Genomic DNA, 55,568 nt, shown 5'->3' on the forward strand with positions numbered 1-55,568 from the left:
GCCGACGCGGACGCCACCTCCGAAGCGGTGACCAAGGGTGGCGGCACGCTGTTGATGCCCGTCATGGACGTGATGACGCTCGGCCGGATGAGCATCGCGGCCGACCCCACCGGAGCGGTGTTCGGTATCTGGCAGGCCATCGACTTCCCCGGAGCCGGCACCGTCAACGAGTCCGGCGCCCTCGTCTGGAACGAGCTCAACACCACTGACCCGTCCGCCGCCGCCACGTTCTACAAGGCGGCCTTCGGCATCGAGAGCGCCCCCATGGAAGGCGCCGAGAACTACTACGCCCTCACGGTGAACGACCGGCCGGTGGGCGGCATGCAGCCGATGTCCGAACAGATGCCGACCGACACTCCCTCGCACTGGCTGGTGTACGTCGCCGTGGCGGACACCGATGCCACCGTCGCCAAGGTGACCGCGGCCGGCGGCGCGGCGCTCCAGCAGCCCTTCGACATGGTCGCCGGACGGATGGCCGTGGTGACCGACCCGCAGGGCGCGACCTTCGCCGTGATCAACCCGAAGCCGATGGATCAGGGCTGATCCGGGGAGCCAGGGCCTGATGTGACGTCATGGGCGGCGCCGCGGCCCGCCGCCCGGCGTCCTGCCCGGCCGGTGACCGCCGGGCCGTGGGCTACTGGGCGCGGGCCGTGTGCACGGTCTGCGCGGACAGCACGAAGGTGTCGGGGCGGCGGGTGATACCGGCGGCGTCATCGGGGTCGGTGAGGCGGGCCAGGGTGGTGAAGTCGTCCTCGTCGAGGCGGTCGCCGTACAGGTCGAGACCGCGGGTCAGGGTTTCCTGGACGTAGGCCCGCGCCTCGGCGGACAGCGGGGCCGGCAGGTCCAGCAGGAAGCTGCGGGAGCACGGGGTGCACAGGCCCGCGTCGGCGAGCAGGGCGGGCCAGTCCTCGATCTCGTCGGCCGCGTCGGGCAGCGCCGTACGCATCTCGGTGAACCACTCCTCGCCGGCCGCGTCGAGCCGGGCCTGGAGCCCCGGGCGGCCGATGCCGATGTCGCGCGGCAGGTAGCGGGCGGAAAGGCCGCCCTCGGCGACGGCGAGCAGCCCGCCGGGCCGCAGATGACCGGCGAGGGCGGCGACCGCGGCACGCTGGTCCCCGACATGGTGCAGGGCCTTGCTCGACCAGATGAGGTCGGCGCCGCCCAGGGCGTCGAGCCCGTCAGGGAGTTCGGCGAGGTGGGTGTGGACCCGGTCCCCGAGCCCGAGGCGGCCGGCCCGGCCCCGCGCCCGCTCCAGGAGCGCCTCGTTCGCATCCACCGCGACCACTTCGGCGGCCGGGAAGGCACGGGCCAGCAGACAGCTGACGACGCCCGGCCCGCTGCCGATGTCGAGCACCCGGCGCACCCCGTCGGAGCCGGCGCCGCCTTGTGCCATGAGCAGTTCACCCAGCCAGACCGCGGCCTGCTCGTGGACCGGCGTGTGCAGCTCGGCGCCCTGTTCGAGAACCGGGCCGAACACCTCCCAGTCGATGTGCGCACTGTCATGGGGGCCGTGGCCGTACCCGGGTGCGGGCCGTTCGTCGTTGCTCATGACACCGAGCCTGGGTGACGGGTCGCGCCGGTGCAATCCTCCTTGCCGTTGCGGTAACCCCAGGTTCCGGCGGAACAGGGCGTGACCGTAGGGTCTGGCTGTGGCTACTCCGGGATGGATGCCGCCGACGGACACCGAGCGGCGGCTGTACGAAGCGACGGCGCGTGGTGACTGGGACGGTCAGATCGCGGCGATCGCCGGTGAAGATCTGTATTTGGCGGCACCGCAACCGGGGCAGGACCCGCTGCCCGTCTACGACGACCCGACGGCGGGCGGCAAGTGCATCCCCGTCCTGACCCGCGGCATGCTGCCGCCCTGGCAGCCCCAGCAGTTCTTCGACCGGGTGTCGCTGGAGGAGCTGGCGCAGGACTGGCCGAACGACAAATGGCGTCTCGCGGTCAACCCCGGGACGCCGTGCGCCGCGTATCTGGCCGCGTCCCCCGCACACCGCGCCGCCTGGATGCAGCGGCGTGCCCAGGTCGGAGTGCGGCCCGGCGGACTGCTCGTCACCCACTTCGGCGGCCCGCTGCACGGACCCGTCGCCCAGGGGCTGGCATGCGGTGCGCCGATCGCGGTGCACCACAGCGTGCCGTGGAACGAACTCGGTACGGCCTTCCTCGACCACGCCGCGGACGCGCAGACGCTGCGCGAACAGTGGTCGGTGACCGACCCCGCCGGCTGGCAGCAGCGTCTGGACCAGCTGCTCGGCGGGCAGTTCGTACCGGCGGAGACGGAGAAGGCGCTGCGTGCGCGGGCCCGCGGCCGGAAGGCCGACGCCCCTGAGGACACAGAGGACGCGACGGGCACAACGGGCACGACGGGCCACGAGGAAACCGAGAAAGCGGCGGGCTCTGCCGACGCCGCGGACGCACCCGCCGTCCCCGAGCTCGTGACCAGGTACGAGGAGCGGTTCCGCACGGACGGGCTGCTGCCGGCGGACGGCCAGGTCGTGTCCCTCGCCGCACTGGACCACGCCCATGCCGTCAACCTCGTCCGCTGGGGCCTGGGCGCCCGGCTGTGCGCGCCGCAGCAGGCCGAACAGGCCGTGGCGCGGGCCGGTGCACAGGCCAGGGAGGTGTACGGCTCGTGGGAGGAGTTCGCCGCGGGCTATGCGCTGGGCCGGATGCTGGCGTTCGACAACGGCTGGTTCGGCCCGCAGTACGCGGAGGCCGCACATATCCACCGTGTCCTCACCCAGGACCCCTCCTCGCCGTGGCGCGGTCTGCCCTTCGCCTGAGGGTGCGCGCCCCGCGCGGGCGGCTCGCGAGGCGCGGGTTCGGTGTAGACGTAGGGCATGGACGTAGCGATCTGCCTGTTCAGCTCCGACCTCCGGCTGCACGATCAGCCGGTGCTGCACGCCGCGCTGCGCTCCGCGACGCAGGTGGTACCGCTGTTCGTCGTCGACACGGGGGTCGCCGACGCCGGGTTCATGGTGCCCAACCGGGCCGCGTTCCTGGCCGATGCGCTGGCCGATCTCGATGCGGGGCTGCGCGTTCGCGGCGGTCGGCTGGTCATCCGTACGGGGGACGTGGTCACCGAGACCTGCCGGGTGGTGGCGGAGACCGGAGCCGGCGAAGTGCATCTCGCGGCGGGGGTGAGCGGCTATGCACTGCGCAGGGAGCGGAGGCTGGGTGCGGAGCTGACGGCGGCGGGGCGTGCGCTGGTGGTGCATGACGCGGTGATCACGGCGGTGCCGCCCGGCGCGGTGCTGCCCTCCGGGCCGGGCAAGGACCACTTCGCGGTCTTCACCCCGTACTTCCGGCGCTGGCAGGCCGAGGGGCTGCGGTCGGTGCTGCCCGCGCCGCGGTCCGTACGGGTCCCGGCCGGGGTGCGGTCCGAGGACGTGCCGTCGGCACAGGTCCTGTGTCCGGACGGGAACCCCTCGCCCGCACTGCCGGCGGGCGGCGAACAGGCGGGCCGCCGCCGGTTCACGGCCTGGCAGCGCTCGGGCATGGCCGACTACCAGGACCGGCAGGACGATCTGCCGGGCGACGCCACCTCACGGCTGTCGCCCTTTCTGCACTTCGGCTGCCTCTCGCCGGTGGAGCTGGTGCAGAAGGCGTCGGCCCGCCCGGACCCCGGCGCCGAGGCGTTCGTACGGCAGCTGGCCTGGCGGGACTTCCATCATCAGGTGCTGGCGGCCCGGCCGGACGCGGCGAGCGCCGACTACCGCACCAAGGGCGACCGCTGGCGGTACGACGAGGCCGAGGTGACGGCATGGAAGGAAGGCCGCACCGGCTATCCGGTGGTCGACGCCGGGATGCGGCAGCTGCTGCACGAGGGGTGGCTGCACAACCGGGCCCGGATGCTGGTGGCGAGCTTTCTGACCAAGACGCTGTATGTGGACTGGCGGGCGGGGGCGCGGCACTTCCTGGATCTGCTGGTGGACGGCGATATGGCGAACAACCAGCTCAACTGGCAGTGGGTGGCCGGGACCGGCACCGACACCCGGCCCAACCGGGTGCTCAATCCGCTCGTCCAGGCCAAACGGTTCGACCCGCAGGGCGAGTACGTCCGGCGCTGGGTACCGGAGCTGGCCGCTCTCGCCGGCGGCGCGGTCCACCAGCCGTGGAAGCTGTCCGGGCCGGAGCGCGCGGCGTACGACTATCCGGATCCCGTGGTGAACCTGGCGGACGGGCTGCTGCGCTTCAAGCGGGCGCGCGGGCTGGAGTAGGCAGGGTCTCCGGACGGTCGCCGTGTCGTGGGCGGTCCCCGTGCCGGGAGATGATGCAGGACGGATCGATACGGAGAGGACGGATACGACATGGGCGGGAGCGGTATGCGCCGCGGACTGGACCGGACGCAGCTGGACCGCGCACTGGGGGCGGTGGGGCCGAGGAAGCAGGCCGCGCTGCCGACGTGGGCCCAGTGCCGCACCGCACTGCGTCATACACCGCTGTCGGTGTGGCACGACGATGTGACGGACTGGGCCGCGAGCCTGACGTACTACTCGGTGCTGGCGCTGCTGCCGTCGCTGATCGTCACGGTGTCGCTGATCGGTCTCGCCGATCCGGCGGCCACCGAGCAGCTCATCAACCAGATCAGTTCGATCGCCCCGGCCCAGTCGGGCCCGACCGTCCACCGGGCGCTGGTCGGCATGGCGCATCAGCGCACCGCGGCATGGGTGGTGCTGGGCGGCGCCCTGGTCAGTGCGCTGTGGTCGTCGTGCAGCTATCTGGCCGTGTTCCGCCGCGCCCTGCACGCCATGAACCGCACCAAGGACGACCGGCCGCCGTGGCGCAAGGCACCGCGCATTCTCATGACGGCCCTCCTGCTGATGGCGCTGCTGATCAGCAGTGCGGTGGCGCTGCTGGTGAGCGGGCCGATCGCCACCGCGCTGGGCCGCGCCATCGGGCTCGGCGAGGCGGGCGAGGCGACCTGGAACCTGCTGAAGTGGCCCCTGCTGCTCCTCCTGGCCACGGTTTTGGCGATGGTCCTGTTCCGCTCCGGACCGCCCAGTTCCCGCGGTGTGCGCAGAGCGGCTCCCGGCGGGGTGGTCGCCGTCCTCCTCTGGCTGGTCTCCTCCGCCGCCTTCGCGCTCTACACCTCGTACGTCGGCACCTTCAACCGGCTCTACGGGTCGCTCGCGGGGCCGGTGGTGTTCCTGATCTGGCTGTGGTTCTCCCATCTGTCGCTGCTGTCCGGCGCCCAGTTCAACGTGGAGCTGGCACGCGCCGGGCGGGTGGTGGTGCGACCACGCACGGGGAGCTGAGGCCGCCGCCGGGCGTACGCATTCCACAACCCGCTGCGTTCCACTGACTGCGGCCACAGCCCCCAGGTCCTCAAGTCCCTCAGGTCCTCAGCCCCCCAGGTCCTCACAGGATCAACGCGCGCCGTGCACCGGTGCGATCGCCTCGATCCGATGGGCGAGCCCGAAGTCGAGATGGGTGATCCGGCCACCGATGCTGTGGGTGTTCACCGAGACGGCGAGCCGGTTGTACCCCAGCGTCAGATCGGCGTGATGGCCCAACTCCTCCTGGATCTGCGCAATATGGATGACCATGACGGCGGCCGGGAAATGCCCGTGGAAGGCGTAGCCGCGGCACAGCATCCCGCCCTCGACGGACCAGCCGGGCAGCTCCGCGAGCCGGTCCTCGATCTCCTTGAAGCTGAGCGGTTCCAGCTGAGCATTCATGGCGCTCGCCTCTCCCCGTACCCCGGCTGCCGACGAGCCGGTTCCCGTACACACGGACATGCAGGGACATCCCCATCCACATCCATATCCGTGACCACCGCCCACTGCCGCGACGGTTACACCCCTCCCAGCGTGGCACGCCGACGACACTTTCGCGCCCGCACGGCACGGCCCCTCCCGTACGCCCCACCGGCACCGGCCCTCGGCTACCGTCCCTCCCATGACAACTGCTGCGGCTTCCTCGCCGGAGACGGCCACGGGCGTGGGCGTGGGCGCGCTGTTGCGCGAATGGCGCGACCGGCGCCGGATCAGCCAGCTGGAACTGGCACTGCGCGCCGACTCCTCCGCCCGCCACATCAGCTTCATCGAGACCGGCCGCTCCCGCCCCAGCCAGGAGATGGTGCTCCGCCTCGCCGAACACCTCGACGTCCCCGTACGGGAGCGCAACGCCCTGCTGATCGCGGCGGGCTACGCCCCGACCTTCCCGGAGACCCCGCTCGACGACCCGTCGATGGCCGCCCTGCGCTCCGGCATGGAACGCCTCCTGACCGGCTACGAACCCTTCCCCGCCCTGGTGGTCGACGGGACCTACCACGTACTGGCCGCGAACCGCGGCATCACCATGCTGCTGGAGGGCGTCGCCCCCGCCCTCCTCCAGCCCCCGCTTAACGCCATGCGCCTCACCATGCACCCGGGCGGACTGGCCCCCCGCATCCGCAACTACATCGAATGGCGCGGCCACCTCCTCGCCCAGATGGAACGCCAGTTGGCCCTGATGCGCTCCTCCCCCCTGCGCGCGCTCTACGACGAGGTGAGCGCCTACCCCCTGCCCCCGAACGGCCACGAGAAGGCCGCCTTCGGCGAACACGCCCCCTTCGCCCTGCCCATGATGCTCGAACACGACGACACCGTGCTGTCCTTCATCTCGACCATCGCCACGTTCAACACCCCGATGGATGTGACCGTCTCCGAACTGGCCGTGGAGACCTTGCTGCCGGCCGATCCGGAGACGGTGGCGTATCTGCGGGGAGTGAGCCTTTAGCGGGCGGCCACTCCCGGTGGTACAGCGCGGCTCTGGCGCCGTGGGCGCGGTTGACGGGCCGCGGGCTCAGACCGCGGGCACCCGGTCCAGAAATCCGGAGACGGACCGGATCCGCCCATCCGCCCCCAGCCGCACCACATCGAACCCGGCCACCGGCGCCGACCCATCCGCCACACTGACCAGCTCCCACCCGAACCGCGCCATGTCGTGGTGCCCGTCCACGCCCCCCAACGGCCGGAACACAAACCCGGGGAACTGCGCCTGCGCCCCCGCGATGGCGGCCACCAGCCCCTCATGCCCCGCGACATCGGCCAACGGATCGGTATACGTGACGTCCTCACCGAAGGCCGCCGCAACGGCCTTGGCCCGCGCCCCCTCCTCCGTCGCATTCCACGCCGCGAAGTACCGCGCAACGGCCCCCGCGTACCGCTCCCCCGCCTCCACGGACTGCCGCGCAACCTGCTGCTCGTACTGCTCCTGCTGCTCCTGCTGTGTCATGACGTACTCCTGCACCTCGTGAATCCCGAACGGCTCCTGACCGGCACATACGGCTCCTGGCCGGCACATCCCGAACGGCGCTGTGGCGGAACCGGCCCACGGGCCGGAGTGCGCCGGCCCGTGAACCGATGGCCTCACCTTGCCGGGAGGTGGGGTGGGGGTCGATTACGCGGGAGGTAATGGAAGCGCGCCGCGCGCATCGAGGTGGCCGCAGAGCCCGGCCCGACACCGGTGTTGACTCCGGGGCAGCGCTTCTTTCGCAGAATTAGACAGAGCAACCCAAGCGGCGTATCAAGGAGAGAGAAGGTGTAATTTGCGGGCTGCAATCCTCCTCGCGAGTCGAAGCCCCCATCGGAGACGACGACGCCCTTGAGTCTCGTCGTTCCAGTGACCACTTGCACGACGCATGGAACTCCTGTGAGCGACCTCAAGCGCCCCTCACTTCGGCGTCGCGACGTTCAATTGCAGCCTGTTCCAGCTGACCGAAGGAAACAGTCATGTCCGTCAAGAGGATTCTCACAGCCATCACGATTCCGGCCGTGGCCGCGACAGCGCTTTTGTTCTCGGCTTCGGCCGCACCCGCTGCGACTGACACCGTGACGGCTGCACAGACCTCAACACAGACAACGATCCCGAGTCGCCCTCAGCCAAGAACCAGTTACGCCGAGGGGTACCGCGATGGGTTCAGGACAGGATTTTCCGATGGCCGCTCCAACTGCCACTACAGGAGCGAAAATTACGGCTCGTCACGCGGCTTCGCTGCATACAATCGGGGCTTTGTGGACGGCTACGAGTCCGGGTTCAAGGCCGGCCTCAGGAGCTGCTGAGACCTTGGCGGAGTCGGAGATCGAGACTCCCCGCCGGTAGTGCGCAACGAGGGGCTGCCGTGCCCGACTGCGTGCCCGAAGGACCGGTAAGCAACGGGGAATTCGGGTACGCAACGGGATAGCGACACAAAGCACTGTGCCGCAAAGATGGCCTGGTCATCCCGCACCGCCACGAACCCGGCCGGACTGAACGGGAGTTAAGATGATTCTGGTCACCGTCTCCGGATAGGACTTGAACGTGTCCTTGTCGGAAAGTGCTTCGTCCGGGTCCGGCGGAATCGGCGGGCCGGTGAGGTAGCTCGCCAACACCGGTCGGTCCTCCGGTTTGCGGCCACCGTCAAGCCGCTTTTCGTAATCCGCCTGGTAGGCGGCCGCGTCGATCGGCTGCCTGTTCAACACCTGGAAGTTGACGAGGTGGACATGCATCGGGTGGGCGTCGTGGTGGGGATTGACGTACTCCCAGATCTCGGTCGAGCCCGCCTTGGTGAAGTCCTGGGACGGCTCCATGAGGGCACCGCGTTGAACGTCATGGTGCCGAAGAGCTTGTGCTGGTACGTGACCCATTCCCGCCGACGGGTGTGTGGTTTGGGCACGAGGGGTGCGGCCGTGGGCAGCTGGAGTTTCTTGGGCGGCGGCGCCCTGTCCGCGCCTCCGGACAAGGGTTTGGTGACCCGGAACTGCATGATTTCCGAGATTCCCGGCCCCATGCCGGGCATACCCGGGTAGTGGACCGGCGCGTGGTAGTTCGTCAACGTGATGTTCGTACCCATGGGCATCTGACTGAAGTCCACGATCAGGTCGTACCGCTCGGCCGGCGAGATCAGGAAGTTCAGCATCTGCAACGGAGCACGGAAGCCGCCGTCGGTGCCGATCAGCCAGAACGGCAGTGTGGGCTGCGGCAGTACATCCCGGGGAACATCGAACCTCAGCCGCCAGAAACGCTCGTTCGTGCAGCATGCCGGTCCGCTCCGGTAAAGCCACTCATTGAGCCGATTTCCGCAGAAATTCGGCAGGCATCGGAATTCGCTCACGCGGAAGGAATTGACGGAGTGGCCCCGGCAAACGATCTCGCGTATCGAGAACGGGAACGTCCCCGCCCCCGACCACCGACTGCTCATCTCCCGCGCTCGGCTTCCCCCTGCCGACGTTGCTGCGGAACGCGGCACGCTCAGCAAGGCCAGGAGTCGGCAGGGTCATCCAGCCACGCCCGCTCACCGGTGACGGTGACCGTCAGCCCGAACCGGGTGTGGTCCGGCGTGCCCTGGTGGAACCACCAGTGGAAAGCGTTCTCCACGCTGTCCCAGAGACGCCGGGGACCGGATTGCCAGACCCGTGCCGTGTCTCCGTCGCGGAACTGCACACACGCCCAGGACAGGTCGCTCAAGCTGTAGAACCAGACGGCGCGTGCGCCGTCGCGCTTCTCCGCTACGACGTGCCGGCACTGCGGTACACGGAGCCCGATGGCGAACCGTTCGGGTCTGAACTGGTCCCCGACAAACACCGCTTCGGGGAGCGTCGTGGATGACTCGTCGCCCTCCGCCACGCTCCCCGTGACGTACTCGGAGTGCGCCAGGGGGACGAGTCGCTGCGCCCGAAGTTTCATGAACTCCACAGGGCCGGTGAACGTGCCGGACGCGCTCTTGCCGTCGGGCGCAACCACCAAGCGGGCGACGGCGTCGCCATGGGAGTAGTGCGTCCCCCACGGGGCCACGATGATCCCCCCTGGCCGGCACTGCTCCACCCACGCGAACGGGATGGACCGTAGGCCGCACGTAGCCATGATCCGGTCGTACGGCGCCCCCTCCGGGTAACCCTGGAAGCCGTCGCCGTGCACCACCCGCACGGAGTTGCCGAACCGCCCGGCCGTCGCACGGGCCGCTTCGGCCAGGTCCTTGTCCACCTCCATCGTGGTGACGTGCCCCGGCCCGGCACGGTGAGCCATGAGCAGGGAATTCCAGAGCGTGGCGGTGCCGATCTCCAACGCCGTATGCCCTCGATGGAGGTTCAGGTCCTGGAGCATCCGGAACACCACGGAGGGCATGGACGCGGAGCTGGTCGGGACCTCACCCGGTTCGCGGCCGGTGTGTGTGCCGTCGTCCCACTGCGTGACGATCGGAACGTCAGCGTCCGCGAACTCCTGCCACCTGTCCGGGTCCTCCGCCCTGGACACCAACACGCTTCGACCGGTCTCCATATCGAACGGCCAGATCACATCCGGCAGAACGACACTCCGGGGCACGGCGGCGTACGCAGGGGCCCAGTCGGAAGAGAGCGCACCCACAGACATGAGGGCACGCCCCAGCCCGTCAGGGCCGGGACGCCCCTTACCCGGCTCGCTGATCACTGTCCGGCAGCCTTGGGCGGGTTGGGGACGCCAGGTCCACCATCGGGCGTCGGCGCCGGGTGCGGTCCGGGGTACGGCTCGCCGGGCAGCTTGTCACCGCCGTCGTTCCGGGCAGTCACGTGCATGGTTCCTCCTGGTGCTTTGTTGATGAGTGTTGCCCCGGTTGGCCCGCCTTTACGGCCGGTCCGTCCGGGGTGGTGAGGCGGCCGGCGCCGGTGCCGGCGTCCCTCAACTCTCTCCCCCTCATGTGTGGTTCGTACGTCGGACCGCCACCCGTCAGAGCTCCCCCGCCGCAGCCCGCTCGGCACGCGTCCGCGTCACCGTCAACTCGTCAGGGTCCCGCACCGGCCATTCCCGGCTTCCGAACGACCGGAGGTAGTAGTCACCTCTGCGGATGTCTGTCACCACGGCTCGGCGTCCGGGGACGTACTCGACTTCATCGCCGACCTCCGGCCGACGGGCGCTCACCACGTAGCCCGTGGGGCCGTAGCCGTCCGGCGGAGGGAGCACCGTTCCATGGTCATCGCCAGCTCTCCCGGTAACCGTCCAGAAGCCATTGGCAATCGCGGGCCATCAGCTGCACCTCGATCAGGGCACCGAACGGCAACGGGCTCCGTTCCTGCGCCGCCTGCCGTTCGATGTTGTCCAGCCGCGTGATGAGCCGATGCCACTTGACGCCGCCGTGCCACATCTGGTCGGCCGCCTTCCGGGCAGGCTCCTGGAGTAACGCAATGTGGCCGCGCAGCTGTGCTTCAAGGTCGACGAGCGTGCTCACTTGCAGTTGTCTCCGGCTCGCGCCCAACGCCATTTTGATGGTCTCTTCGATGGTGAGCACGTCGATCGCTTCCGGCTCACCTGCCGCAGCTGCAACTCCGCTGGCCTGCATCTTTGTGCGCTCGGTTCTCACAACCGCGCCCCCATCCCATCCGTCTCGTCTTTGAGCAGGTACGGGACCAGCGTGAAGCACAGAATCGCTCACAATGCTCACAGATGTGTGAGTGCCGCCAGGTAGGGACGGGAGTCGCCTATAGGCCGATCCAGGCCGCCATGTGCCCAAGGGTCTCCGGGGTGCTGCGTGCCATGTGCACGAGCCCACTGATGGTTTCGCGGGCGCCGGGGTGGTACCTCGTCTGCTCGGGCGCGGCGCGCCGTGCGTCCACGAGGGTGGCCAGTGCAGCGGCCGTACGCCCCGTTTCCATCTCTGAGCGCGCACGGTCGATGAGGAAGTGTGCGCGGCGCGACGTGGCGAGGCCGGCCGGCAAGCGGATGGCACGAGCCTGACCGATCGCGTCGTCGTATTCGCGCATTTCTACGGCCGCAGACATGCGGTGCAGCTTCACATTCGTGGGCCCGAAGCTCATCCAGTGCACATCGGAAGCATCACCGACACGGGCAGCGCAGTCACGGGCCTGCTCAACGTGCGTGTCAACGGCGTGCTGATCCCGGGCGCGTGCCGCAATAACCGTGGCACCAAGGTGCAGTTGACCAGTAACGGCGATGGTTTCGCGCGTTGGGTCCTCACCCTGAAGGAGCCCGTGGCCGGCCCGGATGAGACGCTGCCCGATCGTGTACTCGCCCTCACGGAAGTACACCAGCGCGCGCATGTATTGGCGGACGGCCGCCAGGGAAGCATCGGAGGCACGGTCAGCCGCCCAAGCCATGCGGTCCAAGGCAACTGAGCTGAGGTCGAAGTATCCGAGCTTGACGGCGATGTCATGCGCGGTGCGGTAGGTAGAGGCGAGGGCCTGCCACAGTTCAGTCGTCGGCGTCCTCCAGGCAGCGGAGGTGATTTCAGCAATGAGCCCCGGAAGCTTCACGGCGGCTTTGCGCAAATGGGTGGCACGCACGGCTTGGCACAGGCCTTCGGCGTCGCGAACGAGTTGTGCACCAGGCCTGGTCTCCAGTCCGGGGTCGGCACCGAGATCGTACAGATCAAGAGACTCGCGGATGGGGCGGACAAGTGCCGACAGGCGGTCCTGCTGGAGTTCAGTCACGTAGGGCTGTCCTGTCAGGGCGGTGACATCGATCCTCAAGGCCGCAGCCACGGCGGCGACGAAATCGGGGGTAGCTGCCCGTGCGCCGCATTCGACTTGGTTGAGGAGGCTGTACGAGTACGGGAGAATCCCGGCCAATTCCCGTTGAGTGAAGCGCGCGATTCTGCGCTGTTCCTTGATACGTGCGCCGGTGTGGTTTTCGTCCAGTGAAGGCATGCTCGTCTCCGGTTCCTTGCAGCCACTTGGGACGGTACCTGCGTGATGCGCCCCGGGTGCCACTCCTCGCGGATGCCACCCGGTCAGGGGCGGTCGCGGTCCTGTGGTGGGATGGCGCCATGAGTCGCCCCGTTCTCTACCTGTTCGGTTCCGCTGCCCCGCCCGTTCAGCAGTTTCCCGACGTGGTACGCCGCGCCCAGGCTGCGGGGTTCGATGTGTGCGTCGGGTTGACCCCGACAGCCGCACGGTGGCTCGAGAGCGAAGTGCCGTTGCTGGAGGAGCTGACAGGTCACCCCGTGCGCTCCGAGTACAAGCAGCCGACCGAGGTGGACGTCTGGCCGAAGGCAGACGTCATCATGTTCGCCCCGGTCACCTTCAACTCAATGAATCACTGGGCGCTCGGGCTGACGAACCACTTCGTCATCGGTGTGGTCGCCGAGGGCATCGGCAAGAGGATCCCGACGGTGGCGATGCCCTGCGTGAATGCCGCCTACGTTCAACACCCGCAGTTCGCACGGTCACTGGAGACCCTGCGGAACGCCGGGGTGTCAGTGCTCTACGGCCCCGACGGCTTCGAGCCGAACGAGCCAGGAACGGGACGGCCCGAGGGCTACCCGTGGCACCTGCCACTGGCCGCGGCGGTGCGCATCGCCGAAACTGCCGCCTAGCAAGGCATCGGCACTACGCCCGCCGGTCCACCTCAAGCAACTCAGCTCACCGTGCCCGCGCGACGTCCACCAGGTCGTGTCTGATGATCGATCTCGCGGTGGGTCGTGGTGAGGGTGAGCTGCGTTGAGCTGCTTCAGTCTCCCTGTGACCACGCGGCTGACGGGAGTGACAAGTAGACGCCGAAGTCGCGGAGTCCGGTTGCCGTCCTGACGTCCTGGTGAAGTCGGTCCACGCGTTCTTGGCGGTTGGCGGCTCTGCTCTCGAACCACTTGGACCTCACCTCGATCACCACATCCAAACCGCTCCGGTCCAACGGCCCCAGCCTCCGGAAGCGAATCTCCACATCGCCCGGCTGCAAGTCCCCGTCGTACGGTTCCTCGGGACATTCCACGGCCTTGGATATCAAGTGCGGCAGCACCGAACCCAGTTCCCGGAGCTTCGATTCATCGACACCCGGCGCATAGGTAACTTCCACAAGCGGCATCGGACCACCTTAGGCTCGATCACGTTCGGTGCTCGCGGAGCCAGAGCAAGAGCGAGGCGCTGAGTCGTACAGCGGTGCTCTTCGCTCCCGCGCCGCGTCTGTCAACTCATCACGATCCACCACAAGATCAATTTTCGGACACGGCCCCGGGGGGCTGCCGCAGTCGGGCCGCGATGGCGGCAGCCCTCCCCGCAGGTTTCAGCCGTTGCGGGGGGAGAAACCGCCGTCGGCGTCGCCGCGGGCTATGCAGTCCGTGTCGCGGTAGCGGTCGATGAAGGTGCCGGTGAGGCCGGTGAACGCGTCGTACGTCTGGTCCAGGGGCAGGTCTTTGCTCACCCTGAACCGCAGCTGCACGTGGACGGACTCGCGGGGCTTGAGCGTCTTCGGGCCGGGGATGGCGCCGCCGGCGTTTCCGCCGGCCTGGCGCAGCGTCTTCCAGGCGCGCTGCGAGGTTTCCCAGTACTCCAGATCGCCGTACGGGCTCAGGTCGCGCTCGCCCTCGTTGTAGAGATAACTGCCCAGCTTGCCGCTGAGTTCGAACGACTTCAGCTCCTTCGCCGAGGCGTTGGTGAGCGTGGCGGTGTAGGTCGTCCAAAGACGGCGCCGAGCCGGTGGACGAGGCGTTGGCGAGCTGTTGCGGTTCCCCACTTCCAGTCCCGACCGGGGATCCGGGCCAGGTGGTCGGCGCTTTCGCGGTGTGCCCTCTGGATCATCTGACGCCCCCGCCCGTAGTCCCGCCCGCCGGGCCGGACGTCGCCGGCGTCGACGAGCCCCGTGATGCCTTCCATGTCCGCGCTGATGCAGATCCGCACTGTGCGTACTCCTCACGCTCGACCGCTTGGGAGTCGCTGATCAACCATCACCTGGTTGCTCGGCTCACAGGCCGCCCTTCCCCCTGGACTCGGGCCTCGTGGCCGCGGCCTTTTGGTCAGGGAGCAGAGGCGAGGTCGATGATGAACGGCGGACCCGGCTCGCCGGGCTTCCATCCCTGCCGGAGCGCGGAGCGGATGCCGCGGGCCACTCCGGCAGGGCGGACCGCGGTGGCGGGGGCACCCATCCAGTTGTCCGGGTGGGCATGCGGCATGCGGAGGACGGCGACGGAACCAGGTTCGTGACCGTGTACCACCGCGACACTCAGCGGGGCATGGCAGACCCCCTGGCTGTAGGTGGGCTTACGGCGGACGGACCATCGGTAGGCGACGCCGTCAACCGTGATAGGCCTGGCGCCCTTCTTCGGGATAGCCACATGTCACCTCCTGCCGCTCATCAAAGCGGACCTCACCAGTTGACATCAATGCCGCCGCGTGGCAACGAACCGAACTCGCCCCCTCGCAGACCAATGCCCCCTCATGCCGCAGCGGAGAGGGGGCGTGGGGTCGTGTGTGCGTGGGGTCGTGCTCGTTGTGTGCCGTGCTCGTGTGTCGTGCTCGTGGGGTCAGGACAGGGCGGCGGCCAGGGAGATGGTGGTGCCTGCGAGGGCCTGGCTCACGGGGCAGTTGACCTTGGCGTCCTCGGCTGCGGCCTTGAAGGCGGACTCGTCCATGCCCGGCACCTGGCCCTCCACGGTGAGGTGGATTCCGGTGATGCCGGTGCCCGGCTGGAAGGTGACCGCGGCCTTCGTCGTGAGCCGGGTCGGGGGGTTTCCGGCCTGGGTGAGCCCGTTGGCCAGCGCCATCGAGAAGCAGCTGGAGTGGGCGGCGGCGATCAGTTCCTCGGGGCTGGTCTTCCCGTTGGGATCCTCGGCGCGGGATGCCCAGGTCACCGGGAAGTGGCCGACTCCCGAGGAGTCGAGGGTGACCTCCCCCATGCCCTTGAGCAGTTCGCCTTCCCACTCGGTGTGCGCGTTACGTGTAGTGGCCACGGTGAAGCCCTTCTGTATGCGGAGGACGTCTTTCCGGTACGGGCCCGTACGGCATTCCTGTACGGGCCCGGACGGGCCTGAACGGACGACGTCTCCCCTGTCCGTATGACGATTCCCTGATCGTCCGCCCTGGTGTGTTCTGCCCGGGTTTTCGACGCGCCGTACGTACCTCATGACTCGCCGGTCCCCGGCCATCTGCCGTCCCTGATCTCCTGTCCTCCTGTCCGGCCGTCCCCTTCTCTCCGGTCCGCTGATCGGGAACGTTGCGGAGATCGTGGGGCGGCCTAGGGTGGGAGGTATTGCCACGCTTGCCCCGGCCCAGTGCCGCTGGGCGCCACCCGGCGGCGGCCACGGCAAACCCCGTGCCCACGCGTATCGAGCGGGTGCCCGGTGAGCGACGCCGACGAGAGGACGAGCCATGAGCACCTCGACCCCCGACGAAAACCCGCCCCCGGACGAAGCGGCTTCCGCCGAGGGGGGCCAGTCCGCGGAGGAAGCGGCGGCCACCCAGACCGCCCTGGTGGAGCTCGCGACAAGCGTGGGCCTGCTGCCGCAGGCGCCACCGGCCGAGGGCGAGGAGCAGCGTCCCGAGGGCGCTGTCGCCCTGCCGGTCATCGAACAGGACGGCAATCGGTACGTCCCCCTGTTCACGACCGAGGAAGCGCTGCTGGCGGCCGGTGGGGACCCTGCCACCGCGCTCCGTATGCCCGTCGTCGAGCTGGCGGCGAACTGGCCGGCGGACGACCTGTGGCTGGCGGTCGACCCGTCCACCGAGGAGGGGCTCGCCCTTCCCCCCGACCTGGTGCGGGCGCTGCCGGTCCTCAGCCGGCAGAGCGGCGCGCCCGGCTGGCCGGGCGCGGCCGCCGGGGAGGTACCTGGGCAGGGACCCGGCGGAGGTATCCCCGGAGGGGACGGCCGGGCTCCGGGCGGATGAGCCGCACGAGTCCGTCTGTACCGCGGTCTGTCTGTACCGCAGTCCGCCTGTAGCGCGGTCCGTCTGTACCGCGCGGTCCGCGTATGACCATGCGCGTAGGGAAGGTCCGCCGAAGGCTGAGAGGGAGCCGGCCGGACCCCTCAGGTGGCGCTAACCCCCTGTCCGGCCCGGGGGCGGACCGGCTGTCGGCGCGGGCGCCGGGTCACAAGACTCGGTGGTATGACGACGAGCCTTGAGTTCCCTCCCCCGCCCACCGGCCCGGCAGCGCCCTCCGGCAGCGATTTTGCGCGGCTGTCGCGGCGCATCGTGGCGGCCGGGCTGTTGAAGCGTCGGCCGGGGTATTACGCGGTGCGGCTGTCGGCCGTGAGTGCGGCGTTCGCCGGGGGGTGGGTGGCCTTCTTTGCGCTGGGCGACAGTTGGTGGCAGCCGGCCGTGGCGGTGTTCTTGGCGTTCGTGTTCGGGCAGGTGGCGCTGGTCACCCATGATGTGGCGCATATGCAGGTGTTCCGCAGGCGTCGGCCGAGTGGGGTCGGGGGGCGGCTGTTCGGCAATCTCGGTGTGGGGATGTCGTACGGCTGGTGGATGGACAAGCACACCCGGCATCACGCCAACCCCAACCATGAAGAGCTGGACCCGGATGTCGCGCCGGACATCCTGGTGTGGTCGCAGGACCAGGCGCGGGCCGCCACGGGGCTGCCCCGTTTCCTCGGCCGCTATCAGGCCCAGCTGTTCTTCCCGCTCCTCACGCTGGAGGGGTTCAACCTCCGGGTGTCGAGTATCCGGGCGCTGCGGTCGCCCACCATGAAGCACTGGGGAAGCGAGGCGGCACTGCTGCTGACGCATATCGTCCTGTATCTCGCGGCGCTGTTCCTGGTGCTGTCACCCGGTAAGGCGCTGGCCTTTCTCCTCGTCCACCAGGCCGTCTTCGGCGTCTACCTTGGGTCCACCTTTGCGCCCAATCACAAGGGGATGCCGACGCTGACGGGCGAGGAACGGCCGGACTTTCTGCGGCGTCAGGTGCTGACCTCACGGAATGTCCGGGGCGGGGTGATGACCGACTTCCTGCTCGGCGGGCTCAATTACCAGATCGAGCACCACCTCTTCCCGAGCATGCCGACACCGCATCTGCGCCGTGCGCAGGTGATCGTGCGGGAGTACTGCGCCGAGATCGGTGTCCCGTACCACGAGACGGGGCTGCTCAGGTCGTACGCGGAGGCGCTGCGGCACTTGCGGCAGGTCGGCGAACCGCTTCGTGGTCAGCGGGCGTAGGCAGAGCCTGCCGTGGCCTCCGGCTCCGCGTCTGTCTCCGCGTCCGTCTCCGACTCCGTCTTCGCGTCCGGCTCCGTCTCCGCCCGCCGTGCCGTACGCCGGGCCGCCATGAAGGCGTAGACGAGGATGCCGGCGAAGAGGAAGAGCACGCCCTGGTAGATCGCGGCGTAGCCGGCGCCGGCGACGAGCCAGAAGGTGAAGCCGAAGGCGGTCAGGGCGAGGGTCAGATCGCGGGCGAAGCGGGCGGGGCGGACCTTGTCGCGGCGGCCGGTGAGCAGGAAGTAGACCTGGGCGCCGGCGGCGAGGAGGTAGGGGACGGTCGCCGAGAAGGTGGTGATCAGTACCAGGATCTCGAAGACGCCGCCGGCGCCGGTGATGTAGTTGATCACCGTGAGGGCGCTGGCCAGCACGACGGCGGCGAGGACGCCGAAGGTCGGGACGCCGCGTCGCTTGGTCAGGAACGGCGCGGGGAACAGCCCGTCCTTGGCGGCGGCGTACGGGGACTGGGCACTCATCAGGGTCCAGCCGTTGAGCGCGCCGATGATCGAGACGACGGCGGCGAGGGCGACGACCGTGCCGCCCCAGTGCCCGCCGAACATCACGTTCACCGCGTCCGAGAACGGCGCCTGGGACTTCACCAGCTTGTCGTGGGCCACGGTGCCGAAGACTGCGACGGTGCCCAGGAGGTAGACCACGGCGGAGCCGATGGTGCCGAGGACGGTGGCCCGGCCGACGTTCCGCTCCGGGTCGCGGACCTCGCCCGCGCTCATCGCGGCGGACTCCACACCGACATAGGAGTAGAGCAGGATCGCGGCGGCCGCGGACATCCCGCCGACCGCGCTGCCGCTGCCTTCGTGGAACGAGCCGAGGTTGGCCGGGTCGAAGAAGAACAGGCCGACGACGGCGATGAAGAGCAGCGGGATGAACTTGAGGACGGTGGAGACCGTCTGGACCAGGCCGACGTAACGGGTGCCCGCGAAGTTGGCGAGGGCCGGCAGCCAGAGCGCGCCGAGGGCGATCGCGAGGTCGGTGGCGTCGGTGGGGCGGCCGGGGAGCAGGACGTGGACGTAGCCGACGATGGCGACCGCGAGCGCCGCGTTGCTGACCCAGGTCATGGTCCAGTACGACCAGGCGGAGAGGAACCCGGCGAAGTCGCCGAACGCCTCGCGCGCGTAGACGTAGGGGCCTCCGGTGTCCGGATGGCGCTCGGCGAGCCGTCCGAAGACGAGGGCGAGGGCGACGGCGCCGAGGGTCAGGACGCCGAAGGCGACCAGGCTGATGGTGCCGAACGGGGCCACCGAGGCCGGCAGCAGAAAGATGCCGCCACCGATGATGTTGCCCATCACCAGGCAGGTGGCGGTTCCCAGTCCGAAGCGGCGGCTGTGCCGGTCGTTCATGGCGTGGTGGGCCTCTCGTCGTGCGCTGTGCACCCGGGGTTACCGAGCACTGCACATCGTCGGCGATCAGCGGCGTCCGCCAAAATCAGCGGGGTTTGTCCTGCGGAGCAGGGTCCGGTGAGGGAAAACCTTCGGCCGGTGGCACCTCACACCGGAGTTCGTCCGCGCCGGGGCCGAGCGGCAGTTGTGGGCCCTCGGCCTCGCCCAGCCAGCGGCGCAGCACCCGGTGCACCTGTTCGGCGCCGGTCAGCGGCCCGGCGTCCGGGGCCGGCGGGGTCAGCTCGACGGGCCAGAGGAGGAAGGGGTGGCTCTGGGCCCCGCCCAGCCCGCCGTGCGAGCCGATCTGCTCCTCGAAGGCGTGTACCGCGCCGGTCGTCGGGTCGTAGGCGGAGTTGACCATGAGGTCGGCGGTGTGGGGAAAGCGGTCGGTACGGCGTACGGCTTCGGCCGCGCCGGCGCCGAAGGGCGCCAGGGGGTCGGTGCCGAGGAGGTGGCCGGTGTCGAGGTGGTGCTCGGCGCCGGCCGGGCCCAGCACCACAGGACCGTGCACTGCGGAGCGGACCAGAACGAAGCCGATGCCGGGGTGGTTGGCGAGGGTGCCGAGCAGCGCGGGGTGTCTGCGGTCCAGTTCCTCGCGGGTGATCCGGCCGGGCACGTCCGGGAAGGACACCAGGCCGAGGTTCCCGGAGGCCAGCACGAGGGGGTGGGAGGAGGCCGGGCCCTCCGCCTGTACTGGCTCGGGCGGCGCGGCAGTCACTCCCGTAACGGCTCACGCTGGCTGGCGCGGCTGCGCGCCCGTGCCGCGCCGGAGCGGCTGGCCCGGGCACAGCACAAGCTGCGGGAACACGGGGTGCTGGTAGGCCCGGGGTCCGGTGCGGAGCATCCTTTGCGGGAAGAAGCGGGTCAGGGACGAAGGCCGGCGCCACGCTCAGCGTTCGGCCAGCACCCGGGAGGCGCCCACGGGCAGGTCCCAGAGGTCCTCGCGGGGGCGTCCGGTGGCGGCCCAGGCGGTGCGGACCCGTTGCAGTGGTTCCAGGGGCGGCTCGCCGGAGAGCAGGAAGGTCGACCAGTGCATCGGGGCCAGGGCGCGGGCACCCAGGTCCTGGCAGGCCTTGACCGCCTCCTCCGGGTCGGTGTGCACCGGCCGCAGCATCCAGCGCGGGTCGTAGGCGCCGATGGGCAGCAGCGCCAGGTCGATGCCGGGGTAGCGGCGGCCGATCTCCTCGAACCAGTGGCCGTAGCCGGTGTCCCCCGCGAAGTGGAGCCGCCGCCCGTCGGGCGCGGTGAGCAGCCAGCCGCCCCACAGGGAGCGGCAGGTGTCGGTCAGGGTCCGCTTGCTCCAGTGGTGGGCGGGGACGAAGTCGAAGCGTACGGGGCCGCCCGGGGCGGGCAGTTCGACCGCCTCCCACCAGTCGAGGTCGGTGACCTGGGTGAAGCCGCGCCTGCGGGCCCAGGGCGCCAGCCCGGCGGGGAGCAGCAGCGGGGTGTGGCGCGGCAGCCGTTTGAGGGTGGGTGCGTCGAGGTGGTCGTAGTGGTTGTGGCTGATGACGACGGCGTCGACCGGAGGCAGGTCCTCCCAGCGGACCCCTACGGGGGTGACCCGTGCGGGGGTGCCGAGGATCTTGCGGGACCAGACCGGGTCGGTCAGTACGGTCAGCCCGCCGATGCGGATGACCCAACTGGCGTGTCCGGCCCAGGTGAGGGCGAGGGTGGTGGTGCCGGCGGCCGGCATCGGGCCCGGTTCGAAGGGGAGTTGCTGGATCTCCGGGAGCTTCTCGGGGGCCGGGCGCAGCTTGCCCTCACGGGCGATCCGGGCCAGGGCGCGGACCCCGGGCAGCGGAGCCGTCAGCCGGTGGGTGAAGTCCCGTGGCCAGGTGCGGGTTTCCCCCAGGGGGCGGGGCTCGGCGAGCGGGGGCGGGGCGGTGTGCGGAAGGACCGGCGCGCCCTCGGTGGTGGCCTGCGCGGTGGTGGCCTGCGCGGTGGCCGGGCCGTCGCCGCGGCCCGCTCCTCCGGCCGGTGCGGCGCCGTCGCCGGGCGCGGCGTCCGGCAGTCGCCCGGTGTCGGGGGGCTGCTCGGCGAGGGAGCGCTCGGTCTGTTCGGTCATCGAGGGGCTCCTTACGGTGGACACAACCGGGACGGGTGCGGGCGGGGCGAAGCGGCGGGTGGGGGCGGGTCCGGCGGGGGGATTCAGCTGTCCGCGGACGTCGTGAGCCCGGCCAGCGCGCGCGACAGCGCCGTCAACGCCTCGGTGATGTGCGGGAGTTCCAGCGGATCGGGCGCGGCCAGGACGCGCCGGCGCAGCTCGCGGTCGGCGCCGAGCAGAGCCTCGGCGCCGAGGCGTACCCGCAGGGCGCCCGGCGCGTCGCCGAAACGGTGTCCGCCGCGTGCCCTCCAGGGCGCCAGCTTCCGCTCCAGTGCGCGGGATTCCACGATCCCGCGGGCCGCCAGCGGCCGGCGCAGCGGCTCGAAGTCGGCGTAGAGATGGCTGCCGGAGTGCGGTGGGCGGCAGACGGCGCCGACCTCGGTGACGGTGTGGTGGAGTGCCGCGGCGAGCGTGCCGTACACCCGGGCGGCGGTGGCCGTCCTGGCGCGCACCCCGTCGGGTTCGCCGAGCGCATGGGTGACGGCACAGCCGACCGGCCCGGGAAGCGGCGTGGAGACCGCGGTGAGCGCGTCGAGCGCGGCGGTCCGCAGGAAGGTTCCCCGGTCGGTGGCGGGGAAGCGGGCCAGGGCGGCCGGCCAGGAGGCGGGCACCAGCGTGGCCCGCAGGTCGGTGAGCACCACGACCTCGCCGGGCAGCATCTCGGCGGGGCTGAGCACCACGGTGTCATGCGGATCGTGCAGCAGATCGCGGCGCGTCTCGTCGCTGATGATCCACAGCCCTTCCTGCGCCGCCGCCTCACAGACCTCGTGCAGCTGTTCGGGCGCGGGGCAGGTGCCGGTCGGATCGTCGGCGACGGACAGTACGAGAACGCGCGGACCGTCACCGTGCATCCGGGCCCGGCGGACGGTCTCCAGCAGTGCGAACGGGTCGGGCACCCCGCCCGATTCCGCCGGTACGGGCACGAGATGCACCGGCCGCCCGAGCAGCCGGGCGGGCGGTGCGTACCACTCGGAGCAGGGCCGCGGCAGTACCACCGCCCCGTCGGCCGCGGCGTACAGCGCGAGGAGCAGGGCCGGTGCCCCGGGGGCGGCGAGGACCCGGTCGGGGGTGGTGGCCAGGCCGCGGCGTTCCCAGTAGCCGCAGGCGGCGATGCGCAGGGGTACGGAGCCACCGGGCGGCTCGGCTTCGGTGCAGTCGGCGGCCGCGGAGAGGTGCGCGGCGAGTTCCGGGAGGACCGGAAGGCCCACCGGCGGATCCGGCTCCGGCTCCCACTGCGGATCCGGGGCGGTCCGCTGCATCCGTACCTCCACTCCGCGACGGCGGGTCGATCGTGGGCCCGTCACATGAGGGGCGGCCCCGTCCACCTTGGCAGATGGCGGGGGTGGCGACGGGGGGCGACACGTCAGCGGGGAGGGGGACGGGCGTTCAATGCGCCGGGCGGGCCGCCGGGGCCTCGTAGCGGTGCACCGTCACCACCTCGCCGGCGCCCCACTCCTGCCGCTCGGTGGCGCGGCGGGTCCAGCCCAGCCGCTCGTAGAGGGCGATGGCCGCGGTGTCGGTGTCCTTCACCTCCAGTACGGGACGCAGTCCGCGGGCCGCCGCCTCCGCCTCGACGGCGCGCAGCAGACGTCCGCCGAGGCCCGCGCCGCGTGCGGTGGGTGCGACGCACAGCCGGCCGGCCTCGCGTCCGCACAGCGCCACATGGCCGACGACCGAGCCGTCCGCCTCGGCGACCCAGGCGGCGGTCAGCCCGTCGGGGGTCAGCCAGCCCGCCGGATCGTCCGGCCAGTGGTGCGGATAGCCGCTGTGGGTGTGTACCTCCGCCAGGACCGCCACACAGGCGTCGAGGTCGGTGTCGCGCCGTCTCCTGATCATCTCGGAAGCGAAGCACGGACGACCGGGGCACGGAGGGCCGGGGCCGGCAGGCGGCCGGGGCACCGCAGCCGGACCTGAGGGACCACGGAGACCGCGGAGACACCCCCGAGGCCCGTCGCGGCGCCTTCCTGCCTGTTCCAGGCTGTGTGGGGTACAAGGTGGCGCATGCGATCGCTACTGACCCATCTCGACCGGCGGACCTTCCACCTCATTGCCTCGCGCGAATGGCCGGGCGCGCAGCGGGTGCTGCCCCGGCTGACCCGTAGCGCCAACCACGGGCTGCTGTGGTTCGGTCTCGCGGCCGGCGCGGCGGCGCTGGGCGGCCGGCCGATGCGCCGGGCCGCGCTGCGCGGGGTGGCTTCGCTGGCCGTGGCGTCGGCGACGGTGAACACGCTCGGCAAGCGCTCGGTGCGGCGCGAGCGGCCGCTGCTGGACACGGTGCCGGTCATACGGCAACTGCATCGTCAGCCCACCACCTCCTCTTTCCCGTCCGGGCACGCCGCCTCGGCGGTGGCCTTCGCGACCGGTGTGGCCTTCGAGAACAAGTGGTGGGGTCTGGCGCTGGCACCGGTGGCCGCTTCGGTGGCGTTCTCCCGCGTCTATACCGGGGTGCACTATCCGGGTGATGTGGTGGCGGGTGCCGCGCTGGGGGCCGGCGCGGCGTTCGCGGTCCGGGGTTTCGCGCCGACCCGCGCCCAGCTGGCGCCGCCCGCCAGACCGCGCGCCGACGCGCCCGCGCTGCCGGGCGGCCGGGGCCTGGTCGTCGTGGCGAACCAGGGCTCGGGGCAGCGCACGGGCGGCCCCCGCCCGGACCGGGCCGAGGAGGTGCACGGGGTGCTGCCGCAGGCCGAGGTGGTGGTGTGCGGCGAGCAGGACGGCGAGCCGCTGGACAAGGTCCTCGAAGATGCCGCCGAGCGGGCCAGAACGCTGGGCGGTGCCCTGGGGGCGCTCGGCGGCGACGGCACCGTCAATGCCGCGGCGGAGGTCGCGCTGCGGCACGGGCTGCCGCTCGCGGTACTGCCCGGCGGCACCCTGAACCACTTCGCGTACGACCTGGGGATCGAGACCTACGCGGAGGCGGCACGCGCCGTGGAGACCGGTGAGGCCGTGGCGGTGGACGTGGCGCGCTTCCGGGCCGAGCCGCATCCGGAGGCGCGGCACTTCCTCAACACCTTCTCGATCGGCGCGTATCCGGAGCTGGTGCGGATCCGCGAGCGGTGGGCGGGGAAGATCGGCGCCTGGCCGGCCGGGGTGCTGGCGGCGTGGGAGGTGCTGCGCACCTCCGAGCCGCTGACCTTGAAGATCAATGGTGAGCGGCGCGCCGTATGGCTGCTGTTCGTCGGCAACTGCCAGTACCGCGGACTGGGGTTCGCGCCGGTGCGCCGGCACGACCTGGCCGACGGGGTGCTCGATGTGCGGGTGGTGCACGGCGGCAGGCTGGCCCGCACCCGGCTGCTCGCCGCAGCCCTGACGGGCACCCCGCGCAGCTCTCCGGTGCTCGGCGAGGCACGCCTGTCCCGGCTGCACATCAGCGGGCTCCCGGAGGGTACGACGCTGGCGTTCGACGGTGAAGTGACGCCCGCCCCGGCCGAGTTGACGCTGGACAAGCACAAGGAGGCGCTGACGGTCTACCGCCTGCTGCCCGAATAATGAGACCCCACTCTCATGATGCGAGATTCCGACGTACGGTGTGATCACCACGCCGAAGGGCGGCCGGGCCTGGTTCCGCGCGGCCGCCCGAGTGGTGACCCGGGCGCCGCCGCGCGTCCCGGTCACCGCTCCGGAGCATGCGAAGGAGTCGACCATGCCGCAGGAATCCGCCGTCTACACCCACGGCCACCATGAGTCCGTACTGCGCTCCCACACCTGGCGCACCGCCGCCAACTCGGCCGGCTATCTCCTGGATTCCCTGCGGCCGCACATGCAGATCCTGGATGTCGGCTGCGGCCCCGGCACCATCACCGCCGACCTGGCCGCGCTGGTACCGGAGGGGCAGGTCACCGGCCTGGAGCGCGCACCGGACGTACTCCACCAGGCGCGCGCCACGGCCGCCGAACGGGGCCTGACGAACGTCCACTTCGCGGTCGGCGATGTCCACGCCCTGGACTACCCCGATGACACCTTCTGTGTGGTGCACGCCCACCAGGTGCTCCAGCACGTGGGCGACCCCGTCCAGGCGCTGCGCGAGATGCGCCGGGTCACCAAACCCGGCGGGATCGTCGCCGTCCGCGATTCGGACTACTCGGCCATGACCTGGTACCCGGAGGTCGACGGGATGGCCGACTGGCTGCGGCTGTATCTGCGGGTGGCCCGCGCCAACGGAGGTGAGCCGGATGCCGGACGCCGGCTGCACGCCTGGGCCCGGCAGGCCGGTTTCGCCCCGGACGCGATCACCGCCACCGCCGGCACCTGGTGCTACCGCACCCCGCAGGAGCGCTCCTGGTGGAGCGAGCTGTGGGCGGACCGCACGGTCAGCTCCTCCTACGCACGGACCGCGGTGGACGGCGGGCATGCCACGGCGGCGGAGCTGGACCGGATCGCGCAGGCCTGGCGGGCATGGGGCGCCGAGGAGGACGGCTGGTTCGGCATCCTGCACGGCGAGATCCTCTGCCGTGTGTGACATCCCGGGCGCCTGCCGCCCGACGTCCGCAGGACATCCGGCCGGCCGAGGGCACTGAAGGGATGGTCCGCCGGCTGCTCGCAGGGAGAGCGCCCGGTCTTCGGCGCACCCGGTGCGGGTACGCCGAAGACCGGGCGGCGGCGCCTCAGAGCACCGCGTGCGGGTACTGCTCGGCGCGCTGCTGGAAGGCCAGGACCGCGGGGTTCTGGACGGTGCCGCCGCGGATCTCGATCGCCCGGCGGATCGTGCCGTCGCCGTCCCAGCCGGCCGGCCCTTCGAGGACCGGCCGCAGGAACGGGATCAGCGCCTCGCTGTTCTCCCAGGTGGCCGCGTCCCACAGGTAGGAGGGGCTGTGGTCCACGCCGTAGTAGTGGACGTGGTCGCCGACGGTGAACATCGGGGCGTCGAAGGTGGTCGGCCGGGCCCAGGCGAAGCCCATGCCCTCGTCGCAGGAGACATCGATGACCAGGGTGCCGGGCGCGAGCTTCGGCAGGTCCTCCTCTATCAGGAACATCAGCGGCGCCGCGGTGTCCTGGAGCACGCAGTTGACGATGATGTCGTGCTGGGCGAGGAACTCGGCCAGCGGCTCCGGGCCGTCCTCGGTGAGCACCACGCTGCGCCGCGGGTCGAGGGTGTCGTCGGCCTCGTCGTGGTCGAAGTGCACGATCCGTGCCGAGTGGATCGGTGAGCTGACGGCGGTGACGCCGCGGGCGGTCAGTACGTCCACGTCGTGCACGCCCAGCGCGCTGAGCGCGGTGACCGCTCCACGGGCGGTGGCGCCGAAACCGATCACCACCGCTTGCCGCCGGCGCCCGTAGTCACCGGTCGCACCGGTCAGCTGCATGGCGTGCAGCACCGACGAGTAGCCGGCCAGCTCGTTGTTCTTGTGGAAGACGTGCAGGTTGAACGAACCCTCCGGGGTCCAGTGGTTCATCGCCTCGAAGGCGATCACGGTGAGCCTGCGGTCGATGGCGGCCTGCGTGACCTTCTCGTCCTGCACGCAGTGCGGCCAGCCCCACAGCACCTGGCCGTCCCGCAGTTCGGCCAGATCCTCGTGCAGCGGTTTGGCCAGCAGGATGACGTCACACTCCGCGATCAGCTCCTCGCGTGAGCGGAAACCGGCGACCAGCGGTGCGAGTTGACGGTCCGGGACACCGAAGTGGTCTCCGTAACCGGTCTGGAGATAAATGCCGGCCCGGAGATCGGGGGCGATACGTCCGAAGTGCGCTGGGTGGATCGGCAGACGGTGCTCGTTCTCTTTACGGGTCTGCGACATGATTCCGAGCTTGAGCTGCTGCAAAGTACCCCTTTGATTACTCCCTGTTTAGCACACCCCGGACTACGGGGGCCCCGGGCCGACAGCGCTCCTCCGGGCCGGGCACCGCATGTCCCGCGGGCGTACGAGGGCCCGGGGCAGCGTCCGGGACACCGTGCGGTCACGCGGCGCGGCGGAGGCGGAGGGCGGAGAGCGGACTGATCACGGCCAACTGATCGCGAACCGGCCGGACGTCCAACTAGGCTTGTCCATATGGACATTCTGGGGACCTCATTGCGGGTGTGCGTCGGTGATCTCAGTGCCGCGATCGGCGTCTACGAACGGCTGACGGGCGCGGAGGCGATCCGCTTCCAGCGCGGCGGGGTGTCGGTCGCGGCCGTCGGGCCCTTCTTCCTGATGAGCGGCCCCGAGGCGGAGTTGTCGGTGCTGCGGAAGATCACGGCGACCATCGCCGTCAAGGATGTGGACGACGCGGTGGCCGATCTGACGGCGGTCGGCGCGGACATCATCGCCGGTCCCCTGCCGACGCCGATCGGCCGCAATCTGGTGGCCCGCCACCCGGACGGTTCGGTCTTCGAGTACGTCGACCGGAAGCAGGACGGCGAGGGTTAGGTCCCCCCGTCCTGCTTCCGGTGAGTGCGGACCGCCTCGTCAGGACACTTCAAGGACGATCTTGCCGCGGGCCCGCCCGGCCATGCTCCGCCGGAACGCCTCGGCGGCCTCGCGCAGCGGGAGGATCACCTCGACCGGCACGGTCAGCTTCCCGGCGTCCGCGAGGGCGCCGAGCGCGGTCAGATCGTCGGTGTCGGGGCGCACCCACACCATGTGGCCGCCCTTGCTCTTGACCTCGCCGTCGGCGATGGACGCCACCCGGCCGCGGTCCTTGAGCAGCTCCTGCGAGACGTCCACGACGCCACCGCCGACGAAGTCCACGGCCGCGTCGACGCCTTCGGGCGCCAGTGCCCGCACCCGGTCGGCCAGACCGTCGCCGTAGGTGACCGGCTCCGCGCCGAGGGACCGCAGGAATTCGTGGTTGCGCTCGCTGGCCGTACCGATGACGCGGGCCCCCTGCGCCACCGCGATCTGGACGGCGAGCGAGCCGACGCCACCCGCGGCGGCGTGCACCAGGACGGTCTCACCGGTCTTTGTGCCGACCCGCTTGAGCGCCTGATAGGCGGTCAGCCCGGCGAGCGGGAGCCCGGCGGCCTGCTGCCAGCTGAGCGAGGCGGGCTTGCGCGCCAGGGTCCTGACCGGCGCGGCGACCAGTTCGGCGTAGGTGCCGTGCTGCACCTCGTCCTTGCGCACATAGCCGATGACCTCGTCGCCGACCTCGTACTCGGTGGCGTCCGCGCCCACGGCCTCGACCACGCCCGCCACGTCCCATCCGGGAACGAACGGGAAGTGCGCGTCCATCATCGGGTCCAGATAGCCCCCGACGATCTTCCAGTCAACGGGGTTGACCCCGGCCGCCTTGACCCGGATCAGGAACGAGTCCGGTCCCACCTTCGGTTCGGGGCGGTCGGTGTATGCGAGGACCTCGGGGCCGCCGTAGCTGTTTGCGATGATTGCCTTCATGATCCGCTACAACGTGTGACGGCCCGGGTTCATTCCACGGTCGCGCACGGTCACCGCAATGGCGTACGAGGCGCACGGCGGCCGGGCCGGGCGGCGATGACGGACGCTCAGCCGGGCTGTGCCCCCAGGGCGCGCAGCAGGAACGGGAGGAGTTCGCGGATCGCCGCCTCACCGGACGAGGGGCCGCCCGTGCTGACGGAGTGTGCCGCGTCCGGCGTCAGGAAGAGGCGGCTGACCATCGAGCCGACGACCAGGTCGGCCAGCACGTGTGCGTCCTGGAGCGGCGGGATGTCGCCGCGGGCGACCGCGCGGCGCACCACGGCGGCGGCCCGGTCGCGGACCGGCTGGATGATCGCGGTGTCCAGGACGCGGGCCAGTGCCTCGTTGTGCGCGGCCTCGCCGATGAGCACGTGCAGCAGCCGGCCACCAGGGCCCTCCATGGTGCCGGCCTTGTCCCGGAGCAGGGCGGCGAGGTCGCCTTCGAGGCTGCCGGTGTCCGGCTGGGGGCCGAGGTCGCTCGCCCAGCGGACGGCGGTGCCCACGACCAGATCCTCCTTGGAGCGCCAGCGGCGGTAGAGGGTCGCGGTGGAGACCCCGGCACGCTTGGCGACGGCCGCGGTGGTGAGCCCGCCGTAGCCGCTGTCCTGGAGGACCGCCACGGTGGCCGCCAGGAGCGCCCGGTCGCGTCCGGCGTCCCGCGGGCGGCCGCGGGCGGGCTGCCGTTCGGCGGATGCGGACTGCTTGCTCTCGGTGCGTTCGGCCACGGCCGGAGTCTACCGGCAGCATTACGAAACGAAATGTTTTCGTTTCGTGTAGCGTCGCTGCCATGGCATCGCACACCCCCGCCCCCGACCTGGACGCCGCCGCTGTCGTCGGCAGGCTCCGCCGCACCTTCGCCACCCGCCGTACCGCCGCCCCCGACTGGCGGCGCGGTCAGCTCACCGCGCTGCGCAGCCTGCTCACCGACCACAGCGACGAGCTGCTCACCGCACTCGCCACCGACCTCGGCAAGGGCCCCGAGGAGGCCTACCGCACCGAGATCGGCTTCACCGTCCACGAGATCGACCACACCCTCGCCCGTCTCGACGACTGGCTGGCGCCCCGGCCCGCCGAGCTGCCCGACCGGCTGCTCCCGGCGACCGCCCAGGTCGTCCGCGAGCCGCTCGGCGTCGTCCTGGTGATCGCGCCCTGGAACTATCCGCTGCAACTGGCGCTCGCCCCGCTCGTCGGCGCGCTGGCCGCGGGCAACTGCGCCGTCGTCAAGCCCAGCGAACTCGCCCCCGCGACCTCGGCCGCCATGGCCCGGCTGCTGCCGCGCTATCTGGACGGCGACGCGGTGGCCGTCGTCGAGGGCGCCGTCCCGGAGACCACCGCCCTGCTGGCCGAGCGCTTCGACCACATCTTCTACACCGGCAACGGCACCGTCGGCCGGATCGTCATGACGGCCGCCGCGCGGCATCTGACGCCGGTCACCCTGGAGCTGGGCGGCAAGAGCCCCGTCGTCCTCGACCCGGGTACGGATCTGGCCGCGGCCGCCCGGCGGATCGTGACCGGCAAGTTCCTCAACGCCGGCCAGACCTGTGTGGCGCCCGACTACGTGCTGGCCATCGGCGACACCGCGCACGCCGTCGAACCGCACCTCGCCGAGGCGGTGCGCGAGACCTACGGAGCCGATCCGGCCGGCGCGGACGAGTACGGACGGATCGTCAACGACCGGCACTTCGACCGGGTGACCGCCCTCCTCGGCAGCGGACGCACGGTCATCGGCGGCGCCCACGACCGCGCCACCCGCTACCTCGCCCCCACCGTCCTCGCCGACGTCACCCCCGACGCACCGGTGATGCAGGAGGAGATCTTCGGCCCGGTCCTGCCGATCGTGCCGGTGCCCGACCTGGATGCGGCGATCGCCTTCATCAACGGGCGCGACAAGCCGCTGGCGCTCTACGCGTTCACCGCCTCCGACGCCACCAAGCACCGGCTGCTGACCGAGACCTCCTCGGGTGCGCTCACCTTCGGGCTGCCGGTCGCCCATCTCACCGCGCCCGGCCTGCCGTTCGGCGGTGTGGGCGAGAGCGGGACGGGGCGCTATCACGGCGAGTACTCCCTCGACACCTTCAGCCACACCAAGGCGGTGCTCGACAAGCCGCTGGGGTGACGGCGGGCGCCGCCCGCGGGCCCGCCCGCTACACCGGCCGCATCCGGTAGTCGTACCGCTCCGGGAGCGGATGCCCCGACCGGGCCTCGGCACGGACCTGTTCGGTGACCGGTCCGCCGCCCGCGACCAGCCGCTCGGCGATGGCGTACCAGGTGTCGCCGAGCACCTCGTCGCCCTCCCGCAGACCGGCGACCTCGAAGCCGGCGTCGAAGATCTCGCGGGCCGCGGCCGGCCGGCCCTGGGCGAGCAGCACCTGTGCGGTCAGCAAACGGAAGCGGCCGTCGTCCTGATCGCTCTGCCGCAGGCCCGCGAGCAGCTGGGCCGCCTCGTCGGTACGGCCGGCCGCGAGCAGCGCGGGCACCGCCTCCCGGGCGAGCGCGGGCAGCACCGCCCGCCAGTCCCGGGCCCCCGGGTCCGGGGCCGCTGCCGCCCGTGCCGCTTCGGCGCAGGCCTGCGCATAGCGGTCGGCGGCACGCCCCGTTTCCCCGGCCACCGATTCGGCCACGGCCAGGCAGTACAGCGGCAGACAGCCGCCGTCCTGCCCGAGCGCACGCTCCCAGCTGCGCACGGCCTGCGCACGGTCGCCGGCATGCCACTGGGCGAGCCCCAGGTGGTAGTCGGTGGCCGGGCCCGGCCGCGCGGACTCCAGCAGATCGCGCCAGGCCGGCGCGACCAGCGCCGGTCCGGGGACGGGGCGGGCAGCCGGCAGGTCCCCGGTTCCGAGCAGCGTCAGCCAGGGCTCCTGCTCCGCGCCCAGCGTGGCCTCGTCGAACGGCGTACCGGGCAGGTCCAGTCCCGCGCGGGCGGCCTCCAGCGCGCCCCATCCGGAGCCGGTGGCCAGCGACTCCTTCGGTTCGTGGTCGGCGTACGGCAGCCAGGCGGCGTAGGCGGCATCGATGTCCGTGCGCGGCAGCACGGCCGCCAGCCGGGCCGCGGCCTCTTCCCGGGCCGCTCCCCAGTCCGCGCCGTGCACCGCCACGGGGTCGGTCTCCAGCGGCCCGTACGCCTCCAGCCAGCTGAACTCGCCGCCGGCGTCCAGCGGTACGTGCTCCAGCTGCGTACGGGCCAGACCCGCCTGGATCTCGGCATAGCCGCCGGTGCCGGGCTCGGTGAGCCACTGCTGCCAGCGCCGCCCGGCCCGCCCCGCGCCCCACAGGAAGAGCTTGCGGCCGCGCAGCGTGTCGGTGGAGGTCTGCACCAGGCCGCGGCCGTCCGCGTCGAGGGAGGCGATCCAGCGGCGGGCGCCGTCGGGCACCGCGTAGAAGTAGTCGGCGGGGAACTCGCTGCGCAGCGGATAGGTCCGGTCGGCGCCGTCGGAGTGCGGTACCGGGACGCGGCGCAGGGTCCGTTCGTAGCCGAAGTGCCAGGCCTCCTCGGCGGGGGCCAGGACACGGGTGTGCTCGTCCTCGGGCACGGCGGTGTTGGACCACCAGTAGACCGGCACGGTGTGATAGTGCGGATTGCGAATCCGGACGCCCACGTGGAGGAAGTCGGAGCCGTCGGGCAGCCACAGGTCCACCTGGAAGGGCAGATCGCGCAGCCGCTCCCACTCCCACAGCCGCAGCATCTCCCCGCCGTCCGGCGCCGGGACACGGGCGGCGTGCAACGGGGCGCAGGAGAGGGTGGTGTGGCCGGTGGAACCGATGTTCCATTCGATGCCGCCGGAGAACCAGGCGCCGTTGAGCGCGAAGGCCGCGGGCTGCCACACCGGGTTGCGGTAGAGCAGTTCGCGGTCGGTGGGCTTGTGGTGCAGGGAGTACACCCGGCCGCCGAGACCGGGCAGGACGGTGGCGCGCAGCCGGTCGTTCTCGATGACCAGCGCGTCGAGGTCCGTGGTGCGGCGGGTGCGCCCGTAGCCGTCGCGCATCCGGGCCGGCAGGAGCGAGCGCAGCGGCGCACAGCCGATCTGCCGGGCCATGTCGGCGGGCAGGCCGGCGTCCTGGGGGATCTCGGTGCGGTGCAGGTCCTGGCCGCCGCGGAGGGCGGGGAGAGGGTTGTCGGGGCCGAGGGGGGCGGCGGGGAGGGTCAGGGTGGTGCGTCGCACTCTCGTGGCCACGGCTGCCTCGCAATGCTGGACCGGGCCACCTCGGCTGCGGCGGCCTCCTGTTGACCATGGAACCGCGTGGCCGCCGGTCTGAACAGGGCTTCTTACGGCCCGGCGAGGTCAGGGTTGCGCAAAAAGGTCCTCAAGGAGGCCGGCGAGCAGCACCGCGCCGGTGCCTTCGGGGTCGCGGTCCGGGTCGTAGATGGTGACGTTGACACCGACACAGCGCGGCGAGGCGGCCAATGGGCCCAGCAGGGCATGGAGTTCGTCGGTCAGCAGACCGCCCGGGTCGGGACTGTCGACGGCCGGCATGACGGACGGGTCGAGGACATCCGCGTCGAGATGGATCCAGAAGCCGTCGAGCGGCAGGCTCGCGAAGTGGGTGAGCACATCGCGGGCCACGGCCTGCGGGCCGCGCCGCCGGATCTCCCCCACCGGGGCATGGCCGATGCCCAGGGCGGTCAACTCCTCCTGGTCCTCGTCCGCGTCCCGCAGGCCCAGCGCGCGCAGATCCTCGTCGCGGACGTACGGTCGCAGCCCCTCGATGTCGGTGAGATCCGCCTGCCCCCGCCCGGTGATCTGCGCCAGGCCCTCCCCGGCCGCGGCACCGACCGGGCCGGACACCGCCACATTGCCCGGGTGCCGGAAGTCGCCGTGGCCGTCGAGGTAGGCCACGCCGTACCGCCCCAGCCGCCGCAGCGCGAGCACCACCCCGAGCAGGATGCTGCAATCCCCTCCCAGCACCACCGGGAAGTCGCCACTGCGGACGTGCCGTTCGACGCGCGTCGCGAGCTTGCCCGTATAGGCAGCGAGGGCGGTGGCGTGGAAGACTCCGTCGCCCTCCCGCCATTCCCCGCGGTCGTAGCGGGGTGGCACCACCACACCGCCCTCCAGCGCGCCCAGCCGCCGCAGCAGCCCCTGCTCGCGCAGCGCGCCCGCGAGTTTGTAGCAGCCGGGGACGGTGCCGGGCGCGGGCGGCCGCAGTCCCAGGTTGGAGGGGGCATCGATCAGCACGGTCCGGCGCATACGGAGATCGTCACACAGACGCACCGGAAAAGGGGAGGCCTTGAAACATCTGCCGAAATAGCCTGTCACTTCGGCTCACCGGCACACGGCAGAACGGAAGACCACACCCCATGACGGCCCAGCACACCTACCGAGTCATCGTCCGCGGCAAGTGGGACGGCCTCACGGCACCGTCACGGGACAAGCTGCTCGCCGAGGCGGACGACCACGGTCTGGCGCAGATGCAGTTCACGCCCGAGGGCTCGCTGGCGTACGAGCGCACGCTGCACTCCTTCAGCTACCGCTACGTCATCGTCTCGGACGCGGCGGACGGCGAGGAGATGGCCGCCGCACTCGCCGAGGACAAGGCGGAGAGCGCGCTGAAGGCCGCCGGCCTCGGCTACCGGGAGCTGCGGTCCACGGTCACCGACATGGACACCATGAAGATCAACCGCAAGTCCCGTTAGCGGCCCCGTCGGAGGGCTGCGCGGAGGTGCCCGGCTCGTTGAAGCGCAGGCGGTTTCCGAAGGGGTCGGTCAGGGTCAGCGAGGTCCCGATCTCGTCCTGCTCCAGACCGGGCCGCAGATACGGATAGTCCTTGCCGGCCAGTTCGGCGTGCAGGGCGCGCACCCCGCTCAGCTCCGTGTAGAGCGTGGAGCCGGGCGTCGCGTCACCATGGTGTTCCGACAGATGCAGCACGAGGTCACCGCGCGAGACCTGGGTGTAGAGCGGCATACCGGGCTCGAAGCGGTGCTCCCAGTCGACCGTGCAGCCGAGGTAGTCGACATAGAACTCATGGGACTTGGCCACATCGAAGATCCGGAAGACCGGTACGGTGCGGTGGAAGACGATGTCCATGTCCGACAGGGAATCACATCGTTTTCCCGGCGACCATCTCGGCAGTGATCGCCCAGCGCTCGTGGTCGCGCCAGGCGCCGTCGATGAAGAGGAAGTCCGGGGAGAACCCCTCCAGCCGGAACCCCGCCCGCTTGACCAGGGCGATCGACAGCTCGTTGGCCGGCTGGACATTCACCTCCAGCCGGTGCAGCCCCATCTCCTCGAAGGCGTGGTGCAGGACGAGCCGCAGCCCCTCACTCATCAGTCCGCGGCCGGCGGCGTGCGCAAAAGCGCCGTAACCGATCGCGCCGCAGCGGAACGCGCCGTGCACGATGTTGTTGATCGTGAGATAGCCGGCGATCCGGCCGTCGGCGAGCTCGCAGACCAAGAACCCTTCGCGCAGCGGCTCCTGGAGCCTGCGCAGATAGGTGTCATAGGCGGCGGCGTCGGCCGGCGGGAAGAGCCACGGGCGGTGCAGCTCCGCGCTCTCCCGTGCCAGCGCGGTGAACTCTTCCCGGTCGGCGGCGGTGAAATGCCGGATGCCCACCCGCGGGCCATGTGCGAGGTAGCGGTCGTTGATCGTCACCGGAGGATCGTACGGAGGGGGGCGGCGGCGGACCAGCGTTTTGACCACTCCCCGGCCTGCGGGCCGGGGGCCTACCGCCAGACCGCCGCATCCGTGCCGCAGCGGCCGGGCGGGGTCGCCCAGGTGGCCGGTGCGCCGCCGAAGGAGACGGGCGGGAGGGCGTGGCGGAGCCGGCCGAGGGGGCTGTCGGTCTCCTGGAGGTGCGCTGCGGGGTCGTAGGAGTCGGCGCCGGGCGCCTGCGCTGCGTGGCCGTGCCCCTCGGGTCCGGCGTGCGGCTCGCCGTCGGCTCCCAGGTCGTGCATCAGCCATCGCGCGGTGCGGGCGAGGGCGAGGGTGGCGAGGAACGAGCCGCCCGTGCGGGACTGTTCGGTCAGGGCGCGGAACACCGCGGCGGCCAGCAGATAGCCGGTGCCGTGGTCGAGTGCCTGGGCGGGCAGCGCGCCGGGGGTGCCGCTGCGCCGCGCTCCGCCTCTGCGCTGTGGTGAGTCCTCGGATGCAGAGCCCGCGTCCGCTTCGACGGCGGCGATCCCGGTGGCCACCTGCACCAGGCTGTCGAAGCCGCGCCGGCCGCCCCACGGGCCGTCGTCGCCCCAGGCGGAGAGCCGGGCCACCACCAGCCCCGGGCGGCGTGCGGCCAGCGCCTCGGGGGTGAGGCCGAAGCGGTCGAGTGCGCCCGGACGGTAGCCGGTCACCACGACGTCCGCGCGGGACAGCAGTTCCTCGAAGGACGCGCGGCCGGCGGGTGAGCCGAGGTCGAGGGCGGCGGAGCGCTTGCCGAAGCCGGTGTCGCTGTGGGCGTCCTGACTCTCCGGCAGCTGGGGGGCGTCGATGCGCAGGACATCCGCACCGAGCAGCGCCAGCGTGCGGGTGGCGACCGGCCCGGCGATCACCCGGGTCAGATCGAGCACCCGCAGCCCGGCGGCCGGCAGCGTCGGCGGGCCGGCGAGCGGCGGCAGTCGGCGGAGCGGGGCTCCGGCGTCCAGGGTGTCGAGGGTCAGCAGCGGGTGGGCGGCCACGGCGGCGCCCTGTGGGTGGGCGTCCCACTCCCCCGGTGTGCGGGCGACGACGGCCAGCCCGCCCGCGGCACAGACCGTCTCCTCGATCTCGGCGGCCCGGCGGCCGGCCATCACGGTCTCGACGTCGGGTGCGTCGGCGGTCTCGGGAAGGTCCAGTGCGTGCAGCAACCGGGCGCGGTGGTGCGGGTAGTTGGCGTGGGTCCGTACCCAGCCGTCGGCGGTGCGCCAGAAACGGGAGAGCGGGGCGAAGGACGAGCAGGCGCGGCCGTCGATGCGCAGATGGCGTTCGCTGAGGAAGGCGGTGGCCACCGCGCCGTCGTCGACGCGTACGGCAGGCACCGGACCGCCGTTGCGCCGGGCGGCCAGTTCGGCCGCGGCGAGCGCACAGACCGCGACCGTGGACCGGGCCAGCGACATCGCCGGGAGCCGGGCCGGGAGCAGACCGGGAGGACCGCCGAAAGCGATCCGCTCCGTCAGGGCCGGGTCGCCGCCGAGGGCCGCCCAGGCCAGGTCCGTACCGCCGTTGCGTCCACCGCCGTGTCGTTGCCCCATTCCGGCAGTGTGGCACGGGGCCCGGGTCACCCCCGCGCGAGCTCCCGCTCCCCCGCGCTCGGTGCGGCGAGCGCCAGACGGCGGTGGAAACGGCGCAGCATCATGCGGGCCATGAAGGGGTGGACACGGCGTACGACGGCGAAGTAGAGGCGGCCGGCCGTGCGGTGGATGCGGACGACCGTGCCGAGCGTGACCCGGCCGTCCGCGACATGGACCGAGGCGCGGAAGTCCAGGTGACGGGCGTCCGCGCCGAGCAGGATCTCCTGGTCCGTGCGCCCGAGGACGGGGAAGGCCGCCCCGCGCAGCACGCCCTGCCAGGCGTCCGGTTCCTGCGGCATGCCGGGCCGCAGCTCCAGCTGCCAGGCGTCCTGGAAGTCGGTATGCGGGAAGGCGCTGTGCGCCAGCCGGGCCGCGGCGGGGAGGGGGACGGAGCGGGGCCGGTCCCAGAGCAGACGGTTGAGCAGGCGTACCCGGGCCGGCCGGCGGACCGGGACCGGCGCCCGGCCGGTGGCGGCCCGTTCGATGTTGTCGAAGATCTCCTCCACGACCGTGCCGTGCACGGCACGGATGCCCAGTGACCACATCAGCCTCTGGAGGAGCGGGAGTCGGCTCTCCAGCACGTGTTCCACCCGGCAGCTGCCGGGATCCAGCGGCCGCACGGTGACCTCGTGCCATCCGCTCTCCCCGCCGGTGAAGCAGAAGCGGATACGGCGGCCCGGTTCGTATGCGGCGACGCGGTAGCGGATGAAGCCGTGCCCGCCGTCGGCGCCGACGCCCAGCGGACGGTCGAAGCGCATCGGCGGCCAGACGGGCGCGGGAAAGAGCGGATCACCCTCGCCGCCGAGCCGGTCGAGCAGGGCCCCGACGGCCGCGGCCGGGGCGGGGACGGTGCGGGCATGGACATCCCGGACGGTACTGACGGCACTGACGGCATGAACGGCACGCACAGGGCACCTCCATACGGTGGCGTATGTTTGACCGTACGGTACCGTATGGACATGGCCCCACAGCGAGCGAAGGCACTCCGCGACAGCGGCACACGGCAGCGGCTGACCGCCCAGGACTGGGCCGAGGCCGCGCTGGCGGCCATGGGCGAGGGCGGGCTCGCCGCGGTGGCCGTCGAACCGCTCGCCGCCCGGCTGGGCACCACCAAGGGCAGCTTCTACTGGCACTTCGCCAATCGGGACGCGCTGATCGAGGCCGCGCTGAAGCGCTGGGAAGAGATCGGCACGGAAGCCGTGATCGCCGAGGTGGAGGCCGAGCCCGACCCCGGCGAGCGGCTGCGCGGACTGCTCATGCGGGCCACGGACCGGTCGGCCGCCGACCCGCTGGACGTCTCCCTGCTGGCGACCGCGGCGCATCCCCGGGTGGCCGCCGCGCTCGCCCGGGTGACCGCCCGGCGCATCGGCTATGTCGCCGCGCTCTTCACGGAGCTGGGCTTCTCCGAGGACGAGGCCCGGCAACGCGGCCTGCTCGCGTACACCGCCTACCTCGGGCACACCCAGCTCGGGCACGCCATCCCGGAGAGCCTGCCGGCCGGCCCCGCGCGCGACCGCTATCTGGACGGGGTGATCGAGACCCTCGTACGGCCGCTGAACGGAGGTGAAGGTTCCGATAATGAGCGAATCTGAGCGAAGTTGGCCGAACTGCGCGTAGACGTGCCCGGCATCCGAGGCATGAGGTGAGATCAGCGCGCCGAACACGGCGCGCATCAGCATTGACATCTCACACCCGAGCAGCTCGACCCCCACGTTGAGCTTCTCGTACGGGAGGAATGCCGTGACCGAAGCCATCTCCTACTTTCAGGACCGCACCTGTCCCTATCACCCGCCCGCCGGCTATCAGCCGCTGCGGGAGACCGGGCCGCTGGCCCATGTCGCGCTCTATGACGGCCGCAAGGTATGGGCCGTAACCGGCCACAGCGAGGCACGGGCGCTGCTGAGCGACCAGCGGCTCTCCTCCGACCGGCAGAACCCGGCCTTCCCGCTGCCGTTCGAGCGCTTCGAGTCGATCACTCAGGTCAGGACACCACTGATCGGGGTCGACGACCCGGAGCACAACACCCAGCGCCGGATGCTGATCCCCAGCTTCAGCGTGAAGCGGGTCGCCGCGCTGCGGCCCGACATCCACCGGATCGTCGACGAGCTGCTCGACCGGATGCTGGCCGAGGGCCCGCCCGCCGAGCTGGTCTCCGCGTTCGCGCTGCCGGTCCCCTCGATGGTGATCTGCTCGCTGCTCGGCGTCCCGTACTCCGACCACGAGTTCTTCGAGGGGGAATCCCGCCGCCTGCTGCGCAGCCGTACGGCCGAGGAGGCCAAGGACGCCCGGATCAAGCTGGAGGAGTACTTCACCGAGCTGATCGCCCACAAGGAGAAGAACCCGGGCGACGGGCTGCTGGACGAGCTGATCGAGGAGCGGCTGCGGTCCGGCACCCTCGCCCACGAGGACCTGGTCCGGCTCGTCATGATCCTGTTGGTGGCCGGCCATGAGACCACCGCCAACATGATCTCGCTCGGCACCTTCACGCTGCTCGAACACCCCGAGCAGCTGGCACAGCTGAAGGCCGAGGAGAGCCTGATGCCGACCGCCGTCGAGGAGCTGCTGCGGTTCCTGTCCATCGCGGACGGCATGCTGCGGGTGGCGAAGGAGGACATCGAGATCGGCGGGCAGCTCATCCGCGCCGACGACGGTGTCCTGTTCCCCACGTCGCTGATCAACCGGGACGAGACCACCTACCCGTCGCCGGACGAACTGGACCTCGACCGTTCCGCGCGCCACCACGTGGCGTTCGGCTTCGGGATCCACCAGTGCCTGGGGCAGAACCTCGCCCGGGCGGAAATGGAGATCGCGCTGCGCTCGCTGTTCACCCGGATCCCGGACCTGCGGCTCGCCGTGCCGGCCGCCGAGGTTTCCTTCAAGCCGGGCGACACCCTGCAAGGAATGATCGAATTGCCGCTGGCCTGGTAGCAGCCATGACGGCAGACGAAGGAAAGGGGTCCGGGATGCGGATCACGATCGACACCGACATCTGTATCGGCGCCGGCCAGTGCGCCCTGACCGCGCCGGGCGTGTTCACCCAGGACGACGACGGCTTCAGCGCCCTGCTGCCCGGCCGCGAGGACGGTGCGGGCGACCCGCTGGTGCGGGAGGCCGCCCGCGCCTGCCCCGTGCAGGCCATCACGGTCACGGACGACTGAGCCGCCACCTCCGCGGGCGACCCGGCTGACGCGCGCGGCCCCGGCCGACACCCGGCACCGCGGCGCGCCCGACACGTTCCGCCCACCTACTTGTCCCTACGGCATCCACCCCATCCGCTACCGCAACACCCCTTGTGTGACGGGCAGTTCGAGCACCCCGGTGTCCCCGGGCGCGCTGGAGACCGTCACCGGCTTCACCCCTCGATTGCCCGCATAGGCATCGTCGCTCGCGGCGATGACGAAGCGCAGTCGGTGCCCCGGCTCGTAACGGTGCACGATGCCCGGCAGTTCCACGGTGAACCTCCGGGTCACATCGGACACCCGGGCCGGGGCCACCAAACGGTGTACCAGCGTCTTCCTGCCGTCCGGCGCGACGTCGTAGAGCTTGGCGAAGAGCACCAGTTTGTCGGCCGCGTCCGAGGAGTTCTGCGCCTGCTCGGCCCGCGGTGAGGAGACCTTCAGCGTCACCCTGGGCGCACCGACCACGTCCACCGGCCCGCCCGCCACCGGCTTCGATGTCCAGTCCAGGTAGGTGCCCCTGGCGTCGTACGGCGCCGCGTCCGGCAGGCCGAGCAGCCCGGCCAGCGAACTCTCCGAGTGGCTGGTGGCCGTCCGCAGATTGCGGTACTCCCGGCCGCCGCGCGCCACCTCGCCGCGACGGCCGACGAGTGTGCCGTCGCCGGAGAGATACAGGCGCAGGCTGCCGCCCGCCGGGAAGGCGCGGGAGGCGGCATAGGCGGACCCGTCGCCCACCCAGTCCCGGTAGTACGCGAAGGCCGGGCCGGTGCCGGTCGCCGTCCGCCGGTGCAGATACCGGTCGAACCACGCAAGGACCCGCCGCCCGACATAGCTGGTCTCCAGATTGCCCTGCGCCAGGTCGAGTTCCCCCTTCGCGGGCTTCTTCATGCCGCCGCTGTGGCCCCAGGCCTGCCAGATCATCTTGGCCGGGGTGCCCTGGGCGGCCAGGGTCCGGTAGGTGGCGGCGGCCTCGTTGAGGTTGAACAGACTGTCGTCCTCGCCCTGGACGAGCAGGGTCGGCGCCCTGACCGACGCCAGGTACGAGACCGGGGAGACGCTGCGCGCATAGCGGAGCACCGCGTCGGTCCGGTCGGCCGGGTACTTGCCGGAATCCAGCAGCCGCTTGGTGTCGCAGGCCTGCGCGACGAAGTGCAGACAGCCGGCGCCGCCGGTCCGCGACGGGTCGAGGTTCGGATGCAGCAGCCCCTGCGCCTCACCGATCAGAAAGAACCCGTTCGTCCACTGCCACTTGTACGCACCGGGCAGCGGCCCGGTGACGCCCCGCGTACGTCCCGCGTTGTTGGGGTCGAGGGAGTAGGAGAGGTCGTTCCAGGTGATGAGGGGGACCAGCGCGTCGAGACGGTGGTCGGCTGAGGCGGTGGCCAGCTGGACCGCCCCGCCGTAGGACCCGCCGATCATGCCGACCCGCGGATCGCCGGTCCCGTCCTTGGTGACGTAGTCGATACGCGTCCCGTTGTCGGCCGTACGGGTACCCGCCAGCAGGTCGACCAGCCCGCTTGCCGCCCGGCCGTCGATCCTGGGGTCGTCGAGGGAGATCGGGCAGCCGGTCTTGCCGAACCCGAGCCCGGAGTAGGCCAGTGCCACATAGCCGCGGGCGGCGAAGGCCTTGGCGAGGGCGTCGGTCGGGCCGTCCGCCTTGTTGCCGCCGAAGCCGTTGGTGGTCAGCACGGCGGGCGCGGGGTGGGCGGCGTCGGCGCCGGCCGGGCGGTAGACGTCCGTATCGAGGGTGCACTTGCGTGCACCGGCCCGGACCGTGACCTTCAGTGCGGTGACGGTGTACGGGTCGGCGGCGGCGGTCGCGGGGGCGGTCAGCACGAGGGGGGCGGCGAGGGCGGAGCCGGCCAGCACGGCGAGGGACCTGCGGAGTACGGGACGGGAATCGCCTCGGGGCACTCCTCGGGACACGCTGGGCACGAAGACCTCCACACACGTCGTACCAACCAGTCGGTAGCGGCGCGCTCATGCTGTGACACGTGTCATGGCATGTCAACGCTCCCGACGCGGGTCGTTGTTAGGACGTCAGTTCAGCGCTGTCCCTGGAGTGCTTGCAGTGCAATGGTGCTCCACCAGGCCCTGACAGCAAGCGTGTTGACAGCGCCTCAGTCAGCCTGCGCTCACCGCGTCGCCGGTGCCTCGAAGGTCAGCGTGCCGGCCGTCGCGTCCAGCTCCGCGGGGACGCCCAGCGGCATGGTCAGCGCGGAGTCTCCGTGCCCGAAGCCGAACTCCTCGGCCACCGGCACCCCGAGCCCGCCCAGCCGGTCCACCAGCACCTCCCGCACCTGCTCATGAGGCCCGCAGCGGGCCCAGGAGCCGAGGACGATCCCGGCGACGCCGTCCAGCCAGCCGGTGCGCAGGAGTTGGGTGAGCGCCCGGTCGATGCGGTACGGCGGCTCCCCGACATCCTCCAGGAGCAGCAGGCCGCCCGCCGCGCCGCGCCTGGCCCCCGGGGTGCCCAACTCGCTGGCGAGCATGGCCAGACAGCCGCCGAGGGTGACCCCGCGGGCCCTCCCCGGCACCAGCGGCCGGGCGGACGGCGAGACCAGGGTGCGGACGGTCTCCGGTGCGAAGAGGGTGCGCCGCAGATGCTCGCGGGTGGCGTCGTCCTTGAGGAAGACCTCCCCCGCGACGGCCGGTCCGTGCAGGGTGGTCACCCCGGCGCGCACCGCGAACGCCTCGTGCAGCACCGTCACATCGCTGAAGCCGACCAGTGGTTTGGGGGCCGCGGCCCGGAGGGCGTCCCAGTCCAGCAGACCGACCATCCGCTGGGCGCCGTAGCCGCCGCGGGCCGCGAACACCGCCTTGACGGAGGGATCGCACCACGCCTCCTGGAGGTCGCGGGCCCGCTCCTTGTCGGTGGCCGCCAGATATCCCAGAGTGGCGTGGGTGCCCCTGGCATGGGGCGCGGCGACAGGGTCGAGATCCCACCCACGCAGGACGTCCAGCCCGCGGTCCAGCCGCTCCGGCACGAGGGGGCCGCTGGGCGCCACCACCGTCACCCGGTCACCGGGCCGCAGCCGCGGCGGCCGCACCGGCTCCCCGGACGTCATCCGCGCAGCTCCAGCGCCGGGACATCGCTGCGGGTGAGGCCGAAGGCCTGGACATACAGGGAGAGTTCGGCCTCCACGGCGCGCACGATGGTCTCTTCCCTGCGGAAGCCGTGCCCCTCCCCGGCGAAGGCCAGATAAGCGTGCGGTATGCCCCGCCCGGCGACCTCGGCGAGGAACCGCTCGCACTGCGCCGGCGGGCAGATCACATCGTCGAGGCCCTGGAGCAGCAGGAACGGCGCGGCGATACGGTCCGCGCGATGCAGCGGCGAGCGCTCGCGGTAGCGGTCGGGCACCTCCGCGAGCGGACCGACCAGCGAATCCAGATACCGCGACTCGAAGTCATGGGTCTCGCCGGTGGCCCAGCCGGTCAGGTCCAGGATCGGGTAGCTGATGGTGCCGCAGGCGTAGAGGTCGGTGGCGGTCAGCGAGGCGGCGGCGGTCCAGCCGCCGGCGCTGCCGCCGCGGATGGCCAGCCGCGCGCGGTCGGCGGTGCCCTCGTCGGCCAGGGCCCGGGCAACGGCCGCACAGTCCTCGACGTCCACCACGCCCCACTGGCCGCGCAGCCGCTCGCGGTACGCACGGCCGTAGCCCGTCGAACCCCCGTAGTTGACCTCGGCGACGCCGATGCCCCGGGACGTGAAGTAGGCGATCTCCAGGTCGAGCACCAGCGGGGCATGGCTGGTGGGGCCGCCGTGCGCCCACACCACGTAGGGCGGCAGCTCGCCGTCGGGGGCCCGGTGGTCGGGGCTGTGCGGCGGATAGAGATGGGCGTGGATGTCCCGCCCGTCGGGGCCGGTGAAGGTACGGCTCTGCGGCCGGGGGTAGTAGGCCGGGTCCACGACGTCGGCATGCCGGCCGGCGATCCCCCGGGCGCGTCCGGTGCAGGTGTCCAGCTCGACGATCTCGTACGAGCTGTGCGGGCCGGCCGCGATGCCGAGGACGCGGCTGCCGTGCACGGCGAGGGTGGGTGCCCATTCCGTCCAGGGGCCCGCGGAGTCGACGAGTTCACCGCTCACCGGGTCGAGGATGCCCAGGGTGGTGGAGCCGCGGCCGTGGATCACCGCGAGCGTGCCGTTCTCCAGGGGCAGGAACCAGCGCTGCCCGACGTTCCACAGCGGCCCGCCGAACTCCTCCTGCCGGGCCGGGCACAGGCCGCGGCTCGCCACCACACCGTCGTCCACCGCGTCAGGGTCGATGCGCTGCACCTCCCACCAGCCGCTGACGTCGGAGACGAACAGCAGCGAGCCGTCGGCCGCCCACTCGATCTGCGCGACGGATTCTCCGGCCGCACCGCCTTGCGGCGCGGAGGTGCCGAGGTCGCCGACGAGCGGCCGGATGTCCTCGAACTCGCCCTTGCCGGTGATCCGGGCCACCATCGCCAGCGTGCCCTCCCAGGGCATCCGGGGGTGGTCCCAGGCGATCCACGCGGCCCGCCGTCCGTCGGCCGAGATCCGCGGACCGGTCACGAAACGGTGCCGGGCATCGGTCAACTCCCGTACGGAAGCGCGGTGTTCGGCCGCCGAGCCGTCGAGCGGCACGGCGGCGATCACCCGGCGCACCTCGGTCGGCCGGTCGCCCGTGAACTCCTCCAGCACGCACCAGACCTCGCCGAGCTCCGGGCGCAGCACCGGGTCGGCCCAGCGCAGCCCGCCACCGACGCCGGAGTGCGGGGTGAGCGGGCGCGGGGCCTCGCCGCTGTCCGGTGCATAGACGTACAGCCGCTGGTCGGCGAAGTTGCTGAAGACGACCAGCGGTCCGTGCTCGGTGACGGTGCCGGCCCAGGGCTGGCCGCCGTACTCCAGCACCCGGCTGCGGACGTTCCAGGGTGCGGGCAGCACCGACTCCTCGGTGCCGTCCGGCCGCAGCCGCACCAGCGCCCGCCGGCCGCCCTCGGAGGGCCGCGGCTCCGTCCACCACACCTCGTCGCCGACCACGCCGACGAAGGCGGGCCGACCGTCGTGCGCGGCGACCGTGCGGGCATCTATCGGGGACGCCCAGCTGCCGTAAGGAGCCGTGGTCACCATGGGCAGTTCCTCTCCTCCACCGGTCGGCGTGCGGCGCCGGCCGGTCGTCAGACCGTGCGCAGGAAGTGGTCGAGCACCCGGACACCGAAGTGCAGTCCTTCGACCGGCACACGCTCGTCCACGCCGTGGAAGAGCGCCTGGTAGTCGAACCCCTCAGGCAGTTTCAGCGGCGAAAAACCATAGCCGGTGATGCCCAGCCGGGAGAACTGCTTGGCGTCCGTGCCGCCGGACATGCAGTACGGCACGACATGGCCGTCCGGGTCGAAGCGCTCGATCGCCGCCCGCATCGCGGCAAAGGCCGGGGAGTCGACCGGCGCCTGGAGCGCGACCTCGCGATGCTGGTAGTCCCAGCTCACGTCGGGCCCGGTGAGCTCGTCCATGGTCGTACAAAACTCCGCCTCGCCGCCGGGAACGACCCGGCCGTCCACCTGGGCGACGGCGGATCCCGGGATCACGTTGACCTTGTAACCGGCCGACAGCATCGTCGGGTTGGCGCTGTTGCGGACGGTCGGCTCGACCAGCTTGGCGGCCGGTCCGATCTTGCCCAGCAGCGCATCGACCTCAAAGCGCGGCGCGTCGACATCCACCTCGATGCCGTGCAGCGCGGCGAGTTCGCGCAGTGCGGCCCGTACGGTCGGGGTGAGCCGGACCGGCCACTCGTGCTCGCCGATCCGGGCCACGGCCGCGGCCAGCCGGCTGACGGCGTTGTCGCGGTTGACCTTCGAGCCGTGCCCCGCCCGGCCCCGGGCAGTCAGCTTCAGCCAGGCCGTTCCGCGTTCCCCCACCGCGACCGGGTACAGCCGCATCCCGCTGCCCGCGTGGAAGGTGAAGGCCCCGGACTCGCTGATGCCCTCGGTGCAGCCCTCGAAGAGCCCGGCGTGCCGGTCGGCGAGGAAGCCCGAGCCGTCCTCGGCGCTGGCCTCCTCGTCGGCGGTGAACGCCAGCACGATGTCCCGCCGCGGCCGCACTCCGCTGCGGGCCCACTGCCGTACGGCCGCGAGCATCATCGCGTCCATGTTCTTCATGTCGACGGCGCCCCGGCCCCAGACCACGCCGTCGCGGACCTCCCCGGAGAAGGGGTGCACGCTCCAGTCGGCGGGCTCGGCGGGGACCACGTCCAGATGACCGTGCACCAGCAGGGCGTCGGCCCCGGGATCCGTGCCGTCGATACGGGCGACCACATTCGTGCGGCCCTTGCTGCGTTCCAGCAGGGTCGGCGTCAGCCCGGCCTCGGCCAGCCGCTCGGCGACGTACTCGGCGGCCGGGCGCTCCCGGCAGGCGCCGTCGCCGGCGTTGCTGGTGTCGATCCGGATCAGCTCGGAGGTGAACCGCACCACTTCGTCGAGCGCCTGCCGGTCCACGCCGGCGGTCTGCCCGGCTGCCGGTTCCCCGGCCCTGTCACGCTCAGCCATATTGTTCCTCCACGGCGGACGACACGACGGTGGTGACCGCCTTGAAGCACCGGATGGCTTCGTACATGTCCTGACCGGTATACGCGACGCGGCGCTCCCCGGAGCGCTCCACGCCCGGCACACAGGTCGCCGCGCCCACCAGATGCTCGGCGTCGAACTCCAACTCGAACCGGAACGGCCCGCGCCGGGACGGTTCATGACGCACCGCCAGCGCCGTCCCCTTGCGGGCCGCGGCCCGGATCTCGGCTGCCGTGCGGGCCGGCGGCCGGCATACCGCCGCATAGCGCGACACATAGTCCTTGACCGCCACGCCGGGTGCCTGGGGGGCGTAGCCCAGCGCGTCCTGGCAGGTGCGGTCGTCGCCGGTGACCAGCACCACCGGTACGCCGTACTCGGCGACCACCAGGGAGTTGAGATAGCCCTCGCTCGCCCGGGTGCCGTCGACCCAGACGCCGGTGAGGGTGTTGGCGAGGTAGGTGTGGGCGAGGACGCCTTCGGTGCCCGCCCCGGTGTGATAGCCGACGAAGGCGATGCCGTCGACGTCGCCGTGCTGCACGCCCTCGACCATGCTGAGCGATTTGTGCCGCCCGGTGAGCATCTGCGCTCGCTCATCGAGCTGTTCCAGCAGCAGATTGCGCATCGTCCAGTGCGCCTCGTTGACCAGTACGTCGTCGGCCCCGCCGTCGAAGAATCCGGCAATCGCCGCATTGACGTCGGACGTGAACATATGGCGGCAGCGCTCCCATTGAGGGGTACCGGGCAGCACATCGGCGGGCCAGGTCACGCCGGTGGCACCCTCCATGTCCGCGGAGATGAGGATCTTCACATTCACCAGTCCTATCGCAGCCAGGAGGCGGTGTGCACGGGTACGGACACCACTCGCCCCCCTCGCGTTCATCGGGACCGAACGGCCCACCAGCGTAACCAGGACCTTCGGCCTGACGCCCCGTCCAGGACCTTCCGGGCCAGTCCCCTTGGCCCCAGCATCACCATTTCTTCGTCTGAGCACCACGATTCCCCCCAACCGGAACCTGGGGGTACGCTCTTGTGGCGCCGCATCTCGCACAGTTTCTGTCGCAAAGCGGAAGTACTTCCGACGGAATCCGTAAGGACTTCTGAACGAGTTCTGTCAGCTGCCGACGGCACGTGCCAGGTGCGGTAGAACAGGCCGGACCAGCTTCCCGCGCGATGAAACAGAGGCAGAATGGTGAGCGAAGCCCTCAAAGACGCCTTACCGCAACGCGGCATCCAGGCCAACAGCGAAGACGACCAACTCGCGATCCTGACCGAACTGATCGCGCAAACGCTTTGCGATCGCAATCCAGGCTTCCGGGAAGTCATCGAGCGCGGCGGCCATCAGCAGGTCACACGTGTGATCGAGGAGGTGCTACGGGGCGGCCGGCCACTGCCCGACAAGGTGCGCGCGGTCATGCTGCGCACCGACACCGACATCCACCTCGTGGCGTCTGCGCTGGGCGACTGTCTGGTCAGCGCACCGGGCGAAGCACCGGGCCTGCTGATCCCGGCCCAGCTCGCCGACGGCAAGAGCGGACGGGCCCGGCTGAAGGGGGTACTGCGTCATCGCGCCGCCGTGGTCGGCCATGCGGTCCCGCCGCACGACGCGGCCGCCTCCGTGCGCTCCGCGTCCCGGCTGCTGGATCTGGCGTCCCCGCACGACGGCCCGGAAGCCGGCGTGGTGTTCGTCGACGACCACCTCTCGTCGCTCCTGCTCCTCCAGGACGAGTCGCTGTCCCGCACACTGATCGCCCGGCATCTGAGCCCGCTCGCGGGACTGACGCCGGAGCGGTGCGAGCGCCTGGAAGCCACCCTGCTGGCCTGGCTCGGCGGCATGGGGGCTCCGGAGGTGGCCAAGGCGCTCAGCATCCATCCACAGACGGTGCGCTACCGGATGCGTCAGCTCGAGAAGCTGTTCGGGGCCCGCCTCCGCGACCCGCGGACCCGCTTCGAGATCGAGATGGCACTGCGCAGCCGCCAGCTGATGGCGGGCGCGCGCCGACGCCGCGCGGCGGTCACCCGCCGTCCACGCGCTGCCGCCAAACCCCGCAAAGCCCTGCCCCGCCCCTAGATCCCGCCTCATCCCTCCCCCGCAACCACTCCCCATAACCCCTCTCCCACCCACCCTCCGATTTGTCGAAAGTCACATCCAGGCACACCACCCAAATACGGACATTTCGCCCCAGGAATCCGAGGTGCCCGCACCCCCGCCCCGTATCGTCGCTGTGACCCCTTGACCGGGACCCCGGCCGCATCGCGGCCGCAGAGGCCCGGCGCACCGCCGGTCGCACGAGGCCGGCCGCCCGACAGCGGGCCTCCGATACACAGCGGGACAGGACACCACCTTCATGCACGGATCACGCATATCGACCGGCACGCGCCGCGGGCTGGCCGCGGCCGTGGCTGCCGGAACGCTGCTGACGGCGCTCACGACCGCGACCTCGGCCTCGGCCAGCACCGCCAGCACGCCGGTGGACGGCTCCAAGGTCGTGTGCACCTCGAAGAAGCCGGGCCTGGCGCCCGCCCTGTCCCACGACATCGCCGACGCCCTGCACGGGCGCAAGGGCGCCTCGGCGCTGTCGGTCTACGACCCGCACACCGGGACCCGCTGCGATTTCAAGGCGGGCACCCACTTCGACTCGGCGAGTGTGGTGAAGGTCACTGTGCTCGGGGCCCTGCTGCGGCAGACGCAGGAGGCGCACCGCAAGCTGACCCCACGCGAGGTGAAGCTGACCACCGCCATGATCACCAAGTCGGACAACAAATCGACCTCCGCCCTCTGGCGCCAGATCCGCCCCGCCGGCATCAAGCACTTCCTGTCCCTGGCGGACATGCGGGACACCGTCCCCGGCGCGGGCAAGGCCTGGGGCCTCACCCAGATCACCGCAGGCGACCAGCTCAAGCTGATGCAGCTGCTCGCCGAGGACAACACGGTCCTCACCCCGGCCTCCCGCGGCTACGCGCTCGACCTGATGCACCGGGTCGCCCCCGACCAGCGCTGGGGCGTTCCCGCCGGCGCTCCCGCCACGACGGACGTCCACGTCAAGAACGGCTGGCTGCCGCGCGACACCGGCGGCTGGCGGGTGAACAGCGTCGGCACCTTCACCGGCAGCGGCCACGACTACAGCATGGCCGTCCTCTCCACCGGAAGCCGCACCATGAAGTACGGCGTGGACACGGTCGAGGGCGCCGCCCGGGTCATCCACCGCGATCTGACCCACTGAGCCACGGAGGCCGTGCCGGGCCCGGTTTCCTTGAGTTGCCCGTGGCGGCAGGACGCCGCGGGCAACTTCTGCGGTACGACTATGCACTCCCCAGGGTGACCGGCGCCCCGATCGGCCCCGCGCGGTGCGGGAGCGGCGATATCAACGCCGCATCGGGGCAGTGCGTCCGGTGGGCCGAGAGGTGTTCCGCCGCCGGCCCGCCGCCACACCGCACTCTGGGAGGAACTCGGTGCCAGGCCGCGTCAAGGCAGACCTCAAGGGAGTTCCCGAAACGGCGTTGTGGACGCTCTACCACCGCGCCGCCGAGGCCGCCCGCCCGGACACGGTGCTGGCCGATCCACGCGCCGTACAGCTCATCGGGGAGGTCGACTTCCCCTTCCGGGACCGGCTCGGCGGCGCCCGGCCATGGCTGGCGCAGGCCATCGCCCTTCGGGCCCTCGGATTCGACGGAGTGGTGCGCGCCTTCCTCACCGCCCATCCGGACGGCACCGTGATCGCCCTCGGCGAGGGCCTGGAGACACAGTTCTGGCGGGTGGACAACGGACGGGCCGACTGGGTCACCGTCGACCTCACCGACCCGTTGGCGCTGCGCAGGCATCTGCTGCCGCACGGAGCGCGCCAGCGGCTCGTCGCCTGCGACGTCCGCGACAGCCAATGGATGGCCGGCATCGACCCCTCGCGCGGTGTCCTGGTGACCGCGCAGGGCCTGATGATGTATCTACAGCCCGCGCAGGCAACTCAGTTGATCGCCGCCTGCGCCGGTGCGTTTCCCGGTGGCTCGATGGTGTTCGACACCGTGTCACGGCGCTTCAGCGCCCGCACCCGCACCGGCGCGAAGGGCCCCGGCGGCCATCGTCTGCCCCCGATGCCCTGGGGCATGAACGCGGCCGACCGGGACCGACTGCGCACCGCCCATCCGGCCATCAGCGACGTGTCCGACGTTCCGCTCCCCGCGGGCCGCGGCTTCCTCGGCTACCTTGCCCCGCGCGCCGCGGCCCTGCCCCTGCTCCGTGGGGACCGCCCGCTCATCACCCGGCTGCGGTTCGGTACGGCGCCCGCCCGGCTGACCGGATGCCCCTGAGGAGTAGCTCGGGTGCCACGGGCCGTGCGGCCCGCCTCTCATTGACGAAGCGTCAGCCACACCGGGCTGTGAAGCGTGCCCGCTTCAGTCGAGGGTCACCGGGAACCGCTCCTGGAGGCTGACCTCCAGCACCGGGTAGCCCAGTTCCAGGACCTGGGAGACGATCCGGGCGCTCTCCTGGGGACTTATGCTCGGCAGGATTTCCGGCAGCCGCCGGGCCAGGCCGCCGGCGCCGGAGATGTCCGTGTGCAGCCCGAAGGCGGGCGCGAAGCGTTCGTGTCCCGCGCCGCTCTCCCCGTCGTCCCCGCCGGGCAACCGCTCGGCGTCCGCCGCAAGGACGAGGATCCTTCCGACGCCCGGCCCTGCCAGGGGGTACGCCCACCACAGCAGGTCCACCGGGCCGGTCCCGGCGGTGGCCATCCGGGCCCGTCCGGCCGTGGGGTAGGGCACACCACCGGCCGACGAGGCCTCCAGGACAGGGAAGTTGGCCCCCGCCGCACCCTTGCTCATCTCCCCGCCGCTGCTCGCCTCCGAGCCGTGACACCCTTCCGAGCCGGGGCGCTCCGCCGAGCCGTTCGTGCGCCGGTCGCCCCACTCCTCGTCGCCGAGCGCACCGGTGACCGGCATCAGATCGACGGCGGGGGCGCCCACCGCCTCCTCACGGGTGGCCCCGAAGAGCCGGTGTGCACCGCCGCTCCAGTGGGAGATCCGGCCGTCCGCGCCCACCACCACGACCGCAAGCGGAATCTGTCCGGGCGCCGCGTCCCGGGGCGCCGCGAGGGTCAGGTCGTCGCCGTGCAACGGGCCACGCTCCATGGGTGGTTGCTCCTTCGTACACCGACCGTGCACCACCCCCACCACGGTACGACCGTGGCACGGTGCGGCGGGCGGCATTCCCCGAAGAGGGAGCGCGTCCGCGCACCGTGCGCACCGTCCGCCGCAGGCGTCGCGGAGCCCTCAGTCCTCGTGCCCGAGCTGGAGGTCGCGCTCGGTGCGTCCGCCGCCCGCCATCCGCAGGACGGTGGCGACCGGCGGGTATCCGGCGGCGATGACGGTGTACTCACCGGCCGACAGATCCACGAAGCGGAACAGCCCGTCGGCTCCGGTGGTCGCGGTGTCGACGACATTGCCGGCGGCGTCCAGGAGGGTGACCCTGGCGTCCTCGACGGGCCGTCCGCCGCCGGCCCGTACGGTCCCGCGCAGCACCGCGCCGCCGGCGAGCTCGATGTCCTGGCGGGTCTCCCGTGAGGCCTGGACGGTCACCGGCAGCGCGGCGGGGCGGAACGCGGGGGCACTGGAGGCGAGGGTGTACTCGCCGGCCACCAACTCCCCGATGACATAGCCGCCTTCGCGCCCGCTGCGGGTGGTGGCGACGACCTCGCCGCGGACATCGGTGAGGGTGACCATGGCATCGCGTACGGGCGTGCCGTCGGCGGTGGTGACGGTGCCCGCGAGGCGCCCGGCGCCGCCGAGTACGACGTCCAGCTCGACCGGCCGCTCGCCGACGGTGACGCTGACGGCCTGTGGCTGGTGCCCGCCCGCCGCGGCGATCAGCACATACGAGCCGGCGCCCGGGGTGCTCAGCGCATACCGCCCGTCGTCGCCGGTGGCGCCGCGGCCGACCTGCCGGCCGGCGACGTCGATGAGGGTGAGCGCGGCGCGCGGCACGATGCTGCCGTCGTGGTGCTGGACGGTGCCGCACACCGGGACGCCGGCCATGACGGTGGGCTGTCCGGTGCCCGCGTAGCTGTGCATACGGGAGTAAGTGGTCCGGGAATCAGTGGAGTTGGGGGCCGTGGGGTCCGGGATCGACCGGGCCGGGGGCACGGCGGCGGGGTCGGCCGGATCGCCGTACGGCGCCTGCGGGGTCGGGGAGGCCTGCGGAGCGTGAGAGGCGTGGGACACCAGGGGTTTCTCTTTCAGGAAGAAGGCGAGCACAAGGCCCAGGACGAGCACCGGCACGAGATAGAAGAAGATCCCCGGCATGGCGTGCGCATACGCGGCGATGTAGCTGTCGCGCAGCGAGGCGGGCAAGGCATGCACCAGTTGCGGGGTGATCGACTCCGGGTCGGGCAGCCGCGTCGACTTCGGCAGCCGGTCGCCGAGCTGGCGGGCCAGCCGGTCGGCGAAGAGGGTGCCGAAGATGGCCGCACCGACGCTGCCGCCGATCTGCCGGAAGTAGTTGGAGGCGCTGGTCGCGGTGCCGAGGTCGGCGGTGCGTACGGAGTTCTGCACGGCGAGCACCAGCACCGGCATCACGAAGCCGATGCCGAGGCCGAGGATGCCCATCCAGAGGCTGTAGACCTCGCGCGCGGTGTCCTGCTGCATCCCGGACAGCAGCCACATCCCCACCGCGGCCAGCGCGCAGCCCACGACGGGGAACACCTTGTAGTGCCCGGTGCGGCTGATGAGCTGTCCGGAGACGATGGAGGCGAGGACGATGCCGCCCATCATCGGCAGCATCAGCAGCCCGGATTCGGTGGCCGTGGCGCCGTCGACCATTTGCAGGAAGGTCGGCAGATAGCTGGCGGCGCCGAAGAGCGCGATACCGACGACGGCGCCGATCAGGCCGGTGACATTGAAGACCGAGTCGCGGAACAGCCGCAGCGGGATCAGCGGTTCGGCGGCGAAGTGCTCGACGGCGAGGAACAGCAGGGCACAGCCGAGCGCACCGGCGCCGAGGCCGAGGACGACCCGCGAGTTCCAGGCGTACTCGGTGCCGCCCCAACTGGTCAGCAGGACCAGGCAGGTGGAGAACGCGGCGAGCAGCAGCGCGCCGGCGACATCCAGCCGGGCACGGCGCGCCGGCCGGGGCAGCTTCAGTACGAAGGCGATGACCAGGAGCGTCAGCGCGCCGAACGGGACGTTGAGGTAGAAGCACCAACGCCAGGAGGCGCGATCGGTGCAGAAGCCGCCGATCAGCGGGCCGGCCACGGAAGCGAGGCCGAAGGCGGCACCGATCAGGCCCATGTAGCGGCCGCGGGCCCGCGGCGGTACGACATCGGCGATGATCGCCTGGACCCCGATGATGAGCCCGCCGCCGCCGACGCCCTGGACGGCCCGGAAGGCGATCAGTTCATCCATGGTCCGCGACCAGCCGGCCAGCGCCGAGCCGACGGTGAAGACGAGGATGGCGAAGAGGAAGACGGGCTTACGGCCGAAGAGGTCGCCGAGCTTGCCGTAGAGCGGCAGCCCGATGGTCGAGGCGAGGAGGTAGGACGTCACCGCCCAGGACATCTGGCCCAGGCCGTGCAGCTCCCCGACGATCTTCGGGAGCGCGGTGGCGACGATGGTCTGGTCGAGGGCCGCGAGCAGCAGCGTCAGCATCAGACCGAGGAAGACCATGCGGACGCGGCGGGGGCTGAGCGGCACCGCCGTACCGGCGGCGGGGTCCTGGGGGCTGTCGTGCGCGGCCGGAGCCGGTGTCGCGCCGGATACGGGCGGACCGGATACGGGCGGACCGGTCCGCTCGACCCGCTCGACCCGCTCGCTCAGGGTGGTCCCGCCCACGTGCTGCTCCCCTCGTCACGCCTGTTGCCGCCCAATTTCTCGCATTGGGCGACAACACCGAACAACCGCGGCGAAAGGGTGCGTGCGGGGTGGGAAGGGACGTCAAGTACGTTGCCCCGGGCGCCTATTGGGCTCCCATCAGGGCTTTCGGTACGGAGGCGTTCCGGCGGGCCGGACACTTCGGCTCACCGGAAACCACCCGAACCGGTGAGTGTGACGTCATGCGCTCAGGGTGACGGCTGTGGCCGCCGATCACTTCGCCACGTGGGCGGCGAGGTTGTCGAGCAGCGCATCGTAGATCCGGCCGAGCCCCTTGGGGGCGAAGGTCCGCTCGAAGAAGCCACCGATACCGCCGGCGCCCTCCCACGTGGTGGTGACGACGACCTTGGCGCGCTTCTCGCCGGCCGGGGTGACGACCCAGGTGGTCACCATCGAGGAGTTGCGGTCCTTCTCGACGAGCTGGCCGTCGGTCGGCTCGTCGACCTCCAGCAGGCAGTCGCGCACCCGCTTGCTCGTGGCCTGGAGCTTCCAGTGGACGAGGGTGCCCTTGCCGTCGCCGCCCTCACGGACCTCGTACTCGCTGAAGTGCTCGGGCAGCAGCTGGCGGCGCGTGCCGGAGTAGTCGGCGAGCGCGTCGAACACGTCCTCCGGGTCCGCCGCGATCTCGCGCTGCGTGATGGCCTCGACCTGCCCCATGTGTGTCTTCCTCCAGTACTCGGCTGCCGGTCCTGCGATCCGCGCCAAGCCAACCACCCCACGGCGGCGCGCCCAAATTCAGGGCCACCGAACCACAAGGGAACACTTGTTCTATTATGGATGCGGGGGGCCCTGCTGGATCCAGAAGGAGGCCCGATGCGCTGGGACAACCTCGGCGAAAGCCCGGCCGCGCTGTTCGGTACGGACGTCGTCAGCCGGACGTTCGACACCCCCGAATTCCGCGGGATCACCTTCCACGAAGTACGCGCCCGCTCGATCGTGAACCGGGTCCCTGGCGCCTCCCAGATGCCGTTCGAATGGACCGTGAACCCCTACCGCGGTTGTAGCCACGCCTGTGTGTACTGCTTCGCGCGCAAAACGCACAGCTACCTCGACCTGGACACCGGACAGGACTTCGACTCGCAGATCGTGGTGAAGGTCAACGCCCCCGAGCTGCTG

General features: G+C 71.4%; 55 protein-coding genes and 1 pseudogene (2 of these 56 only partly in view). 20 read left to right on the plus strand and 36 right to left on the minus strand.

Features of this window, described 5'->3' with window-relative positions; all coding sequences use genetic code 11:
- A protein-coding gene (locus tag IF67_RS0109170) for a VOC family protein (RefSeq protein WP_030983947.1) crosses the window boundary here: on the plus strand, positions 1-543 show its 3' portion. The gene continues 249 nt to the left of window position 1, outside the view; only the last 543 of its 792 coding nucleotides appear in the window; the start codon falls outside the window, past its left edge; the stop codon is at positions 541-543.
- A 91-nt stretch (positions 544-634) separates the two neighbouring features.
- On the opposite strand, the gene IF67_RS0109175 is transcribed toward IF67_RS0109170, so the two are convergent.
- Positions 635-1,549: a class I SAM-dependent methyltransferase gene (locus IF67_RS0109175; RefSeq protein ID WP_030983949.1), complete on the minus strand. Its 915-nt coding sequence runs from the start codon at positions 1,547-1,549 to the stop codon at positions 635-637.
- Between the two features lie 100 nt (positions 1,550-1,649).
- Between IF67_RS0109175 and IF67_RS0109180 the strand changes: the two genes are divergently transcribed.
- From IF67_RS0109180 to IF67_RS0109190, 3 genes are all read left to right on the plus strand, one after another.
- Positions 1,650-2,786 carry a DUF1266 domain-containing protein gene (locus tag IF67_RS0109180; RefSeq protein ID WP_234341034.1) on the plus strand — a complete coding sequence of 379 codons (1,137 nt, stop codon included), beginning with the start codon at positions 1,650-1,652 and terminating at the stop codon, positions 2,784-2,786.
- A 57-nt stretch (positions 2,787-2,843) separates the two neighbouring features.
- Positions 2,844-4,223 carry a cryptochrome/photolyase family protein gene (locus IF67_RS0109185; protein ID WP_030983953.1) on the plus strand — a complete coding sequence of 460 codons (1,380 nt, stop codon included), beginning with the start codon at positions 2,844-2,846 and terminating at the stop codon, positions 4,221-4,223.
- 90 nt (positions 4,224-4,313) lie between these two features.
- Entirely contained in the window at positions 4,314-5,261 is a 948-nt protein-coding gene (locus IF67_RS0109190) for a YihY/virulence factor BrkB family protein (protein WP_030983955.1), read from the plus strand.
- 111 nt (positions 5,262-5,372) lie between these two features.
- Here IF67_RS0109190 and IF67_RS0109195 read toward each other — a convergent pair whose 3' ends face one another.
- Positions 5,373-5,684 (minus strand): 4a-hydroxytetrahydrobiopterin dehydratase, encoded by a 312-nt coding sequence (locus IF67_RS0109195; protein ID WP_030983956.1) that lies wholly within the window; start codon positions 5,682-5,684, stop codon positions 5,373-5,375.
- Between the two features lie 220 nt (positions 5,685-5,904).
- On the opposite strand from IF67_RS0109195, the gene IF67_RS0109200 reads away from it, so the two are divergent.
- Positions 5,905-6,726: a helix-turn-helix domain-containing protein gene (locus IF67_RS0109200; protein WP_030983958.1), complete on the plus strand. Its 822-nt coding sequence runs from the start codon at positions 5,905-5,907 to the stop codon at positions 6,724-6,726.
- Between the two features lie 66 nt (positions 6,727-6,792).
- Here IF67_RS0109200 and IF67_RS0109205 read toward each other — a convergent pair whose 3' ends face one another.
- The 7 genes from IF67_RS0109205 to IF67_RS0109230 form a co-directional block, all read right to left on the minus strand.
- Positions 6,793-7,224, minus strand: a complete 432-nt coding sequence (locus tag IF67_RS0109205) for a nuclear transport factor 2 family protein (RefSeq protein WP_078889364.1) — start codon at positions 7,222-7,224, stop codon at positions 6,793-6,795.
- 983 nt (positions 7,225-8,207) lie between these two features.
- Complete coding sequence (locus IF67_RS44735; RefSeq protein ID WP_234341035.1) at positions 8,208-8,558, minus strand: multicopper oxidase domain-containing protein; 351 nt, start codon at positions 8,556-8,558, stop codon at positions 8,208-8,210.
- Between the two features lie 661 nt (positions 8,559-9,219).
- Positions 9,220-10,338 carry a protein-L-isoaspartate(D-aspartate) O-methyltransferase gene (locus tag IF67_RS0109215; protein ID WP_051817817.1) on the minus strand — a complete coding sequence of 373 codons (1,119 nt, stop codon included), beginning with the start codon at positions 10,336-10,338 and terminating at the stop codon, positions 9,220-9,222.
- Positions 10,339-10,391: 53 nt separating this feature from the next.
- On the minus strand, positions 10,392-10,520 hold the full coding sequence (locus IF67_RS45700; RefSeq protein ID WP_267959184.1) for a hypothetical protein: 129 nt from the start codon (positions 10,518-10,520) through the stop codon (positions 10,392-10,394).
- A gap of 151 nt (positions 10,521-10,671) precedes the next feature.
- Positions 10,672-10,905 carry a hypothetical protein gene (locus IF67_RS0109220; protein ID WP_234341036.1) on the minus strand — a complete coding sequence of 78 codons (234 nt, stop codon included), beginning with the start codon at positions 10,903-10,905 and terminating at the stop codon, positions 10,672-10,674.
- 10 nt (positions 10,906-10,915) lie between these two features.
- On the minus strand, positions 10,916-11,302 hold the full coding sequence (locus tag IF67_RS0109225) for a DUF6415 family natural product biosynthesis protein (protein ID WP_158713062.1): 387 nt from the start codon (positions 11,300-11,302) through the stop codon (positions 10,916-10,918).
- 118 nt (positions 11,303-11,420) lie between these two features.
- The gene (locus IF67_RS0109230) at positions 11,421-12,605 is read right to left on the minus strand and encodes a helix-turn-helix domain-containing protein (RefSeq protein ID WP_030983964.1); all 1,185 of its coding nucleotides are present in this window, start codon (positions 12,603-12,605) and stop codon (positions 11,421-11,423) included.
- A gap of 119 nt (positions 12,606-12,724) precedes the next feature.
- Here IF67_RS0109230 and IF67_RS38955 point away from each other — a divergent pair, with 119 nt between their 5' ends.
- Positions 12,725-13,273: a flavoprotein gene (locus IF67_RS38955; RefSeq protein WP_030983965.1), complete on the plus strand. Its 549-nt coding sequence runs from the start codon at positions 12,725-12,727 to the stop codon at positions 13,271-13,273.
- A gap of 134 nt (positions 13,274-13,407) precedes the next feature.
- Here the strand turns inward: IF67_RS38955 and IF67_RS0109240 are convergent, their stop codons facing one another.
- From IF67_RS0109240 to IF67_RS0109255, 5 genes are all read right to left on the minus strand, one after another.
- Complete coding sequence (locus tag IF67_RS0109240; protein ID WP_030983966.1) at positions 13,408-13,758, minus strand: hypothetical protein; 351 nt, start codon at positions 13,756-13,758, stop codon at positions 13,408-13,410.
- 198 nt (positions 13,759-13,956) lie between these two features.
- Entirely contained in the window at positions 13,957-14,406 is a 450-nt protein-coding gene (locus tag IF67_RS0109245) for a hypothetical protein (protein WP_234341037.1), read from the minus strand.
- Complete coding sequence (locus tag IF67_RS46185) at positions 14,304-14,546, minus strand: hypothetical protein (RefSeq protein ID WP_420708628.1); 243 nt, start codon at positions 14,544-14,546, stop codon at positions 14,304-14,306. The genes IF67_RS0109245 and IF67_RS46185 overlap by 103 nt, the downstream gene beginning before the upstream one ends.
- Positions 14,547-14,686: 140 nt before the next feature.
- Positions 14,687-15,004: a hypothetical protein gene (locus IF67_RS0109250; RefSeq protein WP_030983968.1), complete on the minus strand. Its 318-nt coding sequence runs from the start codon at positions 15,002-15,004 to the stop codon at positions 14,687-14,689.
- A gap of 189 nt (positions 15,005-15,193) precedes the next feature.
- Entirely contained in the window at positions 15,194-15,619 is a 426-nt protein-coding gene (locus IF67_RS0109255; protein WP_030983969.1) for an OsmC family peroxiredoxin, read from the minus strand.
- A gap of 418 nt (positions 15,620-16,037) precedes the next feature.
- Here IF67_RS0109255 and IF67_RS0109260 point away from each other — a divergent pair, with 418 nt between their 5' ends.
- Together IF67_RS0109260 and IF67_RS0109265 are read left to right on the plus strand one after the other, a co-directional pair.
- Positions 16,038-16,553, plus strand: a complete 516-nt coding sequence (locus IF67_RS0109260; protein ID WP_078889353.1) for an SseB family protein — start codon at positions 16,038-16,040, stop codon at positions 16,551-16,553.
- A gap of 219 nt (positions 16,554-16,772) precedes the next feature.
- Positions 16,773-17,822: a fatty acid desaturase family protein gene (locus IF67_RS0109265; protein ID WP_030983972.1), complete on the plus strand. Its 1,050-nt coding sequence runs from the start codon at positions 16,773-16,775 to the stop codon at positions 17,820-17,822.
- Here the strand turns inward: IF67_RS0109265 and IF67_RS0109270 are convergent.
- The 5 genes and pseudogenes from IF67_RS0109270 to IF67_RS0109290 all read right to left on the minus strand — a co-directional run bounded on the left by IF67_RS0109270 (position 17,810) and on the right by IF67_RS0109290 (position 23,198).
- On the minus strand, positions 17,810-19,219 hold the full coding sequence (locus IF67_RS0109270) for an amino acid permease (protein ID WP_051817818.1): 1,410 nt from the start codon (positions 19,217-19,219) through the stop codon (positions 17,810-17,812). The two genes, IF67_RS0109265 and IF67_RS0109270, sit on opposite strands and share 13 nt — an antisense overlap.
- Before the next feature lie 85 nt (positions 19,220-19,304).
- Positions 19,305-19,940 (minus strand): annotated as a pseudogene (locus IF67_RS0109275) (hypothetical protein); the annotation flags it as partial.
- Between the two features lie 207 nt (positions 19,941-20,147).
- Positions 20,148-21,323 carry an MBL fold metallo-hydrolase gene (locus tag IF67_RS0109280; RefSeq protein ID WP_030983975.1) on the minus strand — a complete coding sequence of 392 codons (1,176 nt, stop codon included), beginning with the start codon at positions 21,321-21,323 and terminating at the stop codon, positions 20,148-20,150.
- Positions 21,324-21,406: 83 nt separating this feature from the next.
- The gene (locus tag IF67_RS0109285) at positions 21,407-22,621 is read right to left on the minus strand and encodes an aminotransferase class I/II-fold pyridoxal phosphate-dependent enzyme (protein WP_030983976.1); all 1,215 of its coding nucleotides are present in this window, start codon (positions 22,619-22,621) and stop codon (positions 21,407-21,409) included.
- A 127-nt stretch (positions 22,622-22,748) separates the two neighbouring features.
- Complete coding sequence (locus IF67_RS0109290) at positions 22,749-23,198, minus strand: GNAT family N-acetyltransferase (protein ID WP_051817820.1); 450 nt, start codon at positions 23,196-23,198, stop codon at positions 22,749-22,751.
- A 165-nt stretch (positions 23,199-23,363) separates the two neighbouring features.
- Here IF67_RS0109290 and IF67_RS0109300 point away from each other — a divergent pair, with 165 nt between their 5' ends.
- Together IF67_RS0109300 and IF67_RS0109305 are read left to right on the plus strand one after the other, a co-directional pair.
- A complete protein-coding gene (locus tag IF67_RS0109300) occupies positions 23,364-24,848 on the plus strand; it encodes a bifunctional phosphatase PAP2/diacylglycerol kinase family protein (protein WP_030983979.1) in 1,485 nt (494 codons plus the stop codon).
- A 154-nt stretch (positions 24,849-25,002) separates the two neighbouring features.
- Complete coding sequence (locus tag IF67_RS0109305) at positions 25,003-25,818, plus strand: class I SAM-dependent methyltransferase (protein WP_030983981.1); 816 nt, start codon at positions 25,003-25,005, stop codon at positions 25,816-25,818.
- Positions 25,819-25,963: 145 nt separating this feature from the next.
- Here the strand turns inward: IF67_RS0109305 and IF67_RS0109310 are convergent, their stop codons facing one another.
- Complete coding sequence (locus tag IF67_RS0109310) at positions 25,964-27,118, minus strand: N(5)-(carboxyethyl)ornithine synthase (protein ID WP_030983983.1); 1,155 nt, start codon at positions 27,116-27,118, stop codon at positions 25,964-25,966.
- A gap of 228 nt (positions 27,119-27,346) precedes the next feature.
- Between IF67_RS0109310 and IF67_RS0109315 the strand changes: the two genes are divergently transcribed.
- Entirely contained in the window at positions 27,347-27,706 is a 360-nt protein-coding gene (locus IF67_RS0109315) for a glyoxalase/bleomycin resistance/dioxygenase family protein (protein ID WP_030983985.1), read from the plus strand.
- Between the two features lie 39 nt (positions 27,707-27,745).
- Here the strand turns inward: IF67_RS0109315 and IF67_RS0109320 are convergent, their stop codons facing one another.
- The gene (locus IF67_RS0109320) at positions 27,746-28,669 is read right to left on the minus strand and encodes an NADP-dependent oxidoreductase (protein ID WP_030983987.1); all 924 of its coding nucleotides are present in this window, start codon (positions 28,667-28,669) and stop codon (positions 27,746-27,748) included.
- Positions 28,670-28,776: 107 nt separating this feature from the next.
- Positions 28,777-29,433: a TetR/AcrR family transcriptional regulator gene (locus IF67_RS0109325; protein ID WP_030983989.1), complete on the minus strand. Its 657-nt coding sequence runs from the start codon at positions 29,431-29,433 to the stop codon at positions 28,777-28,779.
- Positions 29,434-29,495: 62 nt separating this feature from the next.
- Here IF67_RS0109325 and IF67_RS0109330 point away from each other — a divergent pair, with 62 nt between their 5' ends.
- The gene (locus tag IF67_RS0109330; RefSeq protein ID WP_030983991.1) at positions 29,496-30,824 is read left to right on the plus strand and encodes an aldehyde dehydrogenase family protein; all 1,329 of its coding nucleotides are present in this window, start codon (positions 29,496-29,498) and stop codon (positions 30,822-30,824) included.
- Between the two features lie 28 nt (positions 30,825-30,852).
- Here IF67_RS0109330 and IF67_RS0109335 read toward each other — a convergent pair whose 3' ends face one another.
- Positions 30,853-32,880, minus strand: coding sequence for a DUF5107 domain-containing protein (locus IF67_RS0109335; protein ID WP_030983993.1), 2,028 nt, complete (start codon positions 32,878-32,880; stop codon positions 30,853-30,855).
- Between the two features lie 108 nt (positions 32,881-32,988).
- Positions 32,989-33,894 carry an arginase family protein gene (locus IF67_RS0109340; RefSeq protein ID WP_030983995.1) on the minus strand — a complete coding sequence of 302 codons (906 nt, stop codon included), beginning with the start codon at positions 33,892-33,894 and terminating at the stop codon, positions 32,989-32,991.
- A 110-nt stretch (positions 33,895-34,004) separates the two neighbouring features.
- Between IF67_RS0109340 and IF67_RS0109345 the strand changes: the two genes are divergently transcribed.
- Complete coding sequence (locus IF67_RS0109345; protein WP_030983996.1) at positions 34,005-34,340, plus strand: DUF6204 family protein; 336 nt, start codon at positions 34,005-34,007, stop codon at positions 34,338-34,340.
- Here the strand turns inward: IF67_RS0109345 and IF67_RS0109350 are convergent.
- From IF67_RS0109350 to IF67_RS0109365, 4 genes are all read right to left on the minus strand, one after another.
- Complete coding sequence (locus IF67_RS0109350) at positions 34,321-34,731, minus strand: glyoxalase superfamily protein (protein ID WP_030983998.1); 411 nt, start codon at positions 34,729-34,731, stop codon at positions 34,321-34,323. The two genes, IF67_RS0109345 and IF67_RS0109350, sit on opposite strands and share 20 nt — an antisense overlap.
- A 13-nt stretch (positions 34,732-34,744) precedes the next feature.
- A complete protein-coding gene (locus IF67_RS0109355) occupies positions 34,745-35,296 on the minus strand; it encodes a GNAT family N-acetyltransferase (protein ID WP_030984000.1) in 552 nt (183 codons plus the stop codon).
- 71 nt (positions 35,297-35,367) lie between these two features.
- Entirely contained in the window at positions 35,368-36,864 is a 1,497-nt protein-coding gene (locus tag IF67_RS0109360) for a CoA transferase (protein ID WP_030984002.1), read from the minus strand.
- A gap of 26 nt (positions 36,865-36,890) precedes the next feature.
- Positions 36,891-37,811 (minus strand): DUF2867 domain-containing protein, encoded by a 921-nt coding sequence (locus tag IF67_RS0109365; protein ID WP_030984006.1) that lies wholly within the window; start codon positions 37,809-37,811, stop codon positions 36,891-36,893.
- Between the two features lie 45 nt (positions 37,812-37,856).
- Between IF67_RS0109365 and IF67_RS0109370 the strand changes: the two genes are divergently transcribed.
- The 3 genes from IF67_RS0109370 to IF67_RS0109380 all read left to right on the plus strand — a co-directional run bounded on the left by IF67_RS0109370 (position 37,857) and on the right by IF67_RS0109380 (position 40,061).
- The gene (locus IF67_RS0109370; RefSeq protein WP_030984007.1) at positions 37,857-38,495 is read left to right on the plus strand and encodes a TetR/AcrR family transcriptional regulator; all 639 of its coding nucleotides are present in this window, start codon (positions 37,857-37,859) and stop codon (positions 38,493-38,495) included.
- 148 nt (positions 38,496-38,643) lie between these two features.
- Positions 38,644-39,831 (plus strand): cytochrome P450, encoded by a 1,188-nt coding sequence (locus IF67_RS0109375; RefSeq protein ID WP_030984009.1) that lies wholly within the window; start codon positions 38,644-38,646, stop codon positions 39,829-39,831.
- Positions 39,832-39,866: 35 nt separating this feature from the next.
- Complete coding sequence (locus IF67_RS0109380) at positions 39,867-40,061, plus strand: ferredoxin (protein WP_030984014.1); 195 nt, start codon at positions 39,867-39,869, stop codon at positions 40,059-40,061.
- 117 nt (positions 40,062-40,178) lie between these two features.
- On the opposite strand, the gene IF67_RS0109385 is transcribed toward IF67_RS0109380, so the two are convergent.
- The 5 genes from IF67_RS0109385 to IF67_RS0109405 form a co-directional block, all read right to left on the minus strand.
- Positions 40,179-42,014, minus strand: coding sequence for a CocE/NonD family hydrolase (locus tag IF67_RS0109385; protein WP_420708621.1), 1,836 nt, complete (start codon positions 42,012-42,014; stop codon positions 40,179-40,181).
- A gap of 200 nt (positions 42,015-42,214) precedes the next feature.
- Complete coding sequence (locus tag IF67_RS0109390; protein ID WP_030984018.1) at positions 42,215-43,147, minus strand: S66 peptidase family protein; 933 nt, start codon at positions 43,145-43,147, stop codon at positions 42,215-42,217.
- Complete coding sequence (locus IF67_RS0109395) at positions 43,144-45,171, minus strand: prolyl oligopeptidase family serine peptidase (protein ID WP_030984019.1); 2,028 nt, start codon at positions 45,169-45,171, stop codon at positions 43,144-43,146. Before IF67_RS0109395 ends, IF67_RS0109390 begins: the two co-directional genes overlap by 4 nt.
- A gap of 47 nt (positions 45,172-45,218) precedes the next feature.
- Positions 45,219-46,583 carry a M20/M25/M40 family metallo-hydrolase gene (locus IF67_RS0109400; RefSeq protein ID WP_030984022.1) on the minus strand — a complete coding sequence of 455 codons (1,365 nt, stop codon included), beginning with the start codon at positions 46,581-46,583 and terminating at the stop codon, positions 45,219-45,221.
- Entirely contained in the window at positions 46,576-47,409 is an 834-nt protein-coding gene (locus tag IF67_RS0109405; protein WP_030984023.1) for a M55 family metallopeptidase, read from the minus strand. Before IF67_RS0109405 ends, IF67_RS0109400 begins: the two co-directional genes overlap by 8 nt.
- Positions 47,410-47,787: 378 nt before the next feature.
- Here IF67_RS0109405 and IF67_RS0109410 point away from each other — a divergent pair, with 378 nt between their 5' ends.
- The 3 genes from IF67_RS0109410 (at position 47,788) to IF67_RS0109420 (ending at position 50,903) form a co-directional block, all read left to right on the plus strand.
- Positions 47,788-48,669: a PucR family transcriptional regulator gene (locus IF67_RS0109410; RefSeq protein ID WP_030984026.1), complete on the plus strand. Its 882-nt coding sequence runs from the start codon at positions 47,788-47,790 to the stop codon at positions 48,667-48,669.
- A 277-nt stretch (positions 48,670-48,946) separates the two neighbouring features.
- On the plus strand, positions 48,947-49,822 hold the full coding sequence (locus IF67_RS0109415) for a serine hydrolase (protein ID WP_030984028.1): 876 nt from the start codon (positions 48,947-48,949) through the stop codon (positions 49,820-49,822).
- 229 nt (positions 49,823-50,051) lie between these two features.
- Positions 50,052-50,903, plus strand: coding sequence for a class I SAM-dependent methyltransferase (locus IF67_RS0109420; protein ID WP_030984030.1), 852 nt, complete (start codon positions 50,052-50,054; stop codon positions 50,901-50,903).
- Between the two features lie 84 nt (positions 50,904-50,987).
- Here IF67_RS0109420 and IF67_RS0109425 read toward each other — a convergent pair whose 3' ends face one another.
- From IF67_RS0109425 to IF67_RS0109435, 3 genes are all read right to left on the minus strand, one after another.
- On the minus strand, positions 50,988-51,719 hold the full coding sequence (locus IF67_RS0109425) for a PAS domain-containing protein (RefSeq protein WP_030984031.1): 732 nt from the start codon (positions 51,717-51,719) through the stop codon (positions 50,988-50,990).
- Positions 51,720-51,860: 141 nt separating this feature from the next.
- Entirely contained in the window at positions 51,861-54,413 is a 2,553-nt protein-coding gene (locus tag IF67_RS0109430) for an MFS transporter (RefSeq protein ID WP_030984032.1), read from the minus strand.
- Positions 54,414-54,665: 252 nt separating this feature from the next.
- Positions 54,666-55,109 carry an SRPBCC family protein gene (locus IF67_RS0109435; RefSeq protein WP_030984033.1) on the minus strand — a complete coding sequence of 148 codons (444 nt, stop codon included), beginning with the start codon at positions 55,107-55,109 and terminating at the stop codon, positions 54,666-54,668.
- Positions 55,110-55,265: 156 nt separating this feature from the next.
- Between IF67_RS0109435 and IF67_RS0109440 the strand changes: the two genes are divergently transcribed.
- Positions 55,266-55,568: the start of an Rv2578c family radical SAM protein gene (locus IF67_RS0109440; protein WP_030984034.1), read on the plus strand. The gene runs 762 nt beyond the window's last position; only the first 303 of its 1,065 coding nucleotides appear in the window; its start codon is at positions 55,266-55,268; its stop codon lies beyond the right edge, outside the window.

Source organism: Streptomyces sp. NRRL S-1813 (genome assembly GCF_000719605.1).
GTDB lineage: Bacteria > Actinomycetota > Actinomycetes > Streptomycetales > Streptomycetaceae > Streptomyces > Streptomyces decoyicus.

Excerpts from the sequence above, each read along its gene's own strand:
- IF67_RS0109175 (WP_030983949.1), bottom strand. The coding sequence starts at position 1,549 with ATGAGCAACGACGAACGGCCCGCACCCGGGTACGGCCACGGCCCCCAT.
- IF67_RS0109185 (WP_030983953.1), top strand. The coding sequence starts at position 2,844 with ATGGACGTAGCGATCTGCCTGTTCAGCTCCGACCTCCGGCTGCACGAT.
- IF67_RS0109190 (WP_030983955.1), top strand. The coding sequence starts at position 4,314 with ATGGGCGGGAGCGGTATGCGCCGCGGACTGGACCGGACGCAGCTGGAC.
- IF67_RS0109195 (WP_030983956.1), bottom strand. The coding sequence starts at position 5,684 with ATGAATGCTCAGCTGGAACCGCTCAGCTTCAAGGAGATCGAGGACCGG.
- IF67_RS0109200 (WP_030983958.1), top strand. The coding sequence starts at position 5,905 with ATGACAACTGCTGCGGCTTCCTCGCCGGAGACGGCCACGGGCGTGGGC.
- IF67_RS0109205 (WP_078889364.1), bottom strand. The coding sequence starts at position 7,224 with ATGACACAGCAGGAGCAGCAGGAGCAGTACGAGCAGCAGGTTGCGCGG.
- IF67_RS44735 (WP_234341035.1), bottom strand. The coding sequence starts at position 8,558 with ATGGAGCCGTCCCAGGACTTCACCAAGGCGGGCTCGACCGAGATCTGG.
- IF67_RS0109215 (WP_051817817.1), bottom strand. The coding sequence starts at position 10,338 with ATGTCTGTGGGTGCGCTCTCTTCCGACTGGGCCCCTGCGTACGCCGCC.
- IF67_RS45700 (WP_267959184.1), bottom strand. The coding sequence starts at position 10,520 with ATGCACGTGACTGCCCGGAACGACGGCGGTGACAAGCTGCCCGGCGAG.
- IF67_RS0109230 (WP_030983964.1), bottom strand. The coding sequence starts at position 12,605 with ATGCCTTCACTGGACGAAAACCACACCGGCGCACGTATCAAGGAACAG.
- IF67_RS38955 (WP_030983965.1), top strand. The coding sequence starts at position 12,725 with ATGAGTCGCCCCGTTCTCTACCTGTTCGGTTCCGCTGCCCCGCCCGTT.
- IF67_RS0109240 (WP_030983966.1), bottom strand. The coding sequence starts at position 13,758 with ATGCCGCTTGTGGAAGTTACCTATGCGCCGGGTGTCGATGAATCGAAG.
- IF67_RS46185 (WP_420708628.1), bottom strand. The coding sequence starts at position 14,546 with ATGGAAGGCATCACGGGGCTCGTCGACGCCGGCGACGTCCGGCCCGGC.
- IF67_RS0109260 (WP_078889353.1), top strand. The coding sequence starts at position 16,038 with ATGAGCACCTCGACCCCCGACGAAAACCCGCCCCCGGACGAAGCGGCT.
- IF67_RS0109265 (WP_030983972.1), top strand. The coding sequence starts at position 16,773 with ATGACGACGAGCCTTGAGTTCCCTCCCCCGCCCACCGGCCCGGCAGCG.
- IF67_RS0109270 (WP_051817818.1), bottom strand. The coding sequence starts at position 19,219 with ATGAACGACCGGCACAGCCGCCGCTTCGGACTGGGAACCGCCACCTGC.
- IF67_RS0109280 (WP_030983975.1), bottom strand. The coding sequence starts at position 21,323 with ATGACCGAACAGACCGAGCGCTCCCTCGCCGAGCAGCCCCCCGACACC.
- IF67_RS0109285 (WP_030983976.1), bottom strand. The coding sequence starts at position 22,621 with ATGCAGCGGACCGCCCCGGATCCGCAGTGGGAGCCGGAGCCGGATCCG.
- IF67_RS0109290 (WP_051817820.1), bottom strand. The coding sequence starts at position 23,198 with ATGATCAGGAGACGGCGCGACACCGACCTCGACGCCTGTGTGGCGGTC.
- IF67_RS0109300 (WP_030983979.1), top strand. The coding sequence starts at position 23,364 with ATGCGATCGCTACTGACCCATCTCGACCGGCGGACCTTCCACCTCATT.
- IF67_RS0109305 (WP_030983981.1), top strand. The coding sequence starts at position 25,003 with ATGCCGCAGGAATCCGCCGTCTACACCCACGGCCACCATGAGTCCGTA.
- IF67_RS0109315 (WP_030983985.1), top strand. The coding sequence starts at position 27,347 with ATGGACATTCTGGGGACCTCATTGCGGGTGTGCGTCGGTGATCTCAGT.
- IF67_RS0109320 (WP_030983987.1), bottom strand. The coding sequence starts at position 28,669 with ATGAAGGCAATCATCGCAAACAGCTACGGCGGCCCCGAGGTCCTCGCA.
- IF67_RS0109330 (WP_030983991.1), top strand. The coding sequence starts at position 29,496 with ATGGCATCGCACACCCCCGCCCCCGACCTGGACGCCGCCGCTGTCGTC.
- IF67_RS0109340 (WP_030983995.1), bottom strand. The coding sequence starts at position 33,894 with ATGCGCCGGACCGTGCTGATCGATGCCCCCTCCAACCTGGGACTGCGG.
- IF67_RS0109345 (WP_030983996.1), top strand. The coding sequence starts at position 34,005 with ATGACGGCCCAGCACACCTACCGAGTCATCGTCCGCGGCAAGTGGGAC.
- IF67_RS0109350 (WP_030983998.1), bottom strand. The coding sequence starts at position 34,731 with ATGGACATCGTCTTCCACCGCACCGTACCGGTCTTCCGGATCTTCGAT.
- IF67_RS0109360 (WP_030984002.1), bottom strand. The coding sequence starts at position 36,864 with ATGGGGCAACGACACGGCGGTGGACGCAACGGCGGTACGGACCTGGCC.
- IF67_RS0109370 (WP_030984007.1), top strand. The coding sequence starts at position 37,857 with ATGGACATGGCCCCACAGCGAGCGAAGGCACTCCGCGACAGCGGCACA.
- IF67_RS0109380 (WP_030984014.1), top strand. The coding sequence starts at position 39,867 with ATGCGGATCACGATCGACACCGACATCTGTATCGGCGCCGGCCAGTGC.
- IF67_RS0109390 (WP_030984018.1), bottom strand. The coding sequence starts at position 43,147 with ATGACGTCCGGGGAGCCGGTGCGGCCGCCGCGGCTGCGGCCCGGTGAC.
- IF67_RS0109395 (WP_030984019.1), bottom strand. The coding sequence starts at position 45,171 with ATGGTGACCACGGCTCCTTACGGCAGCTGGGCGTCCCCGATAGATGCC.
- IF67_RS0109400 (WP_030984022.1), bottom strand. The coding sequence starts at position 46,583 with ATGGCTGAGCGTGACAGGGCCGGGGAACCGGCAGCCGGGCAGACCGCC.
- IF67_RS0109410 (WP_030984026.1), top strand. The coding sequence starts at position 47,788 with ATGGTGAGCGAAGCCCTCAAAGACGCCTTACCGCAACGCGGCATCCAG.
- IF67_RS0109415 (WP_030984028.1), top strand. The coding sequence starts at position 48,947 with ATGCACGGATCACGCATATCGACCGGCACGCGCCGCGGGCTGGCCGCG.
- IF67_RS0109425 (WP_030984031.1), bottom strand. The coding sequence starts at position 51,719 with ATGGAGCGTGGCCCGTTGCACGGCGACGACCTGACCCTCGCGGCGCCC.
- IF67_RS0109435 (WP_030984033.1), bottom strand. The coding sequence starts at position 55,109 with ATGGGGCAGGTCGAGGCCATCACGCAGCGCGAGATCGCGGCGGACCCG.